The organism is Tildeniella sp., from assembly GCF_059505325.1.
The window spans coordinates 88,696-142,801 of the sequence record NZ_JCACKI010000066.1 but is presented as its reverse complement, the minus strand read 5'-3'; the positions used below and the strand labels follow the sequence as shown (position 1 = coordinate 142,801).

The 54,106-nt window shown below is 50.0% G+C and carries 67 protein-coding genes and 1 pseudogene (2 of these 68 running past the window's edge); 29 read left to right on the top strand and 39 right to left on the bottom strand.

Features of this window, described 5'->3' with window-relative positions; genetic code table 11:
- From AC5JO6_RS23795 to AC5JO6_RS23775, 5 genes are all read left to right on the top strand, one after another.
- Positions 1-272, top strand: the 3' portion of a protein-coding gene (locus AC5JO6_RS23795; RefSeq protein ID WP_496083522.1) for a DUF2808 domain-containing protein. Its footprint begins 259 nt before the window's first position; only the last 272 of its 531 coding nucleotides appear in the window; its start codon lies off the left edge, out of view; its stop codon occupies positions 270-272.
- A gap of 487 nt (positions 273-759) precedes the next feature.
- A complete protein-coding gene (locus AC5JO6_RS23790) occupies positions 760-1,434 on the top strand; it encodes a carbonic anhydrase (protein WP_496083521.1) in 675 nt (224 codons plus the stop codon).
- A gap of 185 nt (positions 1,435-1,619) precedes the next feature.
- Positions 1,620-3,587, top strand: a complete 1,968-nt coding sequence (gene acs / locus AC5JO6_RS23785; protein ID WP_496083520.1) for an acetate--CoA ligase — start codon at positions 1,620-1,622, stop codon at positions 3,585-3,587.
- A 133-nt stretch (positions 3,588-3,720) separates the two neighbouring features.
- Positions 3,721-4,062, top strand: a complete 342-nt coding sequence (psb28, locus tag AC5JO6_RS23780; RefSeq protein WP_496083519.1) for a photosystem II reaction center protein Psb28 — start codon at positions 3,721-3,723, stop codon at positions 4,060-4,062.
- Positions 4,063-4,095: 33 nt separating this feature from the next.
- Positions 4,096-4,608, top strand: coding sequence for a MogA/MoaB family molybdenum cofactor biosynthesis protein (locus tag AC5JO6_RS23775; RefSeq protein WP_496083518.1), 513 nt, complete (start codon positions 4,096-4,098; stop codon positions 4,606-4,608).
- A gap of 106 nt (positions 4,609-4,714) precedes the next feature.
- Here AC5JO6_RS23775 and ctpB read toward each other — a convergent pair whose 3' ends face one another.
- Complete coding sequence (gene ctpB, locus AC5JO6_RS23770; protein WP_496083517.1) at positions 4,715-6,031, bottom strand: carboxyl-terminal processing protease CtpB; 1,317 nt, start codon at positions 6,029-6,031, stop codon at positions 4,715-4,717.
- A gap of 427 nt (positions 6,032-6,458) precedes the next feature.
- On the opposite strand from ctpB, the gene AC5JO6_RS23765 reads away from it, so the two are divergent.
- Both AC5JO6_RS23765 and alr read left to right on the top strand, forming a co-directional pair.
- Positions 6,459-7,280: a hypothetical protein gene (locus tag AC5JO6_RS23765; protein WP_496083516.1), complete on the top strand. Its 822-nt coding sequence runs from the start codon at positions 6,459-6,461 to the stop codon at positions 7,278-7,280.
- Between the two features lie 217 nt (positions 7,281-7,497).
- Positions 7,498-8,697 (top strand): alanine racemase, encoded by a 1,200-nt coding sequence (gene alr / locus AC5JO6_RS23760; protein ID WP_496083515.1) that lies wholly within the window; start codon positions 7,498-7,500, stop codon positions 8,695-8,697.
- A gap of 64 nt (positions 8,698-8,761) precedes the next feature.
- Here the strand turns inward: alr and AC5JO6_RS23755 are convergent, their stop codons facing one another.
- Complete coding sequence (locus AC5JO6_RS23755; RefSeq protein WP_496083514.1) at positions 8,762-9,181, bottom strand: Tery_1686 family protein; 420 nt, start codon at positions 9,179-9,181, stop codon at positions 8,762-8,764.
- Between the two features lie 435 nt (positions 9,182-9,616).
- Between AC5JO6_RS23755 and AC5JO6_RS23750 the strand changes: the two genes are divergently transcribed.
- The 8 genes from AC5JO6_RS23750 (at position 9,617) to AC5JO6_RS23715 (ending at position 16,439) form a co-directional block, all read left to right on the top strand.
- Complete coding sequence (locus AC5JO6_RS23750; protein ID WP_496083513.1) at positions 9,617-9,973, top strand: DUF6152 family protein; 357 nt, start codon at positions 9,617-9,619, stop codon at positions 9,971-9,973.
- The gene (locus tag AC5JO6_RS23745) at positions 9,973-10,461 is read left to right on the top strand and encodes a DUF6644 family protein (protein WP_496083512.1); all 489 of its coding nucleotides are present in this window, start codon (positions 9,973-9,975) and stop codon (positions 10,459-10,461) included. Before AC5JO6_RS23750 ends, AC5JO6_RS23745 begins: the two co-directional genes overlap by 1 nt.
- Positions 10,462-10,667: 206 nt before the next feature.
- A complete protein-coding gene (locus AC5JO6_RS23740) occupies positions 10,668-12,014 on the top strand; it encodes an APC family permease (RefSeq protein ID WP_496083511.1) in 1,347 nt (448 codons plus the stop codon).
- A 68-nt stretch (positions 12,015-12,082) separates the two neighbouring features.
- Complete coding sequence (locus AC5JO6_RS23735; RefSeq protein ID WP_496083510.1) at positions 12,083-12,775, top strand: SAM-dependent methyltransferase; 693 nt, start codon at positions 12,083-12,085, stop codon at positions 12,773-12,775.
- Positions 12,776-12,851: 76 nt separating this feature from the next.
- Complete coding sequence (locus AC5JO6_RS23730; RefSeq protein WP_496083509.1) at positions 12,852-14,009, top strand: HhoA/HhoB/HtrA family serine endopeptidase; 1,158 nt, start codon at positions 12,852-12,854, stop codon at positions 14,007-14,009.
- Positions 14,010-14,199: 190 nt separating this feature from the next.
- The gene (locus AC5JO6_RS23725) at positions 14,200-14,784 is read left to right on the top strand and encodes a cytochrome b (protein WP_496083508.1); all 585 of its coding nucleotides are present in this window, start codon (positions 14,200-14,202) and stop codon (positions 14,782-14,784) included.
- A gap of 391 nt (positions 14,785-15,175) precedes the next feature.
- Entirely contained in the window at positions 15,176-15,679 is a 504-nt protein-coding gene (locus tag AC5JO6_RS23720; RefSeq protein WP_496083507.1) for a late competence development ComFB family protein, read from the top strand.
- On the top strand, positions 15,648-16,439 hold the full coding sequence (locus tag AC5JO6_RS23715; protein ID WP_496083506.1) for a hypothetical protein: 792 nt from the start codon (positions 15,648-15,650) through the stop codon (positions 16,437-16,439). The genes AC5JO6_RS23720 and AC5JO6_RS23715 overlap by 32 nt, the downstream gene beginning before the upstream one ends.
- Here the strand turns inward: AC5JO6_RS23715 and AC5JO6_RS23710 are convergent.
- Positions 16,384-17,610 (bottom strand): extracellular solute-binding protein, encoded by a 1,227-nt coding sequence (locus AC5JO6_RS23710; protein ID WP_496083505.1) that lies wholly within the window; start codon positions 17,608-17,610, stop codon positions 16,384-16,386. The two genes, AC5JO6_RS23715 and AC5JO6_RS23710, sit on opposite strands and share 56 nt — an antisense overlap.
- 4 nt (positions 17,611-17,614) lie before the next feature.
- A complete protein-coding gene (locus AC5JO6_RS23705; protein WP_496083504.1) occupies positions 17,615-18,262 on the bottom strand; it encodes a phycobiliprotein lyase in 648 nt (215 codons plus the stop codon).
- Positions 18,263-18,973: 711 nt separating this feature from the next.
- Here AC5JO6_RS23705 and AC5JO6_RS23700 point away from each other — a divergent pair.
- Positions 18,974-19,348 carry a hypothetical protein gene (locus AC5JO6_RS23700; RefSeq protein ID WP_496083503.1) on the top strand — a complete coding sequence of 125 codons (375 nt, stop codon included), beginning with the start codon at positions 18,974-18,976 and terminating at the stop codon, positions 19,346-19,348.
- Between the two features lie 51 nt (positions 19,349-19,399).
- Here the strand turns inward: AC5JO6_RS23700 and cobT are convergent, their stop codons facing one another.
- From cobT to AC5JO6_RS23665, 7 genes are all read right to left on the bottom strand, one after another.
- Complete coding sequence (gene cobT / locus AC5JO6_RS23695; RefSeq protein WP_496083502.1) at positions 19,400-20,710, bottom strand: nicotinate mononucleotide-dependent phosphoribosyltransferase CobT; 1,311 nt, start codon at positions 20,708-20,710, stop codon at positions 19,400-19,402.
- 9 nt (positions 20,711-20,719) lie between these two features.
- Positions 20,720-21,550 (bottom strand): DUF2232 domain-containing protein, encoded by an 831-nt coding sequence (locus AC5JO6_RS23690; RefSeq protein ID WP_496083501.1) that lies wholly within the window; start codon positions 21,548-21,550, stop codon positions 20,720-20,722.
- Positions 21,551-21,767: 217 nt separating this feature from the next.
- Entirely contained in the window at positions 21,768-22,139 is a 372-nt protein-coding gene (locus AC5JO6_RS23685; protein ID WP_496083500.1) for a hypothetical protein, read from the bottom strand.
- Between the two features lie 190 nt (positions 22,140-22,329).
- A complete protein-coding gene (locus AC5JO6_RS23680; protein WP_496083499.1) occupies positions 22,330-23,832 on the bottom strand; it encodes a glycosyl hydrolase family 57 in 1,503 nt (500 codons plus the stop codon).
- A 124-nt stretch (positions 23,833-23,956) separates the two neighbouring features.
- Complete coding sequence (locus AC5JO6_RS23675; RefSeq protein ID WP_496083498.1) at positions 23,957-24,715, bottom strand: GDSL-type esterase/lipase family protein; 759 nt, start codon at positions 24,713-24,715, stop codon at positions 23,957-23,959.
- Positions 24,716-24,814: 99 nt separating this feature from the next.
- Entirely contained in the window at positions 24,815-25,297 is a 483-nt protein-coding gene (gene sufU / locus AC5JO6_RS23670; protein ID WP_496083497.1) for a Fe-S cluster assembly sulfur transfer protein SufU, read from the bottom strand.
- Between the two features lie 163 nt (positions 25,298-25,460).
- Positions 25,461-26,567 carry an iron-containing redox enzyme family protein gene (locus AC5JO6_RS23665; protein WP_496083496.1) on the bottom strand — a complete coding sequence of 369 codons (1,107 nt, stop codon included), beginning with the start codon at positions 26,565-26,567 and terminating at the stop codon, positions 25,461-25,463.
- Between the two features lie 169 nt (positions 26,568-26,736).
- On the opposite strand from AC5JO6_RS23665, the gene AC5JO6_RS23660 reads away from it, so the two are divergent.
- From AC5JO6_RS23660 to AC5JO6_RS23645, 4 genes are all read left to right on the top strand, one after another.
- Entirely contained in the window at positions 26,737-27,324 is a 588-nt protein-coding gene (locus AC5JO6_RS23660) for an MOSC domain-containing protein (protein WP_496083495.1), read from the top strand.
- A gap of 446 nt (positions 27,325-27,770) precedes the next feature.
- Positions 27,771-29,591, top strand: coding sequence for a malto-oligosyltrehalose trehalohydrolase (gene treZ, locus AC5JO6_RS23655; RefSeq protein ID WP_496083494.1), 1,821 nt, complete (start codon positions 27,771-27,773; stop codon positions 29,589-29,591).
- A gap of 53 nt (positions 29,592-29,644) precedes the next feature.
- The gene (treY, locus tag AC5JO6_RS23650; protein ID WP_496083493.1) at positions 29,645-32,434 is read left to right on the top strand and encodes a malto-oligosyltrehalose synthase; all 2,790 of its coding nucleotides are present in this window, start codon (positions 29,645-29,647) and stop codon (positions 32,432-32,434) included.
- Between the two features lie 295 nt (positions 32,435-32,729).
- Positions 32,730-33,320, top strand: coding sequence for a DUF2721 domain-containing protein (locus AC5JO6_RS23645; protein WP_496083492.1), 591 nt, complete (start codon positions 32,730-32,732; stop codon positions 33,318-33,320).
- 37 nt (positions 33,321-33,357) lie between these two features.
- Here AC5JO6_RS23645 and AC5JO6_RS23640 read toward each other — a convergent pair whose 3' ends face one another.
- Positions 33,358-33,636: a hypothetical protein gene (locus tag AC5JO6_RS23640; protein WP_496083491.1), complete on the bottom strand. Its 279-nt coding sequence runs from the start codon at positions 33,634-33,636 to the stop codon at positions 33,358-33,360.
- Between the two features lie 118 nt (positions 33,637-33,754).
- On the opposite strand from AC5JO6_RS23640, the pseudogene radC reads away from it, so the two are divergent.
- The 3 genes and pseudogenes from radC to AC5JO6_RS23625 form a co-directional block, all read left to right on the top strand.
- Positions 33,755-34,300 (top strand): annotated as a pseudogene (radC, locus tag AC5JO6_RS23635) (RadC family protein); the annotation flags it as partial.
- 117 nt (positions 34,301-34,417) lie between these two features.
- The gene (locus AC5JO6_RS23630) at positions 34,418-34,879 is read left to right on the top strand and encodes an HNH endonuclease (RefSeq protein WP_496083490.1); all 462 of its coding nucleotides are present in this window, start codon (positions 34,418-34,420) and stop codon (positions 34,877-34,879) included.
- Complete coding sequence (locus AC5JO6_RS23625; RefSeq protein WP_496083489.1) at positions 34,876-35,142, top strand: hypothetical protein; 267 nt, start codon at positions 34,876-34,878, stop codon at positions 35,140-35,142. Before AC5JO6_RS23630 ends, AC5JO6_RS23625 begins: the two co-directional genes overlap by 4 nt.
- Before the next feature lie 30 nt (positions 35,143-35,172).
- On the opposite strand, the gene AC5JO6_RS23620 is transcribed toward AC5JO6_RS23625, so the two are convergent.
- From AC5JO6_RS23620 to AC5JO6_RS23580, 9 genes are all read right to left on the bottom strand, one after another.
- Complete coding sequence (locus AC5JO6_RS23620; RefSeq protein WP_496083488.1) at positions 35,173-35,703, bottom strand: acyltransferase; 531 nt, start codon at positions 35,701-35,703, stop codon at positions 35,173-35,175.
- Entirely contained in the window at positions 35,700-35,855 is a 156-nt protein-coding gene (locus AC5JO6_RS23615) for a hypothetical protein (protein ID WP_496083487.1), read from the bottom strand. The genes AC5JO6_RS23620 and AC5JO6_RS23615 overlap by 4 nt, the downstream gene beginning before the upstream one ends.
- A 3-nt stretch (positions 35,856-35,858) precedes the next feature.
- A complete protein-coding gene (locus AC5JO6_RS23610) occupies positions 35,859-36,296 on the bottom strand; it encodes a hypothetical protein (RefSeq protein ID WP_496083486.1) in 438 nt (145 codons plus the stop codon).
- Complete coding sequence (locus AC5JO6_RS23605; protein ID WP_496083485.1) at positions 36,271-36,525, bottom strand: hypothetical protein; 255 nt, start codon at positions 36,523-36,525, stop codon at positions 36,271-36,273. The genes AC5JO6_RS23610 and AC5JO6_RS23605 overlap by 26 nt, the downstream gene beginning before the upstream one ends.
- Positions 36,525-40,193: a beta strand repeat-containing protein gene (locus AC5JO6_RS23600; RefSeq protein ID WP_496083484.1), complete on the bottom strand. Its 3,669-nt coding sequence runs from the start codon at positions 40,191-40,193 to the stop codon at positions 36,525-36,527. Before AC5JO6_RS23600 ends, AC5JO6_RS23605 begins: the two co-directional genes overlap by 1 nt.
- 134 nt (positions 40,194-40,327) lie before the next feature.
- Positions 40,328-40,978, bottom strand: coding sequence for a hypothetical protein (locus AC5JO6_RS23595; protein WP_496083483.1), 651 nt, complete (start codon positions 40,976-40,978; stop codon positions 40,328-40,330).
- A gap of 2 nt (positions 40,979-40,980) precedes the next feature.
- A complete protein-coding gene (locus AC5JO6_RS23590) occupies positions 40,981-41,388 on the bottom strand; it encodes a hypothetical protein (protein ID WP_496083482.1) in 408 nt (135 codons plus the stop codon).
- A complete protein-coding gene (locus tag AC5JO6_RS23585) occupies positions 41,389-41,778 on the bottom strand; it encodes a hypothetical protein (RefSeq protein WP_496083481.1) in 390 nt (129 codons plus the stop codon).
- 23 nt (positions 41,779-41,801) lie between these two features.
- Positions 41,802-43,601 (bottom strand): hypothetical protein, encoded by a 1,800-nt coding sequence (locus tag AC5JO6_RS23580; protein ID WP_496083480.1) that lies wholly within the window; start codon positions 43,599-43,601, stop codon positions 41,802-41,804.
- Between the two features lie 163 nt (positions 43,602-43,764).
- Here AC5JO6_RS23580 and AC5JO6_RS23575 point away from each other — a divergent pair, with 163 nt between their 5' ends.
- Entirely contained in the window at positions 43,765-43,995 is a 231-nt protein-coding gene (locus AC5JO6_RS23575; protein ID WP_496083479.1) for a helix-turn-helix domain-containing protein, read from the top strand.
- Entirely contained in the window at positions 43,992-44,219 is a 228-nt protein-coding gene (locus tag AC5JO6_RS23570) for a helix-turn-helix domain-containing protein (protein WP_496083478.1), read from the top strand. Before AC5JO6_RS23575 ends, AC5JO6_RS23570 begins: the two co-directional genes overlap by 4 nt.
- On the opposite strand, the gene AC5JO6_RS23565 is transcribed toward AC5JO6_RS23570, so the two are convergent.
- The 8 genes from AC5JO6_RS23565 to AC5JO6_RS23530 are packed head-to-tail and all read right to left on the bottom strand — an operon-like array spanning position 44,216 to position 49,575.
- The gene (locus tag AC5JO6_RS23565) at positions 44,216-44,986 is read right to left on the bottom strand and encodes a hypothetical protein (protein ID WP_496083477.1); all 771 of its coding nucleotides are present in this window, start codon (positions 44,984-44,986) and stop codon (positions 44,216-44,218) included. The genes AC5JO6_RS23570 and AC5JO6_RS23565 overlap by 4 nt on opposite strands.
- A gap of 4 nt (positions 44,987-44,990) precedes the next feature.
- A complete protein-coding gene (locus AC5JO6_RS23560; protein WP_496083476.1) occupies positions 44,991-45,713 on the bottom strand; it encodes a hypothetical protein in 723 nt (240 codons plus the stop codon).
- Positions 45,700-45,951 carry a hypothetical protein gene (locus AC5JO6_RS23555; RefSeq protein ID WP_496083475.1) on the bottom strand — a complete coding sequence of 84 codons (252 nt, stop codon included), beginning with the start codon at positions 45,949-45,951 and terminating at the stop codon, positions 45,700-45,702. Before AC5JO6_RS23555 ends, AC5JO6_RS23560 begins: the two co-directional genes overlap by 14 nt.
- Complete coding sequence (locus AC5JO6_RS23550) at positions 45,935-46,126, bottom strand: hypothetical protein (RefSeq protein ID WP_496083474.1); 192 nt, start codon at positions 46,124-46,126, stop codon at positions 45,935-45,937. The genes AC5JO6_RS23555 and AC5JO6_RS23550 overlap by 17 nt, the downstream gene beginning before the upstream one ends.
- A 3-nt stretch (positions 46,127-46,129) precedes the next feature.
- Positions 46,130-46,285: a hypothetical protein gene (locus AC5JO6_RS23545; protein ID WP_496083473.1), complete on the bottom strand. Its 156-nt coding sequence runs from the start codon at positions 46,283-46,285 to the stop codon at positions 46,130-46,132.
- Positions 46,285-47,580, bottom strand: a complete 1,296-nt coding sequence (locus AC5JO6_RS23540; RefSeq protein WP_496083472.1) for a hypothetical protein — start codon at positions 47,578-47,580, stop codon at positions 46,285-46,287. The genes AC5JO6_RS23545 and AC5JO6_RS23540 overlap by 1 nt, the downstream gene beginning before the upstream one ends.
- Positions 47,581-47,639: 59 nt before the next feature.
- The gene (locus AC5JO6_RS23535; protein ID WP_496083471.1) at positions 47,640-48,977 is read right to left on the bottom strand and encodes a phage terminase large subunit family protein; all 1,338 of its coding nucleotides are present in this window, start codon (positions 48,975-48,977) and stop codon (positions 47,640-47,642) included.
- Entirely contained in the window at positions 48,937-49,575 is a 639-nt protein-coding gene (locus tag AC5JO6_RS23530) for a hypothetical protein (protein WP_496083470.1), read from the bottom strand. The genes AC5JO6_RS23535 and AC5JO6_RS23530 overlap by 41 nt, the downstream gene beginning before the upstream one ends.
- Before the next feature lie 89 nt (positions 49,576-49,664).
- Here AC5JO6_RS23530 and AC5JO6_RS23525 point away from each other — a divergent pair, with 89 nt between their 5' ends.
- Complete coding sequence (locus AC5JO6_RS23525; RefSeq protein WP_496083469.1) at positions 49,665-49,988, top strand: hypothetical protein; 324 nt, start codon at positions 49,665-49,667, stop codon at positions 49,986-49,988.
- Between the two features lie 79 nt (positions 49,989-50,067).
- On the opposite strand, the gene AC5JO6_RS23520 is transcribed toward AC5JO6_RS23525, so the two are convergent.
- From AC5JO6_RS23520 to AC5JO6_RS23475, 10 genes are read right to left on the bottom strand one after another with little or no spacing between them, the layout of a single operon-like run.
- Positions 50,068-50,304, bottom strand: a complete 237-nt coding sequence (locus AC5JO6_RS23520) for a hypothetical protein (protein ID WP_496083468.1) — start codon at positions 50,302-50,304, stop codon at positions 50,068-50,070.
- The gene (locus AC5JO6_RS23515; RefSeq protein WP_496083467.1) at positions 50,301-50,483 is read right to left on the bottom strand and encodes a hypothetical protein; all 183 of its coding nucleotides are present in this window, start codon (positions 50,481-50,483) and stop codon (positions 50,301-50,303) included. The genes AC5JO6_RS23520 and AC5JO6_RS23515 overlap by 4 nt, the downstream gene beginning before the upstream one ends.
- Positions 50,480-50,725, bottom strand: a complete 246-nt coding sequence (locus AC5JO6_RS23510) for a hypothetical protein (protein WP_496083466.1) — start codon at positions 50,723-50,725, stop codon at positions 50,480-50,482. Before AC5JO6_RS23510 ends, AC5JO6_RS23515 begins: the two co-directional genes overlap by 4 nt.
- A gap of 3 nt (positions 50,726-50,728) precedes the next feature.
- Positions 50,729-51,244: a hypothetical protein gene (locus AC5JO6_RS23505; protein ID WP_496083465.1), complete on the bottom strand. Its 516-nt coding sequence runs from the start codon at positions 51,242-51,244 to the stop codon at positions 50,729-50,731.
- Positions 51,237-51,605, bottom strand: a complete 369-nt coding sequence (locus AC5JO6_RS23500) for a hypothetical protein (RefSeq protein ID WP_496083464.1) — start codon at positions 51,603-51,605, stop codon at positions 51,237-51,239. Before AC5JO6_RS23500 ends, AC5JO6_RS23505 begins: the two co-directional genes overlap by 8 nt.
- Before the next feature lie 15 nt (positions 51,606-51,620).
- Positions 51,621-52,040 (bottom strand): hypothetical protein, encoded by a 420-nt coding sequence (locus AC5JO6_RS23495; protein ID WP_496083463.1) that lies wholly within the window; start codon positions 52,038-52,040, stop codon positions 51,621-51,623.
- On the bottom strand, positions 52,037-52,240 hold the full coding sequence (locus AC5JO6_RS23490) for a hypothetical protein (RefSeq protein ID WP_496083462.1): 204 nt from the start codon (positions 52,238-52,240) through the stop codon (positions 52,037-52,039). Before AC5JO6_RS23490 ends, AC5JO6_RS23495 begins: the two co-directional genes overlap by 4 nt.
- Positions 52,237-52,497 carry a hypothetical protein gene (locus AC5JO6_RS23485; RefSeq protein ID WP_496083461.1) on the bottom strand — a complete coding sequence of 87 codons (261 nt, stop codon included), beginning with the start codon at positions 52,495-52,497 and terminating at the stop codon, positions 52,237-52,239. Before AC5JO6_RS23485 ends, AC5JO6_RS23490 begins: the two co-directional genes overlap by 4 nt.
- Complete coding sequence (locus tag AC5JO6_RS23480) at positions 52,494-52,772, bottom strand: hypothetical protein (RefSeq protein ID WP_496083460.1); 279 nt, start codon at positions 52,770-52,772, stop codon at positions 52,494-52,496. Before AC5JO6_RS23480 ends, AC5JO6_RS23485 begins: the two co-directional genes overlap by 4 nt.
- Complete coding sequence (locus AC5JO6_RS23475) at positions 52,772-53,020, bottom strand: helix-turn-helix domain-containing protein (RefSeq protein WP_496083459.1); 249 nt, start codon at positions 53,018-53,020, stop codon at positions 52,772-52,774. The genes AC5JO6_RS23480 and AC5JO6_RS23475 overlap by 1 nt, the downstream gene beginning before the upstream one ends.
- A 173-nt stretch (positions 53,021-53,193) precedes the next feature.
- Between AC5JO6_RS23475 and AC5JO6_RS23470 the strand changes: the two genes are divergently transcribed.
- The 3 genes in view from AC5JO6_RS23470 to AC5JO6_RS23460 are tightly spaced (each overlapping or abutting the next) and all read left to right on the top strand, a layout consistent with a single transcriptional unit that may run on beyond the window.
- On the top strand, positions 53,194-53,562 hold the full coding sequence (locus AC5JO6_RS23470; protein WP_496083458.1) for a hypothetical protein: 369 nt from the start codon (positions 53,194-53,196) through the stop codon (positions 53,560-53,562).
- On the top strand, positions 53,562-53,945 hold the full coding sequence (locus tag AC5JO6_RS23465; protein WP_496083457.1) for a hypothetical protein: 384 nt from the start codon (positions 53,562-53,564) through the stop codon (positions 53,943-53,945). The genes AC5JO6_RS23470 and AC5JO6_RS23465 overlap by 1 nt, the downstream gene beginning before the upstream one ends.
- Positions 53,942-54,106, top strand: partial view of a hypothetical protein gene (locus AC5JO6_RS23460; RefSeq protein WP_496083456.1) — the beginning only. Its footprint extends 267 nt past the window's final position; only the first 165 of its 432 coding nucleotides appear in the window; its start codon is at positions 53,942-53,944; its stop codon lies off the right edge, out of view. The genes AC5JO6_RS23465 and AC5JO6_RS23460 overlap by 4 nt, the downstream gene beginning before the upstream one ends.

Here is a 54,106-nt window from a genome sequence, read left to right as displayed (position 1 = left end):
TTCGATTTGATTTAGCCAGTACCAAAGCGATTGCTGGATCATCTAAGGTCGGGGGACGTGCGATCGGGATTAAAGATACGTGGATTGATGAAACAGGCGTTCTCTGGGTCGAGTTTGATGCCTCTGTTCCACCCAAAACGCAACTCATGCTTGCACTCAAGACGCTTAAATCATCTCCCGCTGCCACTTATGACTACGGCATTGCGGCTTACCCAGAAACCAAATTTCCGGCTGTTTTCGTTGGTAATGGTAGTTTGACCATCCGTCGGTGAACACAGGCGACATTCAATTCCAGGCGATCAGTAGAAGTAACCCTATCCCAATAATACCAATTCTACAAAATCGCCCTACAGATTCGTTCTTGCTGCTGACCGCTGACCGCTGACCGCTGACCGCTGACCGCTGACTGCCAGCCGAAGTTTGCCTGTGTAGCCACAGTTTAGTGAAATGGTATAACTACAGGAACCATCCGCGAATGCATCGATCGTTCCTGTAGATTTCCATGTTCTAGTAGGGCTAGGTAGTGTTTTAAACCCGTCGGGCTATCTCCGTGCAGGCATACAGAAAGGAACATAGCAAGAAAGCGGAAAGCGCGGTTGCCATCTTGTATATCCTTTGGTTAAGGTTGGTATGTAGTTTACGTAGCTTTACAAAGCTGCCAAAAGTGGTAAGTTTTTTTAGGTGGGGGGAATGCTAACGCTTGAAGCCTGCTGATCGTCGAATGATTCGCTGTCTTGACCGAAACCTGGAAACTCAACTATGTCATTGACAGGACTGATTCAAGGACTCAACGCCTTCCACAGCAGCTATTTCAACGATCATCGAGAATTATTTGAACGGCTCTCTGGCGGGCAATCACCCGAAGTGCTCTTCATTACTTGCTCTGATTCTCGCATTGACCCGTGCTTAATTACCCAGGCGCAACCGGGTGAACTGTTTGTGATGCGTAACGTTGGCAATATTATTCCATCTTACGGAGCGACCAGCAGTGCTGAAGCAGCAGGCATTGAATACGCGGTGGAAGCATTGGGTATCAAAGATATTATTGTTTGTGGGCATTCTCACTGCGGCGCGATGAAAGGGTTGCTCCAAGTGGGCACGCTATCAGAGACAATGCCTGCTGTCTATGACTGGTTAAAGCGGCATGGCGAAGCAACTCGACGGCTGGTATTGGACAATTATCCCAATCTGGAAGCTGACGAGCTACTGAAAATTGCGATCGAGCAAAATGTTTTGACGCAGGTCGAGAATTTAGAAACCTATCCAGCCATTCGCTCCAAGCTACACAGCGGCAAGCTCAATCTCCATGCGTGGATGTATGAAATTGAAACAGGCACCGTATTTGCTTACAATGCACCGAAGCGACAATTTACACTGATGGAAAAGCGATCGTTCCCCGTTCCCGATCCATTAATCACAACGGCACCTGCCTGAACTCCCACAGCGTTGCGTGTTTTTATCTCCTGACTCCTGACTCCTGAACCAAAGCTGGACATCAAAGTCAGCCTGCCTTCAGCAAATGCCCTCAATAAATGCAAAGCGATAAGAGCGATGGGGCTGTAAGTCGGTATGCTGTAAAAGTATTGTTTGACAGCATAGCCTCGGTCACTTAACACGTCATGTCACAGCCGACGATCGAATCCATTCTGCAAGAGAATCGCCTCTTTCACCCATCGGCGGCATTCTCTCAAAACGCGCACATCAAAAGCCTGGATGACTATCACCGCCTTTACGAGAAGGCAAAAACCGACCCACAAACCTTCTGGGCGGAATTGGCAGCAACCGAACTGCATTGGTTCCAGAACTGGGATACTGTGCTGGACTGGCAACCGCCTTTTGCAAAATGGTTTGTGAATGGCAAGCTCAATATCTCCTACAACTGTCTCGATCGCCATCTCACGACCTGGCGACGCAACAAAGCCGCGTTGATTTGGGAAGGCGAACCAGGAGACTCACGCACACTTACCTACGCGCAATTGCATCGAGAAGTGTGTCAGTTTGCCAATGCGTTGAAGCATCTGGGTGTGCAAAAGGGCGATCGCGTCGGTATTTATATGCCGATGATTCCTGAAGCGGCGATCGCTATGCTTGCCTGTGCCCGCATTGGTGCCGCGCATACCGTTGTGTTCGGTGGGTTTAGCGCTGAGGCATTGCGCGATCGCCTGATCGATGGGGAAGCGAAAGTGGTGGTTACAGCGGATGGGGGCTGGCGTAAAGACGCGATCGTGCCTCTAAAGGAACAGGTAGACAAAGCACTGGCAAAGGGTAGTGTCCCCAGCATAGCGGCAACGCTGGTGGTAAAGCGCACTGGGCAAGAGATTCAGATGCAGGGCGATCGTGATCATTGGTGGCACGAACTTCAGGCACACGTCTCAGCCAACTGTCCTGCCGAGCCAATGGATAGTGAAGATCTGCTCTTCATTCTGTACACCTCAGGCAGCACAGGCAAACCAAAGGGGGTCGTGCACACCACTGGCGGCTACAACCTTTACACCCACATCACCACCAAGTGGATCTTTGACCTGCAAGACACCGATGTGTATTGGTGTACGGCTGATGTCGGCTGGATCACTGGGCACAGCTACATTGTCTATGGTCCCCTATCCAATGGTGCGACGACGGTGATGTACGAAGGTGCCCCCCGTGCCTCCAACCCCGGCTGTTTCTGGGATGTGATCGAAAAACACGGTGTCAATATTTTTTATACTGCTCCTACAGCGATTCGCGCCTTTATCAAAATGGGTGACGAACATCCCAAGGCGCGGGATTTATCCTCGTTACGACTGCTGGGTACGGTGGGTGAACCCATTAACCCAGAATCCTGGATCTGGTATCAACAAATCATTGGCGGTGGACGCTGCCCGATTGTTGATACCTGGTGGCAAACCGAAACGGGCGGCATTATGATCACGGCGCTACCGGGCGCGATTCCGACGAAACCGGGTTCGGCAACCCTACCGTTCCCTGGCATTCTGGCAGAGGTGATCGATCTGGACGGAAATGCTGTTGGCGCAAATGAAGGTGGCTATTTGGCAGTGAGGCATCCGTGGCCCGGTATGATGCGAACGGTGTATGGCGATCCCGATCGCTTCCGTCGCACCTATTGGGAGCACATTCCACCCAAAGATGGTCAGTATACCTACTTCGCTGGGGATGGTGCCCGTCGAGACGAAGACGGCTACTTTTGGGTCATGGGTCGTGTAGACGATGTCATTAATGTCGCTGGGCATCGCCTTGGCACCATGGAAATTGAATCAGCGCTGGTGTCACATCCTGCCGTTGCCGAAGCCGCTGTGGTGGGCAAACCCGATGAGCTTAAGGGTCAAGATATTGTGGCGTTTGTCACCCTGGAAGGCACGTATAGCGCCAGTGACGAGTTACTAAAAGAACTCAAGCAGCATGTGGTGAAGGAAATTGGCGCGATCGCCCGTCCAGGTGAAATTCGTTTTGCCGATGCCTTACCCAAAACGCGTTCTGGCAAAATCATGCGCCGCTTGTTGCGTGACCTGGTGAGCGGCGTGGAAATTTCGGGCGATACCTCCACGCTAGAAGACCGCAGCGTACTGGAAAAACTTCGTGAGGGTTAAGCGACAGAGGTACAAACAGGGCATTTTACGAAATACCTCTGCTGACTGCCCATCTTTTTGAACGCCCAGTTTTTCCAACTTACCGCGACGTGGGAGAATAGTATTCTACCCAACATAACGCTGACTGAGAATTATGGCTCAAATTCAATTTTCTAGAGGTATTGATGAGGACGTAGTGCCTGATGTTAGCCTGACCCGTGCGCGCGACGGTAGTAACGGCAAAGCCATTTTTTACTTCCAAAACCCGAACGCACTCAGTGGTACTAGCACTGACAGCATTACCGGGATGTACATGGTGGATGAGGAAGGTGAATTGGTTACTAGAGAAGTCAACGCCAAGTTCATCAATGGTCAGCCCGAAGCGTTAGAAGCAACCTACGTGATCCGATCGCCCGCAGAATGGGATCGCTTCATGCGCTTCATGCAGCGGTACGGCGAAGACCACGGGTTAGAATTTAATAAAGCCCAAGCCTAATTAAGACCAAACGCTGAAGCGATTTTACGGACAATGGCGGCTATTCCTCATCCTGACACTGCCGCTCTAGCAATTCACTGTGCGGTGATTACAGTGAGTGATACCCGCACGGTAGAAACCGATCGCAGCGGTCAGCTAATTCAGCTAATGTTGCAAGAGGCAGGGCATCAAATGGTTGCCTATACGATTGTTAAGGATGAGCCGAGACAGATTCAGCTTGAGCTTGAACAGCTCAGCCAGCAAGCACTGGTTGCAGCAATCATTGTCAATGGTGGTACGGGCATTGCACCGAGAGACACCACATACGACGCGATCGCGGCGCTGCTAGAAAAGACTTTACCTGGCTTTGGCGAACTCTTTCGCTCGTTGAGCTACCAGGAAATTGGCTCACGGGCGATCGCGTCACGGGCGATCGCGGGTGTTTTTGGTAGCAAGCTCGTTTTTTCAGTACCTGGCTCTACAGGTGCGGTGAAACTAGCGATGCAGGCGCTGATTTTGCCAGAACTGAGACATCTGGTGAGTCAGCTCGCTACAGGTAAACGCTAGACATCGGTTTCCTTCCCTTTGCAAACGGCTAGTCGTCACAGCAATCTGCCGGGACGTTACATATAGTATCCCGGCAGTGCTACCCATACAGTTGAAACAGCACTCGCTACTTCTGGTTTTGATTTGCCTGTTGCGTGGTGGATGTTGGTGTTGTCAAAGCGACCTTTTGCAGTGTGGCGAGAGCACGAGCATATTGAGGATCGTCTTTAGTCGCCACGAGCTTGGGATTAGATGACAGCTTCTGACGCTGTTCATCGCTCAAATCAATCTTGATGTCTGGCGTGATGCCTTTATGGCTGATATCGGTACCTTTGGGCGTGTAATAATGAGCGATCGTCACTGCCAGACCTGACCCATCAGACAGCGAATGCACCGACTGCACTAACGCTTTACCAAAGGTTTGACTACCAATGACTGTCGCGCGTCCGTTATCTTTAAGCGCACCCGTCAGAATCTCGCTGGAGCTAGCTGAGTTTCCATCGACTAAGACAACAAGCGGCGACTTCGTTAGAGCCGTTCGATTGGTCGAAATCTCTTCATTATTGCCTTTGCGATCGACCGTGCGAACGATCGACCCTTTATCCATCCACATCCGGCTGATGTCGATACTTGCTTGCAGCAGTCCACCCGGATTGCCTCGCAGATCGAGAACATAGCCATCGACTTTCTGGTTGCCCAAATCCTGAATCGCCCGACGCATTTGGTCAGCCGCGTGAGCGCTGAACTCATTCAAGCGAATATAACCAATGCGCTGTGTGCCCTCTTGCCTCAGTGAGTAGCGCACGGTTTGCAGTTGAATACGCGCACGGGTCAGCGCAAACAGCGAGTTGTCTTTGCCTTGTCGCCCAACTTCAAGCTTGACTTTGGTGCCAACATCCCCCCGAATCAAGTTTGAGGCATCCTCGACCGTCATCCCTTTCGTCTGCTTGCCATCGATCGATAGAATTTGGTCGCCCGCCTGAATGCCTGCCTTGAGTGCGGGAGAATTTTCGATCGGTTCAACCACCGTTAGCACTTTGGTTTGGTCGCTCACTTCCAGTCGAATGCCCACGCCGGAGAGTTCACCAGAGGTCTGGTTGCTCAGCGCTTCATACTGCTTTGGATCCATGAAGCGAGTGTAGGGATCGTTGAGTTTTTCTAGAGCCGATCGCAGGGCTACATATGCCTGTTCGCGCGACGAATAATTTTTACCCAACAGCGACTTTCGGACTTCCTGCCAATCGGTTTGATTAAAGGTGCCGTCCACGTAGTCACGATTAACAATCTGCCATGCCTCATCAACGACGGTCTTCGGACTCTCTTGCAGCGCCGCCCGTACGCGACTGAGACCAGGAACAAAGAGTGAAATTGCTGCTGTGGTTGCGACAGCCCCACCGCAGAGAGCAATCTGAAACAAGGGAAAGCGCTTGGATGGTCGGTTCATTGAAGATAATGATAAATGAAGTGGCTTAGAAATAAAGAGAGACGTTATGCAGCCAGACTAATTGAAGGCGATCAATATCACGTACAACACCCAAAAGACAGCAACAGGAAACTGAAACGGTCCCAGTAGTCGTTAACCCAGAATACTCGTGTAGCATGGCGGCAGTCCACTGCATAGAGGACAGTTTGCTAGGCAGCCCAATCCTCGACCCGCGCTTAGATGAACACCCTGACGATTAGTAGACTTAAACCTTTTAGCCAATCTAACCGAATCTCAATAAATTGGCATAGGGGTAATTGTATTAACTTTGTTATACCTTCGTTTTAAGTTTGATTGCTTTTTGCAAAGATTATTTGAATCACGCATGGCGAATGCTGAAAACGGGGCAACTGAACATAGCAAGGGGCGCGTGTAACTAGCGATAGAGATGATGATGAAAGCTAAAGGTGTGAGAGTGAATGCAAGTGGGTGGCGATCGTGGGTGAGCGGGGCGATCGTCGTCTCAGCGCTGGCTGGTGTGGTCTTGATGCAGCGATCGCAGCTAATGCGCCCGTCTTTGTGGCACTCTGACCCCACGCAAGCAGAACAACAGGAAGCGGTAAAACTACGGTTGCTCAAGCAGCTACCCACCTTTGGTTTTAGTAATCTCATTGCCGATTGGACGTTTCTGAACTTTTTGCAGTACTACGGCGACAACGAGGTTCGAGCCAAGACAGGGTACGCTCTCAGCCCACAATACTTTGATATCATCACGCGTTTAGATCCGCGCTTCGTTGACATCTACCTGTTTCTTTCTGGGAGTATTTCCTACCAATTGGGCGATCCAGAGACAGCGGTGCAGTTAATGAATCGGGGTACCGCTGCCCTATCGCCCCAAGCAAGCCCCAAAGCGTTTCAAGTCTGGCGCTTCAAAGGTCTGGATCAACTGCTGCTATTAGGCGATGTTCCAGGCTCGATTTACTCGCACGAAATGGCAGCAAAGTGGGTGCAAGGAACGCCCTATCAAGAACTGGCACCTCTCTTTCACCAAACAGCAGAGTTTTTGCGGCGAGACCCCAACAGTGTGCCCGTCCGGTTTCAAGCCTGGATGTCAATCTACTACCAGGCAGGCGCTGCCCGCGATAAGACAACCCAGGAACGAGCAAAACGAGAAATTTTGTCGCTGGGTGGACAAACGCGGACGCAAGATGGACAGCTAACCTTTGTCTTGCCTGAGCAAAAACGTATCGCTCCGAATGCTCAAAAGTAAGGGTTTGGGTGGGAGGCAGAAGGCAGGGTGCAGAAGGCAGAAGGCAGGAGCTTGAGAAGGGGGCAGAAGGCAGAGGGCAGGAGCTTGAGAAGGGGGCTACAGGGCATGACGTGATTCTTCATTGCTGCTTGTTGGCGATCGCACACCATTTCGCTGATCGCAGAAAGCTGCTAAGGTGCTGTTTATTTATGGAGTGTGAATAGAGGAGTCGATCGCAATGTTGAGTTGGGAGCAAAGTCCAAGTATTGCGTTGATGCAGCGAGAACGCGCCTGGGTTGAGGTGGATGTGAGCGCGATCGCCCATAATGTGCGGCAGATTCGCAGTCTGCTGTCAGAGAAAACAGCATTGATGGCAGTCGTTAAGGCAGATGCCTATGGACATGGCGCTACAACCGTTGCTCAAGCAGCACTGCAAGCGGGAGCAACCTGGCTGGGCGTTGCCACGATCCCCGAAGGTATTGAACTCCGGGAAGCAGGCATTGATGCCCCTGTACTGGTGTTAGGGGCAAACCACACGCCGGAGCAAATTCGGGCGATCGCGCATTGGCACCTTCAGCCGACGCTCTGCACACCTCGTCAAGCGCTCATTTTTGCCGAAGTGTTGGCAGACTTACCTCAGCCTTGTTCGTTAGCGGTGCATCTCAAGCTCGATACGGGTATGTCGCGTCTGGGCACTGCATGGCAGGAGGCAGCAGCTTTTGTACAACTGGTGCAACGTTTACCCCATCTGACGCTTGCCAGCGTTTATTCTCACCTGGCAACTGCGGAAGACCCCGATCAGACCATTGCCAAGCAGCAGCAGCAGCAGTTTGAAGCCGCAATCGCTCAGATCAACGCTTGTGGCATCAAGCCGCCCTGTTTACATCTGGCAAACTCTGGTGGCACCTTGTCTGATACGGCGGTTCACTACAATATGGTGCGGGTTGGCTTGGCGCTCTATGGGCTATATCCAGCCGACCACTTAAGAACGGTGCTTGACCTCAAACCCGCTCTACAGGTGAGAGCTAGAGTGACGCAAGTCAAAACCATCCCACCAGGAACGGGGATCAGCTACGGGCATCGGTTTGTGGCAGATCGAGAACTGAAAATTGCTGTCGTGGCGATCGGCTACGCAGACGGGGTACCCCGCAATTTATCCAACAAAATGGAGGCGATCGTGAGGGGGCAGCGAGTCCCTCAAGTTGGCGCTGTGACAATGGATCAACTCATGCTGAATGTCAGCGCTGTCTCCAATCTACGTGAAGGCGAAGTGGTCACGCTCTTAGGACAGGACGGCAACGAAGCGATCGCAGCTGATGATTGGGCAACCACACTGGGCACGATTTCGTGGGAAATCCTTTGTGGCTTCAAGCACCGACTGCCAAGAATTGCGATCGATCAAGCGCCGCCCAACTTTAGAAGTAAAAAAAGTTGGTGAGAAGAGTCCAAAAGCCATACGGTTTGAGGTTCCCTTCTGCCCTCTGCCCTCTGCCCTCTACCCACTAACCACTGAACAATACCAAAACGTTCCTCAAAAACGCTTTTAACTTTTCTTCCATTTCAGGTGTGGGGTAGCTGCTACCTTCAAATGCCCAATGGTCAACAGTTGAGAGCCACCATTGTTTGCCGCGATGGTCAAAGCCTGTAATTTCAGCACCGATCGCCCGTCTCTCTCCCGTTTGCAGATCTTGGTAAAAGCGGATTTGCAGCAAAAGACTGCGGCTTTGCAGGAGGCGCGAAAAACCAGGAAAATGAAACCCGATGTCGATCGACTCTGGATCAACCAGTTCTCGCGTGTCCGAATCGTTCACCCACGGCTTCAAATCCGCTTTGGCATCTGGAAACTCGGCTTTGAAGAGATTGGCTGCCGCCGCGATTTTGCTGGTTGTTTCCAGCGATGTTGCTTGTTCGGCTGCGTTCATGCGCGATTCCTTTGTAGCAAGAAATGCAAAGAGCCAGGAGAGGCAATCTTAATGCCAGGTTAACTTCAAGATTATTCACAAATTGACAGAATTTTCAAGGGTCTGAGGTTGTCTATAGAGGCAAGTTGATCGTTTAAGCCACAACGTCTTAACCGCTGGACTGCTGACCGCTAATGGCTGACCGCTGACCGCCAATCTTTAGCCCGATCGCCTGCTGACATTTTTCTGTCATATTCGTCGCTCACACTAAGAACATGGGCTTGGAGGTTGTCACAACAACTTGAAAGACCAAGCCCAGATCTGCGAGACGGTTACACAACTGAAGCGATCAGTCGTTAGCTGTTGTCCCTCTGGTGACAGCTAACGCTTTCTCTATCACAGCAGTAGAACGATCACAGCAGTAGGAGTTATTGAGTTATGTCCAGGAAAGGACTAATGCACGCAGCAATGGTGACAGCCTCGATCGCCACCTTTCTAACGGTTGATGTGAATGAGGCAAGTGCTCATCATGGGTGGAGTGAATACAACAATCAGCAAACGTTGAATGTCACGGGTGAAATTCAAAAAGTCAGTGCTGGCAATCCTCACACAACGATTCAGTTGAAAGCGGGGGATAAAGTTTGGACGGCTGTTTTGGCACCACCATCCCGCATGGAGCGTCGGGGATTGCCGCAAGGGTCACTCAAGGCAGGGCAAATGGTGAAGCTGGTGGGCTATCCGCATCGCAGTGAAGCGAATGAGATGCGGGCAGAACGGATTATTGTGGGCGATCGCACGGTTGAACTGCGCTGATGCTTGTGTTGGCAGTCACTGATTGGCTATGGCTAGAGCAAAGTGCCCTGTCTCAGACAATTCGCCAGTGGGTGTGGTTGTATCCAGCGATCGAAAGCTTACATCTGTTGGGCTTGGCGCTACTGGTTGGGGCGATCGCGATGTTTGATCTGCGTCTGCTAGGTTTCTCACGTCAACTCTGGATCACTGATCTGGCACAGCATTTGCTGCCCTGGGCATTTCTGGGGTTTGCGATCGCTGCCGTGACTGGAGGGTGCTTGTTTGCTGTCGATGCGACCCAACTGGCTGCAAACCCTGCCTTTCGTCTGAAGCTGCTGCTCATCGCTGTGGCTGGCATCAACGCAGCACTGTTTCATTTTAGGTATCGGTCAGTCCGGCTGTGGAATCGTGGGGTTGTGGTGCCGCTAGCTGTAAGGGCGATCGCGGCTATCTCGGTGTTGCTGTGGTTTTCTGTCATCATCTGTGGTCGTTTGATTGCGTACATTTGAAAACAACCCCTTCAAGACACCACCTTCTTTCACAGCAGTTCTCCCCTGAGAGGGACGTGAGCAATACTAAATTTGACGTTGAGTAAGAGCAGCTTTGGTTCATTCACTGTTGCAACGAGAGTTGTTCGTTATCAATGCGTTTCAGGCGTTCTACGCTTGGATTCAGTGTTCAAAGTCTCTCATGCAAAATGTTTCGGTAGTAAGACATGACAATTTTGAAAGTAATCGAACCACAGCCAACACTGCTCAAGCCAACGCTTTCTGTCACAGATGCCACTGCCATTATCGTTGGCATGGTCGTGGGAGCAGGCATTTTTGAGACACCTGCGTTAGTCGCGGCTAATGCGAGTAGTGCGGGTGTCGTGTTGCTGGTTTGGGTGTTGGGTGGTGCCATGTCGCTGGTGGGTGCGCTGTGCTATGCCGAGCTGGCAACGGCGTTTCCCGATGCGGGGGGCAGCTACCACTATTTCATGCGGGCGTATGGTCCGAACCTTGCCTTTCTCTTTGCCTGGGCGCGGATGGCAGTCATTCAAACGGGTTCGATCGCGCTGCTGGCATTTATTTTTGGCGACTATGCGGCACAACTTTTGCCCCTGGGAAGCTATGGTTCTTTCGTCTACGCCATACTCAGCATTGTCGTTCTGACAGGGCTGAACTTTATGAGCGTTGAGCAGGGCAAATGGACTCAGAATTTGCTGACGCTGGCAAAAGTGTTGGGGCTGCTATTGGTGATTGTGGCGGGTTTAGCAGCAACCACTGCTGTTACCCCTGCACCTACAGCACCAGCAGAATCCACCTCTCAGGGCACGTTTGGGCTGGCGATGTTGTTTGTGCTGTTGACTTATGGTGGCTGGAATGAGGCGGCGTATCTGTCGGCAGAAATGCGCCACGTCCAGCGCAATATGTCGAAGGCGCTGCTTTGGAGCATCGGTATCATCGTCGGTATTTATCTGTTGATGAATCTAGCCTATCTTCAAGGGCTGGGTCTGGCAGGTATGGCAGGCTCCAAGGCAGTAGCAGCGGATCTTATGCGACAGGTAGCGGGTGAAGGCGGCGCTAAATTCATCAGCTTTTTGATTGCCATTTCGGCGTTGGGCGCGACGAATGCCACGATTTTTACGGGCGCACGGACGAACTACGCGCTGGGACGGGATTTTTCAGCTTTTGCCTTTTTGGGACGCTGGCACGATCGCGCCAATGCTCCCACGAACGCGCTGCTGGTGCAAGGTGCGATCGCGCTGGCACTGGTGCTGCTGGGCGCGTTGACTCGCAAAGGCTTTGAAACGATGGTGGATTACACTGCCCCTGTTTTTTGGTTCTTTTTTCTGCTGTCGGGCATTGCGCTGTTTGTGTTGCGCTGGCGTGAACCCAATGCCCCGCGACCGTTTCGGGTGCCGCTATATCCCATAGTGCCCCTGCTCTTTTGCGGCGTTTGCGCCTATTTGCTTTACTCCAGCCTCGTTTTTACGGGCTTAGGCGCATTGGTGGGTGTGGCAGTGCTGGCGATCGGCGTTCCCATCCTGTGGCTCATGCGACGGCGTACCCAGTTGTAGCGCGATCGCTTGCAGTCACCTGACCGTATGACAGTTCATTCTTTATTCATTCACCAGGAGAAATCACGATGCGTCTACAACAGACAAAACAGCACCTCACACGCTTACTGATCGTTAGTTTCAGCGCTGGTAGCCTTGCCTTAACAGGTTGTGTCCAGCAGCGAGATAGCGCACAGGACAACGCTCAGGCACAAACACCGACCCCTACTGCCTCGGTAACACCATCTTCTAACCCAACAGAAACGGCACAGCCAGAAACAGCCCAGCGACAGCCAGATGTGGTTTATGTTCCTACCCCAACTGAAGTGGTTGACCGAATGCTGGCACTGGCAAAGGTGAAAAACAATGATGTCATCTACGACCTGGGCAGTGGTGATGGGCGCATTGTCATCACAGCGGCTCAGAAGCTGGGTGCTACAGGCGTTGGCGTTGACATTGATCCCGAACGCATTCGGGAGGCAAACGAAAATGCTCAGAAAGCAAAGGTGACCGATCGCGTGCAGTTTCGGCAGCAAGACCTGTTTCAAACCGATCTAAGACAGGCATCAGTTGTGACCCTCTACCTTCTACCTGATCTCAACCTGAAGCTGCGCCCCAAACTTTTTCAGGAACTCAAGCCTGGAACGCGGGTCGTCTCCCACGATTTTGACATGGGTGACTGGAAGCCCGAACGAACCGAAAGAATCAATGTTGGCGGTCGGCAGCACACTGTTTACTACTGGGTGATCCCCAGCAAGGTTCCTGCCAACTTCCGCCCTTAAAATCGGCGCTAGTCAGACTGGAACCAGCATCGGGGCACCCCTAAAACGACTCATTCTCTCACTAAGGAAACTCACAATGTCTCAGCCTTCTTCGCGCAAACTATCGCTCAAATCACTGTCGTTGTTATCTATGGGTGCCCTGGGTGGGCTGTTGGTGGGCACACAGTTTGTACCCACCAATGCTGTACCAACACAGCAGTCGATCGCCCAAGCACCGTCTGCTCCGGGGTCGATCGCTCAGGTGCCCTCCGCCCCGTTGCCTGGTTCAGACGGCAACTTTATTTCAGCCGTGGCAGACAAAACGGGTGCGGCTGTCGTGCGGATCGATTCGTCTCGTACCGTGAGGCGATCGCCCCAGTCGAACGGGCGCATGGTAAGAGGTACTGGCTCTGGTTTCATTATCAAAGCCGACGGTTTAGTGTTGACCAACGCTCATGTCGTCGATGGTGCCAGCAGTGTAACGGTGACGCTCAAAGATGGGCGCGAATTTACAGGGAAGGTGCTGGGTAAGGATGAACTGACAGATGTGGCAGTGGTAAAAATCCAGGCAACGAATTTGCCGATCGCACCGCTTGGCAACTCAGAGCAAATCAAACCGGGGGAATGGGCGATCGCGATCGGTAATCCCCTCGGTTTAGATAATACGGTCACGGCTGGTATTATCAGCGGCACAGGACGGTCTAGCGGTGTGGTCGGCGCACCCGATAAGCGCGTCAGCTTCATTCAAACCGATGCGGCAATCAATCCCGGCAACTCTGGTGGACCCTTGCTCAACCAGAAAGGGCAGGTGATCGGCATGAATACTGCCATCATCGGCGGTGCTCAAGGACTGGGCTTTGCGATCCCCATCAATCGGGCGCAGCAGGTTGCCAATCAACTGATCGCTAGTGGCAAGGTCGATCATCCCTATATTGGTGTACGAATGACCAACCTCACTGCCGCGACAAAAGAGGCATTGAATCAGGATTCTGAGTTGGGTGTGTCAGTCAAAGCGGATCAGGGCGTAGTCGTGGTGGGGATCGCCCGCAGTTCGCCTGCTGCCAATGCTGGACTTAAAGCTGGAGATGTCATTCAGTCAGTGAATGGACGATCGGTGAAAACAGCCGATGACGTGCAGCAGGTCATTGAGGGAAGCAAAATTGGCAGTAGTTTACCGATTCAGGTCGATCGCAACGGTCAACCTGTCACCCTATCGGTCAGTCCTGGCGCATTCCCAACCGAGGCAAACTCTTAGTTGGTGATCAATTAGTAGCATTTGCAATAATGTAAATGCGTCACAACATCTGCTGTAAAACATCAGTAAAATCTCATCTAGGAGCAAGTATCACTCGTTTCCTGGGTGAGATTTTCCAGTGCATCAATTTCTAGCGAACCAAAATACGCGTTCTTGTGTCTAACTGTTGTTCATACCAGGAGCCTTAGACGTGGCAATTGCACAGCAAAATAACTCCAGTGCCCCGAAACCTCAGAAGTCTGCCGCTCAGCGCTTATGGTTCTTGCACTGGCTCATGGCAGCGTTTTATCTGGTGCTGCTTGCAGGCGGCATTTACATGGCTGATTTGCCTAGAGAGGTTGCGTATCGTGGGTCTCTCTACACGTTTCACAAAACGTTGGGTGTCGTAGTGATGAGCTTGCTGTTAGCCAGAATCTCCGTTCTGCTAGGGGTGGTGCTGCACAAATATCGTCATCGCTTACCCAAAACTACGCCCCACTGGTGGCGCATGTTTGCCCTCCACACAGCGCTTTATACGTTTATGCTGCTGGTGCCTCTGAGTGGCTACTTATTCTCAAATGCCAACGCTAAAGATGTGGTCATTTTTGGTACAAACATTGTGTTACCGCCCCTCATTGGTGCGGATAAAGTGCTGGCTGAGTTGGGACGTAGTGTTCATTTCTGGTTGAGCTACACTTTTTTGGCGTTTATTCTTTTGCATAGTTTGGATCAACGCAAATACCTGCGTGCTGTATTGCGCCGTTCATTCAAAGCGATCGCCAGAACAAATTCTTAGACAAGCCCAACCAATGAATGCGCCAGTGTCAGAAACTCCAGCGGTACAAGGCGTAGAGATACCTCACAGGTCAACGAAAGGCTGTGTGAGATCAGACTACAGACCGCTGCAACCTGACAGGATGTTTCTATCACAGCGCGGGCGCAAGGCATAAACAAACTTGGACATTCTAGGTCTAAGCTGTTATCGTCTTTAACAAAGAATTATCTTTTTGTTGGCTCTGTTTTGTAAGCAAGTGGACTTCATTACTAGTTCTGCTGCAAGGCGAAGGGGTAACTGAGATATACTACGTATTCAAATTGATTAATTGTCACACCGCTCCACGTCTACTGAGAAAGCATCTTTACCCCGTTTAAGCTCTTGCTCAGCACTTTCGTTCCTGGAAATCGTCATGAGTACTATGCAACACAAGCCCGCCCAGACTTACCGTAACGTCATGGAGTCGCTGATTGTTGAAGAAGTTGAGAAACAGTTTCAAAAGCTGCCTGCAAAGGTGAGCGTCTATGTTAACAAAGCAGAGGTCATTGCTTACGCGCTGAATCGTTTGCCAGCGCTCTATGCTACCAGCGAAAAAGGTTGGGAGCAGCAGGGTGCTAGAGCGCGAAAAGAGTTGGGTAGCCAGATTGTCGCAGCAGTACGTCAGGCGATCGCGGCAGTGCAGCGAGATCCGCTACGAGCCGTTGTGCCGCTAAAAATTGGTGCTGATCAAGAGTCGCAGGTAGCACTGCAAGAATTAAAAGAATTATTGGGACAGGGAGAGCTTTCCTGGCGTAATGTAGTGGATGCGGTTGAAAACGCCCTCATCCGCACAGCCCGTGGAGAAGTAACATGGCGCAAACGAGGCAATGCAGCAGCCCAACGCAATGAGTGGCAAGACAGTCGATACTACCTCTAAAGGGTTGTGGCTTCAAGGCAGCGGGCAGTTTGGCAAATTGATGCAAGCTGTGGCGATCGTAACGACTGTTTCATTTGGCATCAGCTTCATTTCAAGCGGCAATAGAGCCGCGATCGCGGCTGATCCTCTTCCTGCCGCTCCAACCCCAGATAACCAAACCCCTACTCTCTCGCCTGACTCGCAGCCGCTAGATCTAAAAGCACTGAAACCAGGTAACACACCGACGTATGTGGTCACGGCTAACAGTATTTCCCTCACCCAGTTGACGATTCCCAGCCTATGGTGGCTTCGAGAGCAAATTGCCGACGAAGCGGCTTATGGTAGCAACTTACTAGAGAATTGGTTGGCATATCCGGGCGGCGGTAACAGCGTTGGGCGCGTTGATTTGGTTGTGAATCGCCAGTCCTGGAGCTTGCTAGACTATCTCGATCGCTATGCATTCATTCACACGTTCGGCAAAGCAGCGCGCGATTATGGTTACAATGTGCGCGTGTTTGATGGACAGGCAACGTTGTTAGGTGCGTCTACCTGCGATTTCAGCACCATCCGTATTGATGCTTTGCAAGATCAGCAAACCGAGCGATCGAGTCTGCTTGACAGTCCACCGTCAATGAATGAGTCTGCGTTACCACCCAACCCCGTAGACTCCATTGCCTGTAGTATCCTGCTCGATTCTTCCGGTAAAGCAGGGTTGAGAGGGGGGTCTAACCAACTACCCGGCGCAGGTGCTGCCAAAGCGCTTGATACTCGTCAGCGGTAGCGCGATCGAGGGGTTTCAGGAATTCACTTGCCTTTAGAGTGGCAGCATCCGGCAAGAGCACTGAATTTTGGCGTAGCTCAATGGGTAGGTTCGCTGGACCGGTCTCTAGTAAAACTGGAGAAGCCGCTCGACTCAGCAGTGATAGCTGGCTGGCGATTTCAGGTCGCCAACAAAAGCTGATCCAATTGGCTACCAGAGCAGACCGTTCAGGTGTGGCGATGGCGGGGCGCACCCAGAGTTCTGCCCACAGTGCTGTGCCTGTTCTAGGTACAACGGCTGCGATCGTTTGGTTGCGCTGAGTCAGCGGCAAGATGTCTGTCGACCACCCGACAGCGAGCCAGGTATCGCCGAGCAGCAGTGGTTGCAGGTATGAATCGGAACTGTACAGCTTGACCTGCTGATTCAGTGCCGTCAATTCAGCCTTGAGCTGAGGCACCGCCTTTAAATCAGTGGTGTTGTAAGATTGCCCTAGTTTTTTGAGCGTCAAACCAATCACTTCACGCGGTTGATCAAGGAGGGAAATGTGTCCTCGCAGATCCGATCGCCACAAGTCTGCCCAATCGGTTGGTGGCTGCAACCCTTTCTCTTTGAACAAATCCTGGCGATAGGCAATGACTGTACTACCCCAGCGGTAGGGTGCGCCCCAGACGCGATCGGGCGTTTTTGCTGATGCACTTCGTGTCACAAGCGCTTTCCACTCCTGCGGTAGCTGCTTCCAGCCTTGCCATTGCGTTGAGTCAAGTGGCTGAATCAATTCTTGTTGAATTGCCTTTTCTAGCCAGTAATCACCCAACGTTACCAGGTCAGGCACAGTCGTATTGTTGCGCTTGCCAATAAAGGGAATCTGGCTGAACCAACCGGATGCCTCCGGTTGTCCTTTGCGCTTCCAGGTTTGCAGTAATGCAAAGATCTGCGCTAACTGCGGTTCGATCGCCACTTCCAACGCACCATTTGTTGCCGTTTGCTGCAAATGTTTGCGAAACGCACCCACCAGTTGCAATGGCAGCGAGCCATTGAGTACACGCAGATTGAGAGTCTGACGATCTTGTCCAGAGCACCCTACGAGGAAACTGCCAAGAGTCATACCGATCGTGCCTGTAAGAAAGACACGGCGGTTGAAAGGGGGTGCAGGGTGTGGGGTGTGGGGTGTGGGCTGAGAAGGACGGTTCATGAGATTATATCGCTTGCTTGCGCTCGACACCAAACCCAACCAGATCGATGACGGTCGGTGGCTCATTGGCTTCGGGGCGCTGGTAAGTGACAATGGTACGCAGCCGCAGGTCAGGGGCAATAATCCGCATCTGATCGACGGCAACCGATCGCCGATAGTAGGTCGTCATTTCAAGCGTCTGGCGAGTGGGTTGGTAGCTAAAACGTCCTGCGATCGCGCCCGCTTCGGAATAGCCCTCATCACGGAGGTAAAAGCCCTGAATGGTTTCTCCTAGCGGTGTAGTGACTTGGGCGGCGATCGGCAAGGGTGGAGTCTCGATTGGTTGTGTAGTGGTGAGGTAGTGATCGGGCACAAACAGCGCTTTGAGGCTCATTGAAACCTGTTCGCCTGTCTCAGAGCGGGTGTCAAACGCGATCGCAAAGCCAGGGCAAACGGTCTCATTATCTGTCAACTTCACCGTATCAAGCGGCAATGCTTGAAAAGACGCAATGGATTGAGACGAGAGAATGCTTTGCTTTTCTGCCGCTGTTAGTGGAGCAACGCGAAACTCTGTATATGAACGTTCGACCTCGCCCCGCAGGGTGGAATGGTACGTTCTCTCAGTTGTCCATAGCCCTGTACAGGTCGTAAAAAAATCTTGAAAGCTTAGCATTTCTCGTTAAAAACCTGACTAGATCAGCCCTTTTTTGCAGCTTTTGTAGTAAAACTGCGATGGATTAGGCATAGCAAGCGCTGCTAACAGTCTTCTATCTTATGTCGATCGCCGCTCTACGCTCACTATAACAAGCGTCAGTAAGCCGTGACACAGCAAAGGCTGCCCGCCATACGTCACGTTGAGGCACAATAGAACGGTTCCTAAGCTCAGTAAGGTACAGTTGCGAAGAGGCAGGAGGCAGGAGGCAGAGGGCAGAGGGCAGAGGGCAGAGGGCAGAGGGCAGAGGGCAGAAGCAAAAAGGAGCACCGTTTTCCTCATGCCTTAAAACCTCAGAGCTTGTGCCGCACTCAAACGAGAACTGCTATAAACGACTGGTCTTAAGCTCAACCGATACCCAGGAGCAACGCATTGGTTGAGGCGACCATACACTTGAACGTTCAGTTCCAGATTGAGCGCTATGCAACGAAATGATTTGCTATGAACCATTATTTTTCTGCATGGTGCACGGTAATGCGTAGAAACTGATGGAGTTTTCGCAGTCTTGCACCGTCTAAAAATTTGCCTGAAACCCATTTGACTCAGAGCGATCGTGTGCTATTCTCCGGTTCACCATCAAATTCAAAGGTTAAATGATTCAGGAATAACCTTGATTAAGGCAAAGATCTATTTAGAATAGTTTACAAAACGTTAGAGCAATTGGAAGACTGAATGGATACCCTGCAACAGCAGATCAATATCATGAGCACAAAAGTTGATGCTCTCCATCAACTGATTGAGCAACTTAGCAGCAAACTGTCGGATGTGGCAACCGAGTGCAAATTTGGAGCCGATCAACTGCAACACTCTGAAAGCGGCTCAACGCCCAGCTATCGTTCCTACCAGGGATATGCTGGTTTCGATTCCAGTATGGAGCACAAAGACGTTCTGGCTGATCATACGGGTGTCGATTCCACCACTCACAGCGGCGAAAGGCAACTAGCACCTGAAGTGCAAGTGCAACGTCTGACGGCACAGCTAACGGCTGCCTACAACAGAATTGCAGCACTGGAGGAGCAATTGCTCTCCAGACGAATCCACAGTTAATGGTGCTGATTGGAGTCGAGTTGGCATTGACTATTCTGTGGCTATTGGTAGTCAGTCTTGAGCGGGTCGTTGATGGCTCAGTTCTGACTGACTCTTGGTGGTAGCATTGCTGTTGTGGCTCATCTGCTGGTATTGCTCGGCTACCGCTTCGATCGCCGCTAACAATTTAGCCTGAGTCCAATGCTGGTATAGAGATGCCGCGATCGCGCAGCCGCCCGCGCCAACACCTTCTTTGACAAAACCTTGCTCATACGCCCGTAGCTGCTCGTGGCGCGATGTGGCAAAGCTAAGCTGCGTGGCAATGAGAGGCACATCGCCGACCAAGTGTGCCAACCCGACCGTATCTCCGGTAGGATCGTCTGCAACCCAGCGCGTGGTGCCGATAACGATTCGTTCTGATTGCCATGCTAGGTGATAAAACTCTGCGATCGCCCTTAGTAGCGCGTAGACTGCCAGCATTTGCGTACCGCCTGCCAGCAAAACGCCACCAGTACGACTTGCCGCGATCGCCATCCCAGCGACTACAACCTGCATCGGATCGCCGATCGCAGCGACAAGTTGGAGGGGTGTGGGGTGTAGGGTGTGGGGTGTAGCATACGGTTCTGCATCTTTCAGCTCTGATCCCCAAAGACCGGAGCGCTGCAAACCTGTCTTTACAAGTGACCATTTTTGGTCATGGTTGCAGGCAGGATGGCTGCTGTTTACCTTACCTGCCGCAGCGATCCCCAAACCTGTTAAAACTGCTAGAGCGGTTGTGGTACCCCCAACCACACACTCTCCGAGAATGAGATAGCTAGAGCTTTTAACCGCTAGCTTTGCGCCCCAGAGCAAGCCTTGTTGCAGCAAATGCTCAATGGTTGGTAGTGTCAGCGCCTGACCTTGGCTCAGACAGTCAGCAGGGGCACCACCTAAATCGATCGCAGGTACAGCAGGCACAGATGGCAAACCCGCATTAAAGAGGTAGAGCGGAATCTGCTGCTCGGCGATAATGGCGCGGGAAATTAGGGCGGGTGATGCGCCAACCGTGAGAGGGGGCAGAGGGCAAGTAGGGTGCGCTCGTGGACCGTGGTACAAAAACTCGGCATCGGCGATCGCGGTGTACTGGCGATCGGCTGGCGTTTTACCCGCTGCTGAAATTCCTGGTAGGAGACCAGTGGCTGTAAAGCCCAAGACACAGGCGAAGATTGGTCGCTGACCTCGGTGCTGTTCTAGCCAGCGTTCTCCCTGCTGCTGCTGAGTGTAAACGCGAATGGGGCAATGTGAAACCGCAGAGGCGCAGAGACGCAGAGATGCGGAGAGTTGGTTAGCCGCCTGCTGTCTGGTTCCTTCTTCTATTTGCTTTCCTGAGCTTTCATCCTTCATCCTTTAGCCTTACTCATAGTCCATCAAAACCTGTACCCACTTTGGCGGTCTGGGAATAGGATTGCCTAAGCGGTCTAGCAGTAGCCAAGCAACTAGGTGAACGACAAAGACGTAAACGATGTTGTTGAGGATGACCATCGCAACGATCGCTGCTTGCACCAGTTCTAGGCGCGGCTGAAACAAAAAACCAAGCTTAATAAACAGCCACTCTAGTAAATCTGTGGTCTGAGTCGTTGCGTAGAGCCAAAGGTCGTCACCTAATAGCAGGGAGACCAGCCAAATGCGAAAGAAAAATCCAAGCGAACCCAAAATGCTGCCAATGCCGATCGCAAGACTCCATTGTGCGCCTCGCCGCCAAAGTACGCCTAGCGCTACACCCATCAAGCCATAAGGCATGACAAAGAGAATGCTACGTGCGGGACCCATCAGTACGCTGAGCAGTAATCCGGAAACTAACGCACCCATCCAGGCAGCGCGACTGCCCCAACGTAAGTAGGTTAGCGCGATCGGAATCGAGAAAAAGAGCCGCAGTAAAGGACCGATCGGGAAGTAATAATTCACCAAAAAGACAAGGCTGGCAGCGCTTGCCAAAAATGCTGTTTCCACCATCATGAGCGGCAGCGTTGGGTCGACTACTCGCGGCACTGCAAGATGGCGCTGACCAAAGGTCGGTTCCTGTAATGGCTGGCGATCGTCCAACTCGCTATCAGGAGGCTCTAATTCAGCGTCTGCTTCGAGCCAAGCTGCCGCCTCTGAAGCAAGCTCACCCTTACCGACCTGAGCTGGATCAGCGGGGTTGATAGCACGATCGGGTGCGTTATCTTCAGCAGAATCAGTCATGCAGTCTTAGAACAGATAGAAGCTTTACTCTAGATCTAAAACCGCGATCGCGTCTAACGGGTTACAAGCAATGACCCAGGAGTCTGGAAGACGATCGCCGCTTAAACGTGCGTTTCTGCCTCACCCCGGACAACTACCAGCGATCAGCTTTTCGCTGACGGCTGACGGCTACAGACCATGCTGTTATTTCTGTACAACTCCTAAGTCTGTACATCTCCTAAGAGAGTGATGCTGTTCCTGTCCGCAGGCTTTGCATTCGTCGATTAAGGCTCGCTAGAACCCGACGCAGACTCTGAGGGTGCAGGATAACCCACAGGTTTGTGCTCAGACAAAGCCCTCCCAGCGACAGCAGCACGAAGGTTGGCATCATGACAACGCCGATGATAAACCAGGTGAGCACGTGCAGCACCATCAAAAGGGCGAAGACGCTTGCCAGCCCAGAAACCTGCCAAACTTGAGACCTCGGACGTTTTAGTCCCACAAGAACGATCGCGCAAAAAGTCGAAAGCACGTTCGCAGGCACCAGTGCGGCACAAATAGCGATGCAGTGATTGTGGGAAAACTCAAGCAGATTGCTGAAATCAAACATTAGCTCACTGAAGTTAGTACGGTGAAGCCAAGCGCCAAACTCAGCCTCACGTTCACTATTTGTAACTCACATAAGAGTGGCGACAGACAAAACGACAGAAAACTCAAGCTTTGTCTAAACAATCACGAATGTAAGTTGCAGTATGTAAACTGACATTCACATCGCTGGCAAATGTCTTGCCGATGTTAAATCAGCCGATCGCTGCCTGTCCCTGCTGATACAGCTCACGAGCATAATCCGTCCAAACGCCCTGTCCCCAATAGCGGAAACAACTGGTTTGCAGCAGTAGATTGGACAGCAGTGCTTTGCGGTAGCGGACTGTACGTGTAAGCGGTTCAGCAGGCGGATCTTGTGTCTGCAACAGCGGATCGAAGGTCTGGTGAAACTGAGCGCTGAGCTGGTTCATGGGCGTGAGGACGTTGTCATAGTCTTTGACCCAACTGCGATCGTTCGTCCACGACGAGCCTTCCATATGAAAGTTGGAGTTTTCTTGCTTGATCGCCGCGATCGCCTCTGCAACGGCTTCTGGGGTTGTGCGTTCGGACGAGACACGCTGCCAGATTTGGTATTGCGCGATCGCCTGACAAGTCGGATAGTTTTCAGGCTTCACTCCCGCTGCTTCAATCAGTTCCAGATACTCTGTCCCATTGATGCCGACGACATCTGACTTACCGCCATTCTGCTCTGCCATTTGATACCAGGCTTGCTTGAATGCAGGTGGAAATTCGTTCATCATCACGCCCCCATTCTCGCCATCGCCGATTTGCGACACGATTGGAGGGATTGAGATACCGTTAAGCGATCGACGCGACAGCGTTTTTGCTTCATAGTAGGGCTGCATCTGCGCCACTAGCTTCGTATCAGAACCCTGTGTCTTGATCAACACGGTGATACTGGCTGTTTCACCATGAGCGTTGCGGGCAACCAATCGATGCGGTAGATGCTTATCCTGTAGCGGTTCGCCCTGCAAGGTTTCAACAGAATGTTCCTGCACGAGCAGCCACCGATAGCCGCATTCGTTCAGCGCTTTAACAAACGCGTAAAGCGTATCGGGTTGGTTGGGCAAGTGCATTTCTGGTGGCGAAAAGCCTTTGACTCGTGCCAGTGCCTCCCAGCCAAAGACGGCAGCAAAATAGTGCTGCCACGCCTGAATGTGCAGCTTGATGTCTGGGATGGGCGTGGAGGGCACGACTGAATGGCTCCACATGGTTCCCAGCCATTCTACATAAGGCTGGTAAGTAGGGTCACACGTGATGCGCTTCAGATTATCCAGCACATCGCCGCGCCCCATTTGCCGCAGTCCCCACAGCAAATTTCCAGAATAATCCAGCATCACACGGGGATTACAGCCATGAGCAACTAACTCTGGAATGAAGTCGCCCATACGGGAGTAGCACCAGGCGAACGTGCCCGCGTTGTGGTTATCGCCCTCACCGGAATGCTCAAACATATACTGTAAATGACCGATCGAAGCACCGTTAACGCCTGCTGGAACAGTAGGTTGGTGCATGTGAAGAGTGATCGCAAACGTTGCCGAAAGATCCTCCAACCGCAAATTGGTCGTCGGCAAAAAAACGGGATGATTCTCACTTGTCACTGAGCGTAACTCTGTTTCCCAGCCTGAAATGTTCGGCAAATCATCGACTAACTCAGGTATCGGTGCAGGGCTAGTTGTAAGTGTGGAGGAAAGCATAGGAATTGAGGTAAATTGACTTGCGATCTCAACTCACACTACACTGCACGTTCAGTTTATCCAAGCCTTTTTGAGCGGTCAGCAGCCAGCGATCAGCTTTCAGGATAGTAGATGCGGTCAGCTTTCAGGATAGTAGATAGGGTTCAATGAGTGCTTGCCAATGGCGATAAGCAATTCCATTGAGATGAATGCCATCTGATGTGTACTTTGGATCTAGCTGATGATGGGCATCAATAAAATGGGAATGTAAATCGATATAGGGGTAAGAAAATTCCTTCGCTAATTGCTGGAGTTGATGGTTGAGTTCCCTAATGCTGCTGTTGGTTGTAAAGCCTAGAAACAGGTTTTGATGAATGGGTAAAACACTCTGGACTAAGACGCTAGTTTGTGGCGATCGCTCACGCATTTGAGTCAAAATTTCTTTATACGTCCGGCTGACTTCAGCAGGCGATCGCTTCAGATTGGACAGATCATTCACGCCAATCATCAAAACGATCGTTTGTGGAGATGCGTGAACGAGCGTATCCAAGCGGCTCAACACGCCGATCGTGGTATCGCTTGAAATACCACGGTTCTTCATGGCGGGATTGTTAAACAGCTCAGACCATTCCCCTTCATCGGTAATGCTGTCTCCCAGAAAAACGATGTCAGATCTGCTGATTGACAGCAGTGCAAATTGACTTTTGCGATGGTGATAATAAGGATGAAGCAGTAACCCCTGATTCCACGCACCAACTCTAATGCCAAGCGTCTTAAGCAGTGGAATCTTGATTGCCAGATAGTTTAAACCACCACGTTTAAAGATGAACCAAACGCTCAACAGAAGGAACAGTAGGTTTAGTAAAACTGAGACTAAAAAAATGATTGAAAGATTCTGGTTCATCGGTACGCCTCTAGATTGAAGCGATCGTAGCAAAGCGCCTAGATGATCACCGCTGCGAGTTAGGTGAGACTAATACTCTTAGCGATCGATAAACCGTTTTCAACCAACACCTTCGTTGCTAACGAACTCTTTTGCTTGACTTTCGGTAGAGGCTTCTAATGCAGCTTTGAGCGTGTGCCACGTAAGAGTCGCGCACTTAATACGCACAGGAAACTGCGACACGCCCTGCATCACATTCAGCTTGCGGAACTCTGTAGGAAACTCGTCCTTGCCTTGCATCATCGTCTGAAAACGCTGCACCATTTGAAGCGCTTCCTCCAGTGTGCGCCCGCGCATTGCCTCAGCCATCAGATCGGCGGATGCCATCGCGATCGCGCACCCTTCGCCCTCAAACTTGACATCTTCAATGCGATCGCCGACTGCGTTTAACTGCACCGTCAGCTCGATCGTGTCTCCGCAAGAGGGATTGTGCCCACGGTGACGGCGATCGATTGGATCAGTCTTACCGCGATGTCTAGGTTTTTTGTAGCGTTCCAGAATGACCTGCTGGTAGAGATCACGCAAATTGCCAAGAGAAGACATGAGTCAAATTTGTTACGTATTGTTCATTCTTCTTCATCCTATCAGGGTCGCCTAAGGTTGAGGTTGATTGAGAGTGGGGAGTAGGGAATGGGGAGTAGAACTTAGACACCATGAAAAATCCTTACCTCTCGCCTCACCCCTCTCACCTCTCTCTCCTCTCGCCTCACCCTTCCCTATCCGCCAACCGCGCTGCACGAGCAACGGCTTCTCCAGCGCGATCGCCCATCAATCGCTGCTGGTCGTAGCCCAGAACCAGTTCCCAGGCTTCGTTGGGGTATCGTTCGACTAAGGGTAGCGCGACCTCATCCAGCATCCAGCGACCGTGAAGCTTATCGACTTTAATGTGCAGCGTCCAGTAGCTCATTGCATCGCTAGACAAGCCGAGTCGTTCAGCGGCAGCGTGATACGGATGAAAGGCAGCCGGGACAGAGATCTCTGTGTAGAGCAAGCCGCCAGCGTAGCGGAGGTAATCGCGTTTACGCTCTGACAGCAGGAAACTGTGATTGATTGTCGCCAAGACTTCCCAAGGCACAGCGTCAAAGTAAGCTTCGGGTGTCGTGTTCATGCCCAACTCAGACAACATTGTCGTGAAGTAGGTGGAGTGTTTGCGCGACAGTTTGCCAGTGCCATATTCCTCGACTAGCAAGCGGGTCATCACGCTTTGAATCTCATTGGCAACACCACCCAACGTGCGGGACAGTTGGCTCGCCTCTACTAAACCATCCAGCGACGCAATCTCCAACATTTTGCAGTAGCCTGCGACGGTCATCTCGTCCTGGAAGTAGCGCCCTGTGGCAGAAAGTTCGGGGTCAAGGTCGGCAGCCGCCCGATCGCGCAGTGCCGCTACAACATCCAGGCTTTGCAGGCTTGTGACATCCAGTTGTGCTAGTTCCCAGGTTTGCCACGCGGCTTCAATGCGATTGCGAACGGTTTGCATGTAAAACGATCGCTCATTCACATAGTTGCTCAGCTCGTCATACCAAAAGAACTTCAGGCGATTAATGCGATACAGCACACGTTGCAAAAACCGATGAGCCGCGCTGGAGTTGTAGGCATCACTGTAAGCAGCGGTCAGTGCGGCAGCGACTGTTTTTTCAAAGGCATCTCGCGTTGAAGCTAACCGTTCGAGGTTCTCGTCCAGATTGTTCGCGTTCAGCAGTGTGACAAAAAGGCGTTCTGCTTCTTGGTAATTTGGTGCATTGAAAGGGGCAAACTGACTCTGCAAAGTTGCCAAGTCTGGCTTGGCTGGCATCACTGGATTACGGCGCATAAATCTTGATGGTTTTAAGTCTTTTAAGGATTGCTTTCCTGATATTGTGCCGCTTTAGCAACGCTGCTTCATCGCCTCAGGTAGTAGATTTGACTCTTTACAACCGCGTCTAGAGAGAGAATGTATTGCCTGATTGTTTAACCGCTCAATTTCTCTAACCTAAGACAGTATGAAATTTCTCTCTGCCACAGTGGAATCGGTTTTGCTTGCAGATAGTCCCGGTACGTTTGTGACCCGTCGAGTCGATCAGGTCACTCTGGATATGGCTGGCATTCCGGGCGATCGCCATTATGGTCTGACTCGCTTGTCAGGCGCACGCGAACCGATGTATCCGCGTGGCACCACCATTCGTAATCGACGGCAAATTAGTGTTGTCTCAGCCGAAGAGTGTGACCAGATTGCCCAGCAGTTGGGCTTAAACGCTGTCTTGCCCGAATGGTTGGGAGCGAATCTGTTGCTTCGAGACTTCCCGCACCTGACGCAGCTACCTACGGGTTCGCGGCTCTTACTGCCTGGTGGAGCAGGTTTGGTTTGCGAAGGGGAGAATGCACCCTGCCGCCATCCAGGAGAAATTATCCAGGCACTGCATCCAGCGCACCCCAATTTGATGAAGCGGTTTGTGCCGATCGCCCAAAAACGGCGTGGCATTATTTGTTCGATCGAGTGTCCGGGAACCATCATGCAGGGCGATCGCCTTCGCCTTTTAATGGAGCCGATCGCGCTCTTGCAGACACAGTTACAGCCACAGATGGTTTGAGAGCAAACGGATTTCTGGGCACGACCCAAACAGACGCACGTAAAGCGGTTTAGATCCCCGACTGCTCTAACGAGATAGTTCTAACGAGATAGTGCGATCGCGCATAGACTCAATCAGAAGTCGGGGATCTTTGCACAAGCACTACCGATGTTCAAACGGTCTGTGCCTAGCAGAAGCCCGGTTTCTAAGTTGATCGATGAATCCAAACTCCAAGTAGGAACGTATAAAGATCGTGCTAAGTGAAAACAACGCACTAGACTAAGCCTCACCGGGCGGACTGAACCCACTCGCGGATAGTTTGAAGTGAGTCGATTGAGTCCGCCCCTTCCTACCGCTTAAGCCATCTTTAGGTCATTAGTCGCAAAAATCCTCTTTTAGACAGGTTTCAACGCCGCCGTAAGAAAAATATAGTGCCCTAGAAACAAACTGAAAAAGGCAGTTTTTCTATGGATGCTGGCGCGTTCTATCTCGGTGGCGATCGCTGCCAGTTTACGGTTTGGGCACCGCTACACGAGCAGGTTACTGTTGCCGTTGTCTCCCCCAGAGGGCGACTGATGCCTATGGAGGCAATTGGTTCTGGCTATTGGCAGTTAACGGCTGACGCGATCGCCCCTGGCACACAATATTTCTATCAGTTAGACGACGATACTGAGCGTCCTGATCCAGCGTCTCAGTTTCAACCAGACGGCGTGCATGGTCCCTCTCAGGTCGTTGATCAGACCGCTTTTAGCTGGCATGACGGTCAATGGACAGGGATACCGTTGGATGAGCTGATCATCTACGAGCTGCACACAGGCACCTTTACGCCTGAAGGGACGTTTGAGGCAATCATCCCCCGCTTGCCTGACCTCAAAGCGCTAGGAGTTAACGCGATCGAACTCATGCCCATTGCCCAATTTCCGGGCAACCGCAACTGGGGTTATGACGGCGTTTATCCCTTTGCAGTCCAAAGCTCTTATGGTGGACCAGAGGGCTTGAAGCATCTTGTTGACGCGTGCCATCAGCATGGGATGGCGATCGCGCTAGATGTCGTTTACAACCACTTTGGTCCAGAAGGCAGCTACTTCAGCGATTACGGTCCTTACTTTACCGAGAAATACAAGGGCATTTGGGGAAGTGCGCTGAACTTTGATGGCGCTCAAAGCTATGCTGTCCGCAATTACTTTTTGCAAAATGCGCTGTACTGGTTCGACACGTACCACTTCGACATGCTGCGTTTGGATGCCACCGATCACATCATTGATCTGAACGCCAAGCACTTCCTACAGGAATTGGCAGAACGGGTTGCTGAGCTGTCTCAGCAGCAAGGACGAAAGTTTTACCTTGTTGCTGAAAATGATGTGAATGACGTGCGGATTCTCCGTGAGCTGAATGAAGGCGGCTATGGGATGGACGCTCAGTGGAATGATGGCTTTCATCACTGTACCCATACGCTACTCACAGGGGAGCAAATTGGCTACTACCAGGATTACGGCAAGTGTGAGCAATTGGCAAAAGCAATGAAGCAGGGGTTCGTCTTCTCATGGGATTATTCGCCGTTCCGCGATCGTTGGCACGGGAGCGATTCCAGCGCCCTGCCTGGTCAGCAGTTTGTGGTGTGCATTCAAAACCATGACCAGATTGGGAACCGGATGCTGGGCGATCGCTTAACCCATCTTGTTTCCTTTGAGTCACTGAAGTTGGGTGCGGCAGTGCTCCTGTTGTCACCAAACGTACCTCTGTTGTTTATGGGCGAAGAGTATGGCGAAGATGCGCCGTTTCTCTATTTTGTGAGCCATACCGACCCAAACTTAGTGGAAGCAGTCAGAGCAGGTAGAAAGCGAGAATTTGCTCACTTCCATTTAGAGGGAGAATATATTGACCCTCAAGCTGAGGAAACCTTTCAGCGATCGCAACTGCGGTGGGAAACACGCAACGAAGGCAAGCACAAAGTTTTGCGTGATCTGTATCAACAGCTCATCCAGCTTCGGCGCACCATTCCAGCCCTTAAGAAACTGGATAAACAGAATCTGAAGGCAACCGCATTGGAAGACGAAAAGTTACTGCTGCTCCATCGTTGGTCTCCTGAAAGCCAAATTTATTGTTTCATGAACTTTAGCCAGTCGGCTGTTAGCTTCAACCCAAAAATGCCTGATGCCAAATGGCAAAAAATTCTTGATTCCGCTGATGAGAAATGGTTGGGATCTAACCCAACGCTGCCATCCACATTAGTGCTTGATCAAACCCTCAAAATACCACCAATCAGTTTTGCCCTTTATCAGGCATAACCTATAAGTAATTGGAGTGACAGTTAGGTGCATTCATTCATGAGTCATGATATATGAGAATTCCGGTTTCTACATATCGCCTTCAATTTCGTAAAGAGTATGATTTTGCCGCAGCAACTGCGATCGTGCCTTACCTTGCAGAGCTAGGTATTTCTGATCTCTATGCCTCTCCCATCTTTAAAGCCAGAGCTGGAAGTAGTCATGGCTACGATGTTGTAGACCCAACACAACTTAACCCTGAACTGGGTACCCACGAAGATTTTGATGCGCTGGTAAGTGCGACTCAGCAGCATCAAATGGGTTGGCTACAAGACATTGTGCCCAACCACATGGCATACGACAGCCAGAATCTGTGGTTGATGGATGTTTTGGAAAACGGCTTTGATTCGGATAGTTTTGACTACTTTGATATTGATTGGAATCACGCATATGAAGATATTCGCGGACGAATACTAGCACCGCTCTTAGGCAATTTATATAGCGATTGTTTAGAGAATGGCGAAATCAAACTTGCGTATGACGAAACAGGTTTGAGTGTCAATTACTTTGGTCTACGCTTACCAGTTCGCATCGAGTCATATGCACGGTTCATTACTTATAACTTAGGGCAGTTAACAAAATCTCTCGGCAGACGACACCCAGACTTTGTAAAACTACTGGGCATCCTTTATCTCCTTAAGAACATACCGACTGAAGCAAAAGGCAGAGAACGGTATGATCAGGTGGCATTTGTAAAGGGCTTACTGTGGGAATTGCACGAACAAAATGAAGCAGTTAGAGAATTATTTGTTGCTAATGTGCAGTCATTCAACGGTGAAGTCGGCAACTCAGAAAGCTTCAATCTTCTCGATAGTTTGCTGAGTGAACAACTTTATCGGCTCTCATTTTGGAAAGTTGGAGCAGAAGAAATCAACTACCGCCGCTTTTTCACAGTGAATGAGTTGATTTCAGTCAAAGTTGAAGAAATTAAAGTCTTTCACAAAACGCATTCGCTCATTACCCAACTAACTGAGGATGGTATTTTTACAGGGTTACGGATTGATCACATTGACGGTCTTTATAATCCAGCCGAATACTTAGAGCGACTTCGTGAAAAAATTGGTGATGTGTATATTACAGTCGAAAAAATTCTAGAGTTAACGGAAGCATTGCCGACCAGTTGGCAAATTCAAGGCACCAGTGGCTACGAATTTCTAAACTATGTCAACGGGCTTTTTTGCAACACAGCAAACGAAGCTGCATTCAATCATTTTTACATTACGTTTACAGGCGTAAGCGCTGATTACGATCGCCTATCAGCCGAAAAGAAATGGCTGATCATTGATAAGAATTTAGCGGGCGATGTTGAAAACCTGGCACAACGTTTGAAGCGTATTGCCGCTCAAACACGATCGGGCGGTGACTTTACTGCGTATGGCTTAAAGCGTGCCTTAAGCGAAGTGTTAGCGCTCTTTCCGATTTACCGCACTTATGTTGCTTCTAATACGGTCAGCGATACCGATCGACGTGTTGTTCAGGAAACAATCGCGCTTGCTAAGCAGCATTTGCCACTGCTTGTAAGAGAGCTGGAGTACCTTGAAACAATCCTGCTGCGAGAAGACAGCGAACACTTAGCGGATGATCAAAAAGCTGAACGTTTGGGTTTTGTCATGCGGATGCAGCAACTGACTGGACCATTGATGGCAAAAGGCATTGAAGACACGCTGCTGTATGTTTACAATCGCTTGCTCTCGCTCAATGAAGTCGGCGGCAATCCGAGCCATTTTGGCATTAGCCCAACACAGTTTCATGAGTTTAATCAACGTAAAGTACAGCAGTGGCTGCACTCGATGAATACAACATCAACACACGATACAAAGCGTGGCGAAGATGCGAGAGCACGCTTAAATGTACTTTCAGAAATTCCTGATGCGTGGGCAGAACAAGTCAAACACTGGGCAGAACTCAACTTTAGTCAAAAAGTGCGTACTGGGGGCAGAACGATTCCTGATCGCAATGACGAATATTTTCTCTATCAAACGTTAGTGGGATCATTGCCATTTGCTGACGCGGAGTTTCCTGAGTTTGTCGATCGGGTCAAAGATTATGTGATCAAAGCGGTTCGGGAAGCGAAAGTTCATACCGCCTGGTTGCGCCCTGATAGTGATTATGAAAGAGGGTTTAGCACTTTTGTTGAAACGTTGTTAGCTACACCTGAAAACGATTTTTTAAGCCAATTTAGACCGTTTCAAGCAACGATTGCAGAGTACGGTATCTTCAACTCACTGTCACAGGTTTTGATCAAAAATGCCGCTCCTGGAGTACCTGACCTCTATCAAGGCGATGAGTTTTGGAACCTGAGTTTTGTCGATCCTGATAACCGTCGTCCGGTTGCTTACGACCAGCGATCGGCTGCTTTAATGCAAATCCAAGCAAACGTGCTGCATGATCCGCTTGCGCTCATTGATGACCTTTTTACTAATAGAACTAATGGCAACATTAAGCTGTTTTTGACTTATCAGCTACTGCAAGCTAGAAAGAACTTTGCAGCGTTGTTTCAGCAGGGTGATTACCAACCGCTAACCGTAGATGGTGTTTTGCAGAATCATATAGTCGCGTTTGCTCGCACCTTTGAGGGGCAGGTTGCGATCGCGATCGCACCTCGCTTTTTGACCAGTTTGATTCAACCCGGTGAGCGTCCTTTAGGAGTAGACGTTTGGCACGATACCCACATCATTGTGCCCTCAAATTTCCCATCAACCTGGACAAACGCAGTGACAAATCAGTCCATCCACACTCAGGGCACGATCGCGGTGAGTGAGGCACTTCAGCATTTTCCTGTGGCTCTGCTCGTTGGCGGTTGAAGAAGTATCCAGTCGGGTCGTCTTGCTTAATCGTCGTCTTGCTTAATCGCGGTTTCTTTGCCAGTTTTGACAACCTAGATGTCCGAGCCGTGTAGATGAGAACTTTAGCTTGTACATCCTTCCTGCCATAACGCATTGCGTACTGTAGCGAAAGAATCAGCACTTCTCTTCGGCTGGGGTAGCGCAAATAGTTCGTATGTACTAACATAATAATGCTATTCATGACTATTGATTGCTTCCTTGACCAACAACTCGTATCATTTGCCTACATTGCCTGCAAGGCTGAGGAAATCCCATGAGCGTTGAGCAGACAACCCAATTAATCCAGCTAATTCTGAATTCACTGCTGATGACGTTAGCGTGTGCGCTGCTGCTGAGCCGCATCAGTCTCCGTCAGAGCGCACTTGAGGAGGGCTTGCAAGCAGCACGCCAGTGCATTGAGCGGTTGGGCTTGGGGAATGAGGGCACTGGGGGCGATCGCTATACTGGTCGCGTATTGCAGGCGAAGAAGCACCTGCGTCAGTTACAACATCGTTACAAAGTGGTGCGTTACAGCGTTTTAGCCAACGCTTACGCGCTCATGTGTGCGATCGTCAGCACCTTGGCGTTGGCGCTGAGAACCTTGATTAACCTGGAATGGCTAGTGCCTATCTCGTTAGGGCTGTTTGTGTTTGGCGTAACGCTACTGCTATTAGGGGTCAGCTTAATGCTCCTTGACCTTCATACCGCCGATCGCGCCTTGTGGGACGAAATCACCACCTTACTGACGGGCAGATCAGACGACAAACTTCGCCTGGACTGGCAGCAGCGGTCTCGCATTGCCGATCGCTTCATGCGCGGGCAGACTGCAAACCTGAGACCCTCTTCTAAAGCACGCGTCTCATAAGCACCGTTCTAGCTACACAAAGGCTGATTTCTGGAAACTATGCCTGTGGTGGAAGTACAGTGATTTGCTGGGTGGCGCGATCGCGCACAATCCAAACAGTGTTACTATCTTGCTCCACAGTCGCCTCGGTGACGTTAAAGTACACCTTGCCACCTTCTCGTGTTTCAATCGCAAAATCAGCGTTTTGAGCATAAATGACCTTGAAGCCGCGATCGCGCAAACAGTACATCACCCAGCCTTTGAGCGACTGCTGCTCTGGCTTAAACGGAATCGGTGGTTGCTTCAGTAACGCTTCAATGACAGCAATTAATGGCATGGTCTGTCGCTCTGAAAGGAGCAGCTAGCCCCCGTTGTCAGTTTTAAAATTGGTGTTGGGCATGACTGAGTGTTGGGCATAACTAAGAGGTACTCTTCACTCAACAATCTCTTGGTGCATGACCTATTGTCTTAAAGTAGCCGACATGCCAGCCAGCGAACGCCCGCGAGAGCGCTTGGTTGCCTATGGAGCCAAGCATCTGGCTACGGCTGAACTGTTGGCTATTCTTCTCGCTACGGGGCAGGGACCCGGCAAACTCTCTGCGGTTGGGCTAGGACAATACATCCTGCAATTTGTGGGTAAACATCAGCATGACCCGCTTTCCGCCCTGCGAGAGGTCAGTATCCCAGAGTTAACCGCCATCTCAGGAGTTGGTGAAGCGAAGGCAGCTACCATTTTAGCAGCGATCGAGCTTGGCAAGCGCGTCTTTCAGTCTCGTCCCCCTGAACATACGATCGTGGATGACCCAGCGATCGCTGCCGCTGCCCTCAGCCAAGACCTCATGTGGCAGCCCCAAGAACGCTTCGCCATCTTGATGCTAGATGTCAAACATCGGTTGCTGGGAACACAGGTCATTACGATCGGCACCGCTACCGAAACCCTCGCCCATCCTCGTGACATCTTCCGCGCTGTCCTCAAACACGGCGCGACTCGAGTGATCGTAGACGCTACCTGTAAACAGCGAGTACAATGGTATGGAGCGGTTTTGCCGTATAAAACAATCGCCTGAAGGGTTGCAACCCAACAAGCGATCTGTCCATCAACCTTTTAGAGGAAGGCTATGGTTGATTCAAGCTTAGACGATTTTGCGGATTGGGCACCAGCAGAAGATCGCCCCAAAAGAACTAGTCACAGACAAAAAGCTTTAGAGCGCGATCGGCATATGTGCCAGTGTTGCTATGAAGACAGCGCTGATAGTAGGCTGGAAGTGCATCATATTCAGCCTCTTTGCCTTGGTGGTCAGGATGATTTGGATAACTTGATTACGTTGTGCTCTTGGTGCCACAAGGAGTCGCCCAATAGTGCTGCTGAGTTTGAGGATTATCGGCAAAAAGGCGGCGTGCGAGGTCGGGCGATTTTGCTACAGCTTTTTGATAAATGTGACGTGTCAGAAACAAAGCAAGACGTTCTTGATTGGTACGACAACATTATGGGTGGACGACTAGCGAGAGCAAATGAAGCCTATGAAGAAATGGCAAGACTTAAAGAGTTAAAACGTAAAAATAAGCGATCGCGGACATGACAACCATAAGGGCTGTAGACGAGTCGAATTTCTCAAACGATTATGCTTATTTTGTAGAGCAGATGCAGGTACGATCGCTCATCTGTTTGATTGATTTCAACCAACTCAGAGACGGCTCTTTGATTGCTCGTGATGTCGCGCACACTTTGTACGCCCCAAATAATTATCAGGTTTCAGCGAGAGGTATCGGCTACATATGGGCTGAAACCGAGGCTGAATTTATTGATTGCTGTGAGCGGTACAACGTCAAATTTGTGCCCTGAAGCGATCGGCTGTTGCCAAGTCGCGGCATTCTAGAGTGTTGGCAACAGCCGCACCTTCCTGGCAGGCACCCCAGCATAGAGCCACCCATCCTCACAATCGCGGTTGACCACAGCCCCGGCACCAATCACGCATCCAAGCCCGATCTCTACCCCTGGCAACACCGTCACTCCAGATCCTAGCCACGAGCCAGCGCCGATACTGATGGGTTTGCGTACACAGCCATACCCAGCGCGTTCATGGGCAGAACCGATCGCATGGGTACCAGTGAGCAAACGGCAATGATCGCCGATGTCTACGCGATCGCCCACCGTAATGCTTGCCCCGTTGTCAAAGTAAACGGCGTGGTTGATATAGACTTCGCTGCCTAGAGTGACAGCGCTCAGGTCCAGATGAGTAAAGAAACAGAGTGAGGCGATCGATACTTTATCGCCAGCACCTAACCCGAAAAGACGGTAAATGTTCAGGCGATCGACGTTATTAATACGGTCTGCTGATGCCAATTCGTTCAGCACTTGCCGCTGTTGGTCGCCTTGGAGCGTGGGAAGGATCAAGCGGTTCATTGGGCAAGCCGATCGCACACTGCCTTAGCCCTACGCTCAGCCAGCGCGATCGCCCAGCTTGCAGGCATCCACCAGGGCATTGTGTTAAGCGCTTGCACCATAGCGTATTTGAGTAGAGTCTCGCGGCTTTCAAGCCAAGTTAGTTCAGGCATGGTTTAAGCGATCAACCCCTTGCCGATATAAATTAACGCCTGCTCCGTGCGTTTGTTATAGGGTGCACCAATCTGAAGTTCCACTAAAGCCTTACAAAAGCCAGTGGGCAGCCCAGTCACATCGTCCGCGCGATCGTCTGGATATTTCAGCAATTCTTTGAGCATGGCGCTACCAAGGTTGGCAGGGTCTTGCAGCAGCGTAGTGGTGTTGCTAAAACTGACCGTCCATTTGCCGATCGTAGGGTTGCCAGGAGTCAGCGTAGCTGTAGTAGCAGGAACCAGTAGGGCGGTTTGTCCGATCGCCTTTACGCCCACTTTAATCACGGTGGTTGGCTGCGCTGTGGCGACGACTTCTCCATTGATCACCAAGTCAAAGGCGTAGACTGCCGGGTCATTCCCGATCGTCAAATCTGGTTTAAGGGCAAGCTGTGTGATTGGCATTGAAGACGACCTCAACGGTAGGGCGATCGGTAAAGGTAAGGTCGCTCAGCACTGAGAACCATGCGAGTGTTGCTGAAGGACTGATAAAAGTGAAGGTGACAATAGATGCTGGTGCCGGGGTGAATGTGAGGCAAGTAATCAGGATTAGGACGAGCAGTGTTGCTGGGTCGATGCCCAACGGGAAGCCCGGATTTGTGCTGTCTGGGTTCACGCCTGAAGGGAACAACACTATTGCGGTACCCTCTCGTAAGTTTGCGTACTGGCAGGATTACCATCTTTGTCTAGCAGGTTTTGCACTGCAATCGGTGTAGTGCCATCATCAGCGTACAGTGTGCCTGTATTGGCATCCTCATCGATTTTGTAACGGTTGGTGACTCCCTGTCTTGCAATCTGGGCGTTAGTGTCGATCGCTACCAGTTTGCTATTCGCGTCCATCTCTTCTCTGATTTCTGTGGCGGTGGGGAGTGCTTCAAATTCGCTCGTCAGTTGTGTTTCAACGGCTGTAGCGATCGCTGTTCTTTCGCCACCTGTTAGCGAGTAGCCCGTTTTTGTCGTGGGGATAGCTGCGATCGACGCATCCAGGAAATTCAAGCGGCTATCACCAACCAGCAATGGAGTGTTGGGGATACCGTTCACGCTCGACAAGATGCTGCTTAGCGTAGACGTGTAAACAACAGTGGGGATATTGCCGATCGCGCTCAAAATAACACTATTCGCGGGTGCGGTATATTGAGAGGTTTTGAACAGTACTGTAGAGTCTTCTATCTGCGTTAGCGTTGGACGCGCTGACACTGACGCATCAAGGTTAGTTAGGTTGTCTAGGTATCCCGACCTTGCCACCGAGAGGCGACTGAGTAGCGTTGTAGTACCTGCTGTATCGCCACCGCTGTAGGTCGATAGCCCTGATTGAATCTCAGTGACAGCACTTGTAGCTAAAGCATCAGCATCAATAGCGTCAGTGGCGATGCCTGCTGCGGTAATCCAATTGTTTGGAATGGCAGGCAAATTGTTAATTTGAGCATCAACTTTACCATCTGTGAAAGACAATTGATTTGTTCTTTCTTGAATCGCTGTGACGATTAAGTTGCTACCTGCTGCTAAACCGACAATACCGTCTAAATAATCGACAATGTATTTGCCGATAGTACCATCAGCAGTGAAACTAGATACCAGGGCGTTCCAGATGGCTTGTATTCCAGCACTAGAAAGATTGAAGCCGGTACGATTGATTGGATTGGAATCAACTTGATTTGTGACTGTATAGGTTAACGGATTAACTTTGTCCTTGATAGTTGTAATATCCTCGCTATAATCTGTTAACGGAATTTGATCGATATTTGTATTGATTCCTGTTAGCTGTGTGTCCAAGTTTGCAGTAGCAAGCCCAATTACGCCTTTTGTGTTGACTAAAGCGCCTGTACTGAATACGCCTGAATCTGATAGCGTAGCGCTGAGAGCCGTTAACTGAGCTGACTGCTCAGTTGTTAAAGCGCCACTACCACTCACTGTTACACTCGCTGCTACTGCTTCGGTTTGAAAGCGAATCGTTCTACCACTAGCACCAGTAAAATCGAAAATAGTAAATAGTGGTGCTGTCGAACCTTCATGAACAATCACAAAGTCGGTCAGCGTTGGATCTGATGTGTTTGTTGTTTTGGGTTTAATGCGTACTGGGTTTGGTGTTCCTGCAACAGCATCATATGGGAAAATTAAATATTGTCTTGCAGTACCAGATCCAGTAGAAACGATTTGTGGATAGGGAGGAGTACTAAAAAAGACAGCTTCAGGAGTTGCTAGGTAATCCTCGATTGTATGGAAAACATCAGCCAATGACAGATTAGCCGTGCCACTACCAATCATCACCTCAAACGTGCTTGTATTGAAACTAATATCACTTGAGCGGCTAACACCAGCATCGTAGAGTGACCTGAAGTTAGTTAGGTTAAATGTGTAGCTAGGCACGTTACCAGCTAGCGTTACCGTTTCTCTGAGATAGCCTCTAGCATCGCAAGCGATAAAATAACTACGTGCTGGATTAACAGGGATTGTTGCAGTGCCCCCTGTGATCGTGGGGAACGTCTGAGCCATTGTCGTTAGATCAATGACACCTAAAATAGCATTAGCACCTGTTGGAATACCTGAGATAGTGATTGTTGTCACAGGCGTTTGTAGCGTTACGTCAGTACCCGCTGCGATGCCAGTTAATGTTTTAACCGTGACCAAACGAGTGCCAGTACCGGAACGATTGATTGTAGCGCCTGCCGCTAGCTCCCAAGTTGAGATGTCGGTGTCAGCCGCTACCGTGATTGTGGCTGTCGCTCCAACTGTTGCTGCAATTGGTCGATAGTCTCCGCCCGCTTGAAGCGCTACTGTGCCGCTATCCGTTTGAAATGTGGTTGTGAGACTGGAGGGAGAAAGTAGCGTGATTGTGCCGTTTGATTTGAAGCCATCTGAAAATTTAGCGGTAGAAGCATTGAGAACGCCACCAGAGGCGATTGTCAAATTAGTGTTCCCAAAATCAGCTAACTGCCCACTGCGAAAAGGTGCTGTGATGCTGTCTGTGTTACGCCAGTACAATTTGCGTGAATCGTAAACTTGAGCTAGAGACAGGCTGCCAGAAAGAGTTATTAAGGCGGAAGCGTTTGTAATTCCCGTATAAGCTCCAACTGTTGTGGTGTTGGTTTGCGTGATACCTGCATCAACAGCAAGTTTGATCGTAGAAGGTAATGTTGTCGATCCAATTTGAGAATCAATAGTAAGTGTTTCTGCTTCCTCTTGATGCAAATAGCTGCGAATTTGCCGCGTGTAACTAGAGGTAGAAACGGTTGGAATCGGAGTTGGGAAGAAGCTGAGGTAATCCCCTCCACCTGTATAATAACCACTACCGAGATTAGTGCGCTCGGAGACAAGACGAAATCGACCTACAGAGCCATCTGGGGCACTCGTATTGTTCAGGTTGGAATAGCCTGTATACACTACAAAAGCGTTGTTGACATTGCCACCGCCGTCTGTAATTTTAAGGTCATGCGTATAAATTTTTGTGGCTTCAACGGTTGCAGCGTTGACCCAATAAATCAAACCTTTTGTGAGGTCTACTAGCGGGGAGTTAACAACTTTTATACCCGAATTTTTGGCACTAAAGTAATCGTAAGTAGAGTCAATAATTGCGGCTGTAATATCAAGTGCGCTAAAAGCAACAATCCCTGTATACGGCTGATAGATGCGGTTTACACCGCTTAGCGTGGCAGTAGTGACAAACTCTGTAGCAGCATAAATTATGGTTGAATCTGCCATTGTGCCAGAGGGTTGCAAGTAGGCAAACGTTCCTTTTGCGTCGGCTGCACCTGTCAAGATTGCCGGATCAACACTTTCAATTGTCGTATTTATAATCCTCGATACAAATAGGTCTAAGCGTTTTATACCTGCTGCTACTAAATCAGGACGCGCTCTAATTTGCGTGGCGTAAAGGTTAATTTTTGCCCCAGTTGAGCTACGGCTGGAAGTGTCGTAGCTCAACGCCGCGTAAAGCACCCCGTTGTTGGCACTGTTATAAAAAAGACGAGAAATTGTTAGTTGACAACCGTTTTTATAGACTATGTTGCTGCCAACTGTGACAGACTCCCCAAAATTCACTGTACCACTGCCTGTCGCTCGAATGCATCCTGGCTGAGAAGTTGAAACACCTAACAATTCAAGGTTGATACCCAGGATATTGAGTGTGGCTGTAGAGCCGACCGTGATCGTTCCTTTCCAACGGTAGTAGGTTACTCCATTGGTATCGGTATTGCTAGTTAGATTCGTGCTTCCAAGTGCGACAACATCAGCCCATGTATAAGTACCCGCGTCACCTGTTAGTGTCTCAATATCAAAGCCATTAGCAGCAAGTTGTAGCGCCATCGCCTAAAACCTCCAGTCAACTGTGCAGAGCACAACCACAGCCCGATCGCCCTTGCCTTTGCTCTTACTTTTCATCAGTGTGGTCATGGTTAGGTGAGGAAGGCGGAGACAGGGAGGCGCGATCGGGTTTCAAATTAAGTGCCTCTAGGTCGGTATTTCTTAAAAGGCAGCAGTAATGATTTAGGGATTTGAGCGATTACTGGCACTGTTGCGGTCGGTGCCATCTTTACAGCCACTTCCTGATCAACGTCTACAGATTCAAAGCCAAAGAATCGAGCACTTTGCTGGTAAGTTAGCAATTGCCCAAATAGAGCTTTAATCTGCTGCACATCATAAGAGTCGGTTGTGAAGTCATAGCCCGCCGTATAGACTGCTGTCACTTCGGTAGCAGGCGATGCACCACGCCGACCCCAAGAATCCAACCATTCAGCGTTCAGGTTGATTTGTCCAGTCGATCGATCCAGGATGTAGTTATTGCCTGTCATTGACTGCCAAGCGCTTGTTCCTACCGGGCGATAGTGGTGGTTAAGATAGTTGCCAGAGCGGTATTGCAAGGCTATGACTGGGCTGACAGCGATCGGCAAATAAGACAGTCTGACTGTTTGTAGGTTGCGATTGACTTCTAAGATCTCTTCAAACTGAGTGAGCGCCAATGGACGATTAGCGCCTTCTGTTCCTTCAACTAATGCTTGTAAGAACGAGATCGCACCTGTCAAAGCATCATCAGTCAAAGTCACAGAAGGCGCGTAAATATCCTTGTCGTCTTCAGTGAAGATTGCGGTCATCGCTATTCGCTGATGAAATACTTGAAGAAGAAGTTAATCTTGCCAGCAGTCAAAGCTGCCACTGCAACAGTGAGCGTCAACTGTCGATCTGCGGTTAATTTCAGAGCAGCCGCAGCCGTGCCAACAGGAACAACCGCAACAATGCCTGTGTAAGAGGCGATCGCCGTAGCTGCTTTAATGTCGGTAGTTGTATTGAAGCCAGCTGCGATCGTGGCAGAGCCTGATGACGTTGGAGCAGTGACAACATCCATAAAACCGTCAAAGATGACAGCTTTATTTGGCAGCAGCAGCGGGATGGCGATAGCACCGATCGCGCCACCGTGGACAGCAAAATCGTATTGCACTTTGACCAAGCCACCTAGGTCGTCTTGATGCAGTCGGGTGGCTTTAACAGGGATAGAAACAGCCATTTAGCTTACCTTTCGGTTACGTGGGCAATCAGCATTAAAGACAGGGCAGAAAACCCCGTTATTGTCGGAGCGTAGCTTTTCATTGCAGGCAGGGCAAACGTTGCCACGCAGCGCAAAACTCAGCGCGAGAGGCGCAATTAATACATCCTCTCCAAGTTCTGTGACAGCACCTGGCATCACTGCCGGATCGTCTTCAGAATTTTCGGCAGGTAATTGTGATTCGATCGCCGCTGCGTCAGGGTTGGTCGCTTCAGCTTCTGCGATCGTTTCGGCAAGCTCATCCCAACTCACAGAGTCAGGTTTAACTAAGCCAAGCGCGTCAGCCATTTGCTTTTGGCGCTTCCAATGCAGCGATCTGATTTCATTGGCGCGGGCAGTTAGATCAGGCATGGTGAATATTCCTCAGTGCTGATCTATTGCTTGATTGTCGTGTTGCGCGATTCAATCACACGTAATTGCTGGGGCACGAGCGACGTATCACCTGCGCCGTCAACATCGATGCCGATACACCCCGATGAGTGTTCTAGCCACGTAAAACTATGTATACGATCGAAGTTAGTCAAGCTGTCCTGACGAATTTCTACTGGCATCCCTACGCCTTTAGCGATCGTGTTCACCCCTGCAAAGTAATTTTTGCGGGTTTCGGTGCCAGCTGTCACGCCGATCGTCTCTGTTTGCAAACCACGACCAGAAACATTCCCCCAGTTGTTTGAAGTAAACAGGTGGAAGCCGCCGTAGTTGCCAACATAGCCGTTGATCTTGCCTGTGTCATTCAAGACGCCAGGATTAAGGATGTTGGTCAGATCGCTTAATTCTTCAGGCGTGGAGGCTTGCCAGACGGTTTGGAAAGACTTTTTAAGCTGAGTGACAGAGCGAGAATTGAGCCAGCCGATATAGCAACCATCGGTCAGAGTAGGAATCTGCAAATCTTGCATGTAGCCAAACATTGACAGCAGGTAATCTTCAGTCATCGTGCCATCTTTAGTGGCAACAACATCCGATGCTAGCGTTGTGACCTCGCCACCATTGTTGTAGACGACTCGGCTGGTATCGTCCCACGCTTCAATCACGCTTTGATCTTCCCAAGCGTAAAAATCGTGCATCAGGTTGCGATTCACGATGTCGAGCAGGTTGATCATTGAATAGGCTTCGACAAACGTAGGTATACCGATCGGCGCTGCGGTCGAATCCTTGCCTAAACCCCATTCCTTGATCGTGACAGGCACAATCCCTGTTTGTACAGGCTGACGGGCTGCATCGATTGGGTAGTAAACGCCGCCGCCAGACAGTAGACGATCGCTAGCTTGCTGTGGTCCGGTGATGTAAGCAGCGCGAGGGATGTCAATTGTGCTACCCATACGAGCGGCAAAATCGAATTGATAATCAATGAATTGCCAGAACACGTAGGCAGGGCGGTTATTGGAACGCATCATGCTTGATAACGTTTCCAGGAAACCGCCGGGGATGTTGTTGATGATGGTCGCCGAATCAGTAGTAATTTGGTTGGAACCTCGGAACAAGCCAATGCCCTTACCCCAGGATTCCATATCCTTGATCATCTGCTTCTTGTTGTCGCGGGTGTAAGCGTCAAGCTCACGCCAGTCGTAAGAAACCATTTGCCCAGCGCGTTGCGAGTTGCGAACGACTTTAGGCAATGACTGAGCCAGTTCTAGAAACTCTTTAACCGAACCGATCGGCACGTCCGACTTGGTAGAAGTGAGACGGTTTACCATCGGCATCCCTGCCTCTTTGCTGGTCACGGGTGTTTGTTCTCCAGAGAGTTTGTCAAGGTTGAAAGCTTTCACTAGGTTCAGGCGTGACGCTTCAGATGCTTCAGCCTTGTCTCTGGCTTCCTGTTCAGCGGCTTTGGCAGCGTCAATTTGTGTTTGCGATTGTTCTTTGATTGACGCGATCGCGCTATCAGTTTCCGTTTTGTGCTGTGCGATCGCAGCTTGCACGGCACTGCTAACAACATCAGCCAATTGATCAGCCGTAATAGAAGCGGTCACAGCTACAGATTCAGCAGCTACTTCTGTAACTGGCTCAACTTTAGGCGCTACGGGTTCAGGCTCTTCGGTTGGCTCTTTTTCTGGTTCAGGTGTCACCGCGACAGTTGCCGCTGTAGAATCTTTGGTGAAGCCTTTACCACTGTTGGCAGACTTGGAGGCGATTGAAGCTTTAGCAGCAGCCACAATGCGATCCGTCTCGCTCATGGCTGCATCCTGGTTCAGTTCGTCTTTTACGAACACAGATTGTTTACGGGTACGCATTGGGCAGCAGTTTTCAGAAACTTTAATTACATGCTGCCCTCTATCTCTGCGGGTATAATTGGTTGTAACCAGTATTTGGCTAAGTTAGCGGGATTGAGACTAAAAAGTGTTGCACGATCCTGATAGAATCCTTGCTCGTAATATCAGAATCAGAAGATTGTCTTTAGAACTTTCTCAAGCAAAGCTTGGATCTGTACTGGGTCGATCGCAGCGATGGGTTAGCAGTATTGAGCGTGGACGCACTCTGCCTGCCACCTGTTTATTTCCGATCGCCCATGCCTTGAAGATTGATGCCCGACTGTTAGTAGAAAAACCGTTACCAGATTTGGAGGGATGATGACTAGATATAGAGAATTAACATTAAGCGAGAGTGTGGGTGGTCAGGCAATACGAGAAATGCGTCAGCGGTTAGGGATGGCGCAAGAGCATCTTGCTAAAGATATTGATATAGATCTTTCGCAATTAGAAATAATTGAATCTGGCAATCTTCATCCAAACCGCAGAATGATTAATGCAATCAACAGCGCCTTCGTAGAGCGAGCTTACTTCATCAATTACTAACGAATCACCTGAAGCCCGATCGCCTGCCCTGCTTCTTCCTCTACTGGATCACCTGCTTCTTCAGGTTCTGTCAGCACTTCAGCGCCGGGTAAATTGCCACTGACGCATAGGGTCAGCTCTACAGCGGTGTGGAAACCAGCACGAATGTAATAAGGTGCCCAATCAATCCCTTCCTCATCGCCCAAAAAGAATAGCAGCATGGGGTGGGGTGGCATGTGCCCGTCACATTCATCAGTGAAGAACTCCCCATCGCACAAGGGGCAAATCATCGTGCTGTCAGTGATGCCACCTGTACTTACATCTTTTGCCATGCCGTAGCCGATTGCATTGACCGCTGGACTATCAGCAGGGAACGCAGCATAGGTCAGCAAGAATTGAAAGCCGTGGTTAGCGACGATGCTTCGGTTGATGTCAAAATAATCAGCCGCATTCAGAATGTTAACGGGTGCGTCTGGTGTCTGGATGGCATAGGCAGAGTATACAAACCCGACATTTTGCTGCACGTCCTCCCACGAGTGGTTAAGGTTCATGGGCTTGCCGGGGAAGAATGCCGCCATGCTTTCAATCGATTGGTCATCCCACACGCCATTACTGAAGCTCATCAGGTTGTGGGATGCCAGCATGGGCACCGATACCATCTGATCGGCTGTGTAGGGCTTCATGCCTTTGGGTCTGAATTTGTTCATCTGGTCTAGTTGCCAGGGTTCAGGTTGCCCCATGCCAGGGACGGACGCGATCGCGCTATCAAACGATGGGAATTGCAGCATTGTTCTAACTCTTACTTAAAGCCATCATACTCAGCGGTCTAGAGATTGCAGCACCTGTCCATCCCCACGATCGCGCTAACAAACTATCCTGACCACTATCGCCTTTGTCGAACTGCTTGCTACAGCGGCACATCGATCGGCAACTCGACTTGTCGCCAGGATTCGGTAGTGAGCCAATGTCTACCCACCCTTGAGCGGCGTACCCAACGCAGTCATCACACGATTCTCTAGAGTCTCTAATGCGCCGTTCTCTGATGAAGCCGTCTGCTTTATGTGCTTCTAACCTTCCTAGCTCAAAACTGCCGTGTAGGGCATCCAGGTACATAGAGACGCGGTTTTGTATTTGCAACTCACTCAGGTAGCCTGCCAAAATATCTTTGCTGAAGCCCCTGAGATAGCCGTATTCTTTCTTCAGTTCGGCACCAATCAGCCCATACGATCGCTCTTTTGCCGTTTCTAACCGTGCTTGACCACCTCTGCCTAAAGTGAAAGCGTTGATGTGGGCAGACTTCAATTCAAGCGCGATCGCCTTCTCCCATTCACCTACTCGCAGATTTCCCGCTAACAGATCAGAGGTGAGCGATCGCGCCTTCTCTTTTGACTGGTCAATGTAGGACTCAGTGAGAGCGGTTATAGCCTTACTGCTGATGTACTGCCCCTTGCCCGCACCACTGGTGGCACGGTAACGACCGGATGAGGCATCGTAGGCAAACTCACGACTCGCCATCAGTCGCCTCTTCTACTTCAAAGAAGGTTTTGACACTGTTGAAAACCTCTTCATCATCTTCAGGTGGGGACATCCAGCCCGCCGCCATCATTTCTGAAAACTGTTCCCAGAGCGATCGCGCTTCGTAGGCACTGATGCTGTAGCCTCGTTCCTGAAAGATTCGCACAATCCGATCGCGGTCTGCACCGTAATGAAAATCACGATCGCTGCTGTTCAAAAGCTTAATTCGTTTCTGCATCGTCAGTCGCCTCTAGAATCAACTTGAACTCTGCATCAGGTGGGTTAGCTTTCCACTGGTCGATTGCGTTACTCACTGCTGCATCGTCAATTTCAGCGATCGCCTCTAATTCTTTCATAGGTGGCAGAGTCTCAGATGGTGGCTTGAATGCATCGTCTTTAGCGATGATGTCCATTGGTTAAGCATCTTTAGGTTTTACTGATATATCCCAAATCGTATATCTAGGAATGGTTGGATCAAAGAAACCTTCAGGCTTCCACTCAAAATGAGAGATGTACTCATAGCCGTCAATAGTCTTTGTATGTACTACTACCTGCCGCTCTGTAGGTTTCATTAATGGTGCCTCCCATTGGTGCTAAAAATTGGTACTCGCGTTGAATCTAAATCAGTAATCCCCGGTTCATCCAACTCACCGGGATCACCCTCGCTACTTGCCCCTTGACCCGGTGCCATCGCATTAGTAATGATTTTGGGGAATACCAGCTTCAGCTTATTCAACCACAGCCCAGTATTAATCCCCTTCAGATATAGCTCAGTGTGCAAGACTTGCATCACGCCTTCAGTCAAACACATTCTGATCTCGTTCACATGACGGGCATTTTCCAATGCAGGCTGTCCTGCAATCTCTTGAGCACCGATCGCGGGCAATCCCAACAAATAGGGAGGGACACGCGATCGCATCACAATGCGACTACGCCACTGCAAGACATTAGCCGCTAAAGCCTCAATGTCTGGGTTTATGTTGCTTAGCTTTTTAATGTCTTGCCCCGGCATCAAATAATAGTCAGTAATGATGCCGTCCGCTTGTCGCTGCTCTAACCGTTGTTGATAATCCTGCAACTGTTCGCGGGTCGTACCCTCCTGCATTGCGTGTAGATTTGGGTTATAGCCTACCGTGTCAGCCGCGATCGCCAGTGCATCTGTTGCCCGCTTCAGCCGTGCCCAGTCCTGCGGCGATTCATGGAACAGCGATCGACCGTATAGGTTCTTGCGACGATAGCGCCAATGTACTACCTTCCCTGGTACAAAGACTTTCGCTGGTTCCTCTTCATAGAGTCTGCGTCGTTGCTGAAAGCCTAATAACTCGCCTTGTGCTTCTACCCTGAACATTTCCCACGTGGGCAGAAACATTAGAGAATTGACTTGATTCTTAGAAAGGTCGATCGCCAACTCAGCGAACGCATCACCCCAGTTCAGCATCCGCTCTAACACCACTTGAGAAGTAGAGTGCGGGAATAGGCGCTCTAGAGTATTGAGGCAAACGGTATAGACTTGCTTGTCGATCGCGCTGCCATCATTCAATTCGGTGGCAATGGTAAACCCCTGGTCGTCCCCATCTTCAGAGGACAATGCTGCCCCTTTGAGAATGTCAGTAGCTGCTGCAACTTCAGGGCACCATTCCGCCATCTCGATTAACTCGACAGCGCGATCGTAATCCCTGATCGGATACTCGCCAATCTCTAAATCGTAGTTACGTGCCCGTGTTGATGTCTGATCTGAACCGTAAAATTGCTGGAAGGCGACTGGGCGCTGACTGCCACCAAAGATTGAGCGGACAAAACCTGTGATCGTCTGCCAAAGGTTTTCTAAACGCCGATTTCTGCCAGGTGTAGGGATGGGCGATCGCATAACTCACAATCAATCTTTCTTCTATGATGCCCTACACATGCTAAGTTGCCGTTTTTGTGCTAACGCCTGCCAGTGAAGCGACTAGAGGCAGAGTGCGATCGTACTGATGCCGCGAAGGTGGTTTCTGATGCTGCCGAGATCGGCATAAATTTACAGATGAAGTAGCCTGCGCTGTCCGGTAAGTGGTCAAAACCCTGTGATTTGTCAGGCTCCCCATTTTTCCAACCCTGCTTTTCTAGCGCTTCTACGTAAGGCGTACACTCGCTGGCGTTTACCAGATAACAGCGATCTCCTAATGGATTGCAAAAAGCTGTATTCATTGCGTTGATGCGATCTTTGACAGCGGGGTTTGAACCATCAACTATTACCGTGAAGCCAGCCTGCCGCAGCAATGCCACGTCTGAAGTTGATGCATTAGTAGATTTACGGCTTTGCCCTGATGCGTCAGGGTAAACAGAAATTAAAGAGGTGTGGTTAGGGTAGCGGTTTTTGATTGCTGCAATTATGGCAGGTGTATCTGCAATGCCTGACAACACACTGACCGCTCTTGGTATCCCATTCCTGACAACATGCACCACAGCATTCATGTTAGTGACGTTAAAGTCCATGCCAATATGTAAGCGATCACCAAGTTGCACCGTATCTGTGCAGTTGTTTAAGGCGCGATCGAATTTGGGGTAAACAGGATCGCCGTTTTGCCGTTTTTTAGGTATGCAGCCTAGCTCCTCGTCTGCGGCATCACCGTAGTCTTTGTATAGCTGCGATCGCCATGCAAATTCAGCTTCTGGTGTCCATACCTGATTTTGAGTCAAGCAGATACGCTGGTAAAAACCTTCAGACAAGGCATCATCTAACGAAACACGATGATAACCATAATCGAGATCGCCTGCTTTGACTGCTTTAATCAATTGGTTGAAAGGATTATCCTCTCCATCATGAGTGCTCCAGATACCGACAGACCCGCCCCACATCACAACCGCTAAAGCTGCTTTGATCAATTCTTTTAAATCTTCGTGGAAAGCAGCTTCATCGATACGTAAACGTCCTTTTTTTGATCTCAGGTTAGCTGGTCTAGACGACAAGGCGGAAACTTTGTAGCCACTCAGAAAGTGAATTGTGTAAGTAAAAATACTTCTTCCGTTTTCTTCGATGACTGACTCTTCAAAATCACTAACGCTTAATTGATAAGCTTTAGCCCAATACGCTACATCCTTGATGTACTGTTGAGCCATTTCAATATTGTAGCCAATGTAGTAAGTGTCTTGTCCGCCTGCTTGCGCTGCTTCCAAAGCTGAGTCTGCTGCATCTGCCCAACTAAACCCGATCCGCCGCGATTTCTCCGCTATCTTGATGGGACTATTGTCTGAGATCCACCGTTGTTGGTAAGGCAGTAGCATCGGTGGGCTGGATGCCCAAAAGGTGTGCTCTAATCGCTGCTGCTGTTTCTTCAGAGAGTCCAGGTCTAACCCGTCGATTGTCGCGATCGGGGATGACTCCTGCAAATACTTCTGTAATCCCTTCTCTAGCGTTGCCCACTTCATCGCTTACAGCCTGCACTAACCAGCGTGGTAAAACTCCTGCTTCAGAAAGGGTGCTAACCGCTTCTAGAATGTCTAACGGCTTGCCTAAAACTCGTTCGATCGCCCATTTAGGAACTCCTACTGGCACCCTTTGCGTGATCTCTTTTTCGTAAGGCTCACCAGTGCGTGCATTGATGCCCGTTTCTTTCGTGTATGTGACACGTTCCATCCGACCAAACAGATAGTCGGCAAACGCCTTTCTAGCTTGCCTTACCAACGTTCCTGGACACGTGTCACGGTATTCATCCTTAGCCCTAGATACCGACTCGGAAAACTCGGAATATCGCTTTACCCAGTCATAAAAAGTATCTTCGCTGATCTTACCCGCTTGCCAACCTGCACGGTCTGCCCCAGTCTGAGCGATCGCGTCGATGATGGTTTGCACTCGGTCTGGAGTGTATTTAGACTTTGCCACTAAAAAGGAACCTATCTATCCCAATACACAAATTGTAATCGCAGTCAAGAGTCGCGGCTAAAATAGAACTGTCCACTCTGGACAAACTGATGAATCCATTTCAATCGCTGGGCTACCTTGCCTTGTTGCCTCGTATCCTGAAAACGCTTACTAATCTGGAGAAATTCATCATGGCTTCTGTCGCTGAACTGAACACCAAACTAAACGAACTGCAAACCACGATCGCTGACGAGCGTACTCAGGTTGGCACCTTGATCACCACGATCGAGCAATTGAAAGCTGCTTTGGCTGAAGCTGAAGTAGAAGTTGACCTATCGGCAGAAATTGCTGCTGTTGATGCTGCGATCGCTGGTGTCAAGAATATTGCACCTGATGAAGTGGCACCTGTTGAGCCTGCTGAGCCTGTTGCTTAGACTGTTCTAATGCTCTCTGTTGTAGATTGGGGCGATCGCGTGTGGTTTTAGGACTACTGCGATCGCTTTTTCTTTTGGCTTAATCTGGCTGATAGTTTCCTGCAACGCGCCAAGACAGACATTTGTCCTCACCGCCACTGACTTCTTCTGCTTCCCACTGCATCACAGTATTGCATGATGGCATATAGACGATCGCCGTCAGTCCGTCATGTTTCAGCACAAGATCTCCAGGAGCAAGGCAAAACACCAGGTTATTGACCAATGCCTTATGGACGGGCGTAATCTTGGCTATATCAGCTTTCGTTAATTTATTCACTTATTTGCCTCATCTGGCGTTTCTATCCAAAACGTATAACTTGCTCCATGACCTTCGCCACTCAAGTCTCGAATGCCCTCTTCTTCAAAGAAGTACAACCAATCAGTGATCTCTGTTACTTCACCAGTTTTGAGATCTTTAGCGAATATTCTAACGCCGGGTTTTAACTCTACTTTCATTGTCCCTCACTCACCATCAGACCCACTCGTGCCACCCACACAGCAAAAGCTTCTTCCTCGACCAAGCCCGATGCCTTGAGCTGCGCGATCGCTTCACTCAAGTTTCCTAGCGTCTCAGACAATAGCAAAGCATCTTCCAAATTGCGGCAATCTGGTGACTCCGTGTAGCGGTTCATACAGGCAGCGATTTGCCCCATTGTGGCAACCAGATTAGAGGCTGCTAACTCAGAGAGATTGTTCATGGTTCAGTAGTCGTACTCGTCGGTATCTAGCTCTATTGTCTCTGCTTCTGGAATGCCTGCACTTATAGATTGAGATACAACCCTGCAAACTATTTCACCTTTGCATATATCAAACAGGCTTCGCTCCTGCACATACCAGACATCACAAGACAATCGTAGTAGGTGGGGTTTGTCGTCTCCGATCGGTACAGGCATCACACCGTTGGGTCTAGGAATGGCAAAAATCCCGACTGGGGTACGCTGTGGCGACTCCCAACGTTGGAACCAGTTTTCAAGCTCTTGTGCTGCCGTTTTGTTTCTTACTTCGAGATAGGCATTTAATTGTTGCCGTAGTTCTAAAGCAACAGATTCACCTTTATTGCAAATATATGAAAGCTTAACTGTTTGCACGCCCGTAGAAACATGCTCAACAAACATGCCGCTTTGTACTTTAACAAAACCATGTTGAACCTCCCCACACGTCAAGTTCTTGTGCTTAAAGCAAGCAAAAATAAACTCTTCTTGTCTTGTGCTAATCATTGCTGTCTACAATTTTGGTTGCTGTTGCCATTGCTTTATCAATCGCGCTCTTAGCGTTTTCTATAGCAACAGTTTCATTGTTATTAGTACTTACATACATTACATTGCCAGCCTTTGCTAATGGCAGCTTTTCACCTGAAAAAATGCATTGATATTCGATTGGGTTAAGCCCTTTGTACCTTTCCATTACCCTAACGTCTATGCCTTTGTATGTTTCAGTGCGAAGTAGATTTGTAGCGACTCTAGGGTAGCCACCTTCAATGTTTTCAAAGTAAAGGTCAATATCAGTCTTTGCGTTAGCTAAGTCTCTTTCGTTGCTATATGAGATCCGAAAGCCTTTATAGATAGCGCTCTTATCCATCAGAAACCTCAGTGCTTAATCCCATTGCCGCATTTGTTTGCTGTAAAGCATCGATCGCGCCTGTGTATGCCCTGTGTATGCAATGTATTCATCGATCGCGCTCTTCGCAGCAGCGATTGCCGTTTCAACGCTTGACAACCAAAACCCTTCTGGCAATCCTTCTACCTGATAGCGATAAACCTTCTCAATGGTGCTACTAGGTTCGTAATATGGCTTAGAGAAAATCTCGATCGCCCTTCCCTCATAAGTCAATACCGTATCTAGCTGTGGCACTGATTTAGGCTTTTTAGGTAACTGCTGCGAAGCTGACAGAGGACGCTTAAAGTAAGCGCTGCCGGCATCGAAACCTACTAACTCCCAATGCTCCTCACCGAGTTTATTTAGGTCTGACTCAGTGAGGTAAAGCGCGTTTTTCTTGAGGTACGCCCACTTCATAATTTAGCGATCGTTAAAGTTGTTGACGTAGCATTCAAAACAACAGCCGTACCAGATGGAAACGTTAAAACTGTGCCTCTATAACCCAAAACATCGCCATTACTCGTAGCGGCAACTTCGTATTGCCGCAACCAGCCAAAGTTCAAAGTAGATTCATGCTTGACAACAATGTATTTGAACCAAAGAAATAAGTTTTTCATAGTTCTTCACGCTCCAGATTGGCGAATTCGCCAGTAAAGACTAGGCATTCTTTCCTAATTTCTCGATCGCCATTTTCAAGCGTTCTAAGCATAGGCTGATCACCGTGCCCTACCATGATCGTTCTTAACTCTAGTCGTGCTATTTCATCAACGTCGATTGTTAGTGTTAGCCCTGTTAAGCACGTCATCTCTTTGCCATCGACAAAAACACGTGTACCACGGGCAAGACCTTCAGGACATACTATTTCAACTTTCATCCTGCCTCTCCAAACTTGCTAATAGAGTCAAACTCTAGAGCCTGGGGTAAATTAAGTGCTTTCTTTATGACTCCCGAATGACCATCATGATCAATCTGTACAGCGGTAGTTTCTGGGAGCCAAACTGAATTGCTTTGCTCGTTGTAGATACCGATGCCGTAATGCTCACCTAAGTCGTTGCCTCCTTCTATATCGCTAATAGCTTCATCCATCGATGAGTACTCGTGTATTTCAAACGAACCGTATCTTTTAGCGACAGCCTTAAACTCACCCATTAGTTTTTCTCCGTATAGTCCTGATCTGTCAACTCTTCCGGTAAGCACCGAAGCTCGATCGCCAGTTTAGGCAAGTACTCAGCTTTCAATTGCGCTTCACCACGCTCAACCCTGCCTAACTGCTGTCTGCTGAGTCCAACTGAATCAGCCAAATCAGACTGCGTGATGCACCAGTACCGACGCAATGCGGCAATGTTGCCACCCAATTGATTGGGCAATTTGCGATCACGCTGTTTCTTGCATATCACGGTTGTGTTCAATTTGCAAACATGATGTCCGATTCCCAAGTATAGCCCGTGTTTCAAGGGATGAGCAGGGCAGATTGAAGGCGTAGAGTTTGCCTTTTGCTGTGGTCAACGCTGCCCTTGACGCCGCTGTAGCTTCACTTCCTACACCTGATTATCAAAGACCTAATTTGGTCTTGACTTTTTTGGTGCCTTTAGCAGGTGGCGTAGCGTTTGACAGTGCGGGCAATGAGGTTTCCAATACTCAGGCGATCGTTGTTCAGGCATCAGTGAGACGACCGACAAAGCAAGCAACGAACACGCCGATCGCTGGCGCAGGCAGGCAGGAGCTAGAGCTAGAAGGACGGCTTGTTAAACCTAAGTTCTTGCCAGCCAGTATCAACAATCAACTCAAAGCTTTTGCTGTCTATAGCGATTCTATTTCCAAGGCAGCCTACGAAGGCGAGTGGGTGTTTCTCCCAACAACTCAAGCAAGAATCAGCGGTATCACTCAGAAGTTTGGTCAAAAAATATCAGGCAGTCTCATTTTAACGGGGGCTGCCTAATGGAACTCAAGTGGAATGAAGACTTTGAAGCCCCTAGCTTAGTTGCTTCCTACGAATGGAGCGCCCCATACGCAGATGAGGTGCATATGGGGTTGCATTACATCGGCGGTCGTGGCGTTGCTCGCCCCTGGACAACGGTAGCAATTTCTGAGACTAATTGCCCCAAAGTATTTGCTGATCACTATAGAGGTGATATTCGCGTTGCCTTTGCTGCTTTTGCTCACGATATGGCAGGCAGATTCAGCGACACGATCGACAACCACAATTGGAGTATTGCCAGCGACAACCCAAAACAATACCGTCCAGGCGTTCCGACTTGGCAAAAAATAACTGACAGTGGCGCGTTGCGTGACTCCCTGCAAATGGAGGTCAGAGACGCATGAGCGCTGTAGAAATTCACAATCCAGTCGTTGCTGATTTAGTTGCCAAACTCCGATCGCTGCTCTCTGCCCAACTAGGCACCCTTGCCGATGGGAAGCAAGCAGTTCGTGCGGAGCCTCCCCAAGTAACGCCAGTTGGTAAAGGTGTACATGCCATTGTCCAG

Coding starts and splice junctions, on each gene's coding strand:
- AC5JO6_RS23790 (WP_496083521.1), top strand. CDS start 760: ATGTCATTGACAGGACTGATTCAAGGACTCAACGCCTTCCACAGCAGC.
- acs (WP_496083520.1), top strand. CDS start 1,620: ATGTCACAGCCGACGATCGAATCCATTCTGCAAGAGAATCGCCTCTTT.
- psb28 (WP_496083519.1), top strand. CDS start 3,721: ATGGCTCAAATTCAATTTTCTAGAGGTATTGATGAGGACGTAGTGCCT.
- AC5JO6_RS23775 (WP_496083518.1), top strand. CDS start 4,096: ATGGCGGCTATTCCTCATCCTGACACTGCCGCTCTAGCAATTCACTGT.
- ctpB (WP_496083517.1), bottom strand. CDS start 6,031: ATGAACCGACCATCCAAGCGCTTTCCCTTGTTTCAGATTGCTCTCTGC.
- AC5JO6_RS23765 (WP_496083516.1), top strand. CDS start 6,459: ATGATGATGAAAGCTAAAGGTGTGAGAGTGAATGCAAGTGGGTGGCGA.
- alr (WP_496083515.1), top strand. CDS start 7,498: ATGTTGAGTTGGGAGCAAAGTCCAAGTATTGCGTTGATGCAGCGAGAA.
- AC5JO6_RS23755 (WP_496083514.1), bottom strand. CDS start 9,181: ATGAACGCAGCCGAACAAGCAACATCGCTGGAAACAACCAGCAAAATC.
- AC5JO6_RS23750 (WP_496083513.1), top strand. CDS start 9,617: ATGCACGCAGCAATGGTGACAGCCTCGATCGCCACCTTTCTAACGGTT.
- AC5JO6_RS23745 (WP_496083512.1), top strand. CDS start 9,973: ATGCTTGTGTTGGCAGTCACTGATTGGCTATGGCTAGAGCAAAGTGCC.
- AC5JO6_RS23740 (WP_496083511.1), top strand. CDS start 10,668: ATGACAATTTTGAAAGTAATCGAACCACAGCCAACACTGCTCAAGCCA.
- AC5JO6_RS23735 (WP_496083510.1), top strand. CDS start 12,083: ATGCGTCTACAACAGACAAAACAGCACCTCACACGCTTACTGATCGTT.
- AC5JO6_RS23730 (WP_496083509.1), top strand. CDS start 12,852: ATGTCTCAGCCTTCTTCGCGCAAACTATCGCTCAAATCACTGTCGTTG.
- AC5JO6_RS23720 (WP_496083507.1), top strand. CDS start 15,176: ATGAGTACTATGCAACACAAGCCCGCCCAGACTTACCGTAACGTCATG.
- AC5JO6_RS23715 (WP_496083506.1), top strand. CDS start 15,648: ATGAGTGGCAAGACAGTCGATACTACCTCTAAAGGGTTGTGGCTTCAA.
- AC5JO6_RS23710 (WP_496083505.1), bottom strand. CDS start 17,610: ATGAACCGTCCTTCTCAGCCCACACCCCACACCCCACACCCTGCACCC.
- AC5JO6_RS23705 (WP_496083504.1), bottom strand. CDS start 18,262: ATGCTAAGCTTTCAAGATTTTTTTACGACCTGTACAGGGCTATGGACA.
- AC5JO6_RS23700 (WP_496083503.1), top strand. CDS start 18,974: ATGGATACCCTGCAACAGCAGATCAATATCATGAGCACAAAAGTTGAT.
- cobT (WP_496083502.1), bottom strand. CDS start 20,710: ATGAAGGATGAAAGCTCAGGAAAGCAAATAGAAGAAGGAACCAGACAG.
- AC5JO6_RS23690 (WP_496083501.1), bottom strand. CDS start 21,550: ATGACTGATTCTGCTGAAGATAACGCACCCGATCGTGCTATCAACCCC.
- AC5JO6_RS23685 (WP_496083500.1), bottom strand. CDS start 22,139: ATGTTTGATTTCAGCAATCTGCTTGAGTTTTCCCACAATCACTGCATC.
- AC5JO6_RS23680 (WP_496083499.1), bottom strand. CDS start 23,832: ATGCTTTCCTCCACACTTACAACTAGCCCTGCACCGATACCTGAGTTA.
- AC5JO6_RS23675 (WP_496083498.1), bottom strand. CDS start 24,715: ATGAACCAGAATCTTTCAATCATTTTTTTAGTCTCAGTTTTACTAAAC.
- sufU (WP_496083497.1), bottom strand. CDS start 25,297: ATGTCTTCTCTTGGCAATTTGCGTGATCTCTACCAGCAGGTCATTCTG.
- AC5JO6_RS23665 (WP_496083496.1), bottom strand. CDS start 26,567: ATGCGCCGTAATCCAGTGATGCCAGCCAAGCCAGACTTGGCAACTTTG.
- AC5JO6_RS23660 (WP_496083495.1), top strand. CDS start 26,737: ATGAAATTTCTCTCTGCCACAGTGGAATCGGTTTTGCTTGCAGATAGT.
- treZ (WP_496083494.1), top strand. CDS start 27,771: ATGGATGCTGGCGCGTTCTATCTCGGTGGCGATCGCTGCCAGTTTACG.
- treY (WP_496083493.1), top strand. CDS start 29,645: ATGAGAATTCCGGTTTCTACATATCGCCTTCAATTTCGTAAAGAGTAT.
- AC5JO6_RS23645 (WP_496083492.1), top strand. CDS start 32,730: ATGAGCGTTGAGCAGACAACCCAATTAATCCAGCTAATTCTGAATTCA.
- AC5JO6_RS23640 (WP_496083491.1), bottom strand. CDS start 33,636: ATGCCATTAATTGCTGTCATTGAAGCGTTACTGAAGCAACCACCGATT.
- AC5JO6_RS23630 (WP_496083490.1), top strand. CDS start 34,418: ATGGTTGATTCAAGCTTAGACGATTTTGCGGATTGGGCACCAGCAGAA.
- AC5JO6_RS23625 (WP_496083489.1), top strand. CDS start 34,876: ATGACAACCATAAGGGCTGTAGACGAGTCGAATTTCTCAAACGATTAT.
- AC5JO6_RS23620 (WP_496083488.1), bottom strand. CDS start 35,703: ATGAACCGCTTGATCCTTCCCACGCTCCAAGGCGACCAACAGCGGCAA.
- AC5JO6_RS23615 (WP_496083487.1), bottom strand. CDS start 35,855: ATGCCTGAACTAACTTGGCTTGAAAGCCGCGAGACTCTACTCAAATAC.
- AC5JO6_RS23610 (WP_496083486.1), bottom strand. CDS start 36,296: ATGCCAATCACACAGCTTGCCCTTAAACCAGATTTGACGATCGGGAAT.
- AC5JO6_RS23600 (WP_496083484.1), bottom strand. CDS start 40,193: ATGGCGCTACAACTTGCTGCTAATGGCTTTGATATTGAGACACTAACA.
- AC5JO6_RS23595 (WP_496083483.1), bottom strand. CDS start 40,978: ATGACCGCAATCTTCACTGAAGACGACAAGGATATTTACGCGCCTTCT.
- AC5JO6_RS23590 (WP_496083482.1), bottom strand. CDS start 41,388: ATGGCTGTTTCTATCCCTGTTAAAGCCACCCGACTGCATCAAGACGAC.
- AC5JO6_RS23585 (WP_496083481.1), bottom strand. CDS start 41,778: ATGCCTGATCTAACTGCCCGCGCCAATGAAATCAGATCGCTGCATTGG.
- AC5JO6_RS23580 (WP_496083480.1), bottom strand. CDS start 43,601: ATGAGCGAGACGGATCGCATTGTGGCTGCTGCTAAAGCTTCAATCGCC.
- AC5JO6_RS23570 (WP_496083478.1), top strand. CDS start 43,992: ATGATGACTAGATATAGAGAATTAACATTAAGCGAGAGTGTGGGTGGT.
- AC5JO6_RS23565 (WP_496083477.1), bottom strand. CDS start 44,986: ATGCTGCAATTCCCATCGTTTGATAGCGCGATCGCGTCCGTCCCTGGC.
- AC5JO6_RS23560 (WP_496083476.1), bottom strand. CDS start 45,713: ATGGCGAGTCGTGAGTTTGCCTACGATGCCTCATCCGGTCGTTACCGT.
- AC5JO6_RS23555 (WP_496083475.1), bottom strand. CDS start 45,951: ATGCAGAAACGAATTAAGCTTTTGAACAGCAGCGATCGTGATTTTCAT.
- AC5JO6_RS23550 (WP_496083474.1), bottom strand. CDS start 46,126: ATGGACATCATCGCTAAAGACGATGCATTCAAGCCACCATCTGAGACT.
- AC5JO6_RS23545 (WP_496083473.1), bottom strand. CDS start 46,285: ATGAAACCTACAGAGCGGCAGGTAGTAGTACATACAAAGACTATTGAC.
- AC5JO6_RS23540 (WP_496083472.1), bottom strand. CDS start 47,580: ATGCGATCGCCCATCCCTACACCTGGCAGAAATCGGCGTTTAGAAAAC.
- AC5JO6_RS23535 (WP_496083471.1), bottom strand. CDS start 48,977: ATGCTACTGCCTTACCAACAACGGTGGATCTCAGACAATAGTCCCATC.
- AC5JO6_RS23525 (WP_496083469.1), top strand. CDS start 49,665: ATGAATCCATTTCAATCGCTGGGCTACCTTGCCTTGTTGCCTCGTATC.
- AC5JO6_RS23515 (WP_496083467.1), bottom strand. CDS start 50,483: ATGAAAGTAGAGTTAAAACCCGGCGTTAGAATATTCGCTAAAGATCTC.
- AC5JO6_RS23510 (WP_496083466.1), bottom strand. CDS start 50,725: ATGAACAATCTCTCTGAGTTAGCAGCCTCTAATCTGGTTGCCACAATG.
- AC5JO6_RS23505 (WP_496083465.1), bottom strand. CDS start 51,244: ATGATTAGCACAAGACAAGAAGAGTTTATTTTTGCTTGCTTTAAGCAC.
- AC5JO6_RS23500 (WP_496083464.1), bottom strand. CDS start 51,605: ATGGATAAGAGCGCTATCTATAAAGGCTTTCGGATCTCATATAGCAAC.
- AC5JO6_RS23495 (WP_496083463.1), bottom strand. CDS start 52,040: ATGAAGTGGGCGTACCTCAAGAAAAACGCGCTTTACCTCACTGAGTCA.
- AC5JO6_RS23490 (WP_496083462.1), bottom strand. CDS start 52,240: ATGAAAAACTTATTTCTTTGGTTCAAATACATTGTTGTCAAGCATGAA.
- AC5JO6_RS23485 (WP_496083461.1), bottom strand. CDS start 52,497: ATGAAAGTTGAAATAGTATGTCCTGAAGGTCTTGCCCGTGGTACACGT.
- AC5JO6_RS23480 (WP_496083460.1), bottom strand. CDS start 52,772: ATGGGTGAGTTTAAGGCTGTCGCTAAAAGATACGGTTCGTTTGAAATA.
- AC5JO6_RS23465 (WP_496083457.1), top strand. CDS start 53,562: ATGGAACTCAAGTGGAATGAAGACTTTGAAGCCCCTAGCTTAGTTGCT.